Origin of the sequence: Bradyrhizobium sp. JR4.1 (assembly GCF_040548605.1) — a bacterium.
In the GTDB taxonomy this organism is placed as follows: Bacteria; Pseudomonadota; Alphaproteobacteria; order Rhizobiales; family Xanthobacteraceae; genus Bradyrhizobium; species Bradyrhizobium canariense.
Genome location: NZ_JBEPRY010000004.1, coordinates 338,775 through 393,895, shown reverse-complemented (window position 1 = coordinate 393,895; position 55,121 = coordinate 338,775). Strand labels below are relative to the sequence as shown.

The window sequence follows — 55,121 nt, the reverse complement described above, 5'->3', positions numbered from 1 at the left end:
CGATGGCGCGGCCGGTGCCTTGCACGGCGAACGACGTCACGAAGCCGAAGCCGAGTGCGACGTAGGCCGGCGCGACGATGCGCAAGTAGGTCATGCCTTCGCCCACCACCTCGGCATCGTGACTGAAGAGATTGAGCCAGGCCGTCGGGAAGATCGCCACCAAAAGGCCGATCGTGCCGGTCATAACCATGCCGACAACGCCGCTGATCCAGCCAATGCGACGTGCCCGCGCCGTCTGTCCCGCGCCCATGTTGACGCCGACCATCGTTAGCGTCGCGGTGCTGATGCCGAACAGCAGCGGGATCATGATGTAGTCGAGCCGCGAGGCGATGCCGTAGCAGGCGAGCGCGGAGGTGCCGAACAGGCCGACCGCGCCGGTGACGAGAATGACGGTGAGATTGGTCAGCACCGCATTGAAGGCGGTGGGAATGCCGACCTTCAGCATGTCACCGAAGATTTTTGCGCGGAGCGGCACGATGTGCAGCTTGAGGCCGGTCGCGCCTGAGGCCATGTAGCGCAGCAGAAACAGCATCGCCGCGCCGTAATAGAGGCCGAAGGCGATGCCCGCGCCGCCGATGCCGAACCGCGGGATCGGTCCCAGACCGAAGATCAGCGCCGGCGACACCGGAATCGTCACGATCGCGCCGACCAGCGTCACCAGCGCGGGCACCTTGACATTGCCCGCGCCGCGTAGCGCCGCCGCCTGGAGATTGACGATCCAGACCGGGATGGCGCCGGCGAACAGACAGTTGGAATAGGTGGTGGCCGCAGCGAGGGCACCGTCGGCGCCGCCAAGGGCGCGGTAGAGATGCGGACCGCCGACGATGACGCCGAGCGTGAACACGCCGCCGGCAATCATCGCGAGCACCACGGCATGAAACAACGCGGCTTCGGCATCGTCGCGGCGGCCGGCACCGACCGCGCGCGCGACCGAGGAGGCAACGCCGCTGCCGAAGCCGCCATTCGACATCATGGTCATCAGCATGAAGATCGGGAACACGAGCGCCGCACCGGCCAGCGCATCGGTGCCGAGGAAGCCGACATAATAGGCTTCCGCGATGTTGACCGCGGTTTGCGCCACCAGGACGGTCACGGTCGGCAGCGCGAGCCGGAGCAGCGTCGGCAGGATCGGCGCCGTCAGCAGCGCTGCGCGCCGCTGCTCGGCCGCGCCTGGTGTTGATGCCGCCACTTGGCGGAGCGGAGCGGTGGCGCGAGCCACGATCTGCGGGGCGGACAAGGCCGGCGCGGCGGCATCCTCGACTGACATGGGTTCGATCCCTGGGGTCCCGAAGGGCCGCCGCCGATCGGCCGCCCATTGCATTATGTTCATAATGTATTATTATGATCATAATGCAATGGGCCCGGCCTCACGATTTTGTGGCGGGGGTCGCGCAGGAGGCGGGATTGGCGCGCTACGACAAGGGACACAGGGACACGACGCGGCGGCACATCATCGACGTCGCCTCTTCGCAGTTCCGCGAGAGCGGCATCGCCGCGGTCGGCCTCGCCGGCATCATGGCGGAAGCGGGCCTGACCAACGGCGCCTTCTACACGCATTTCGCTTCCAAGGAGGATCTGGTACGCGCGGTGCTGATCGACGCCCTGGAGCGGCGCGAGCAGAGGCACAAGGACAATCTTGCAAACGGCGTCGCGCTCGAGGAAACGATTCGCGACTACCTCTCCCCGCGCCATCGCGACCGCGCGGGCGCCGGTTGCCCGACCGCAGCACTTGTCGCCGAGATCGCGCGACATCCCAAGGCGACGCGCGATGCCTTCACCGGAAAGACGTCGGAGATCATCGCGCTGATGGCGGCGCAGATGCCGGAAGGCCCCGCTGCGGAGCGTCGACGACGCGCCATTTCGGTCTACGCAACCATGGTCGGCGCGCTGCAATTGTCGCGCGCGGTGAGCGACAGGCAATTGTCGGAGGAAATTCTCGAGAACGCGGTTGGAGCTGCGCTGGCGCTTGCGAATGGGCGGTTCCCCTAGCTCGCATTGGATCGCCGGCAGGGTCTCTCGGCCGGCGTTCCAGCTACCGCCCCTCGGCAGGCACGGCTGCCGTCCCTACGTTCGTCATTTCGCCGCAGGTTTTTCTCACCCTGTCGGCATTGCCGCCTCGCCCTCGATGAAACATGATGGGCCATGGCCGGTAACGACTTGGCTGTGAAGTGGGGATCATCCGATGAACGAGAACGAAATCCGCAAGTCCATCGCGCAGGTGAAGCAGGGGACGCTGTCGCGACGCTCGTTCATGCAGACGATGGCTGCGATCGGGATCGCAGCGCCGGTCGCGAGCCAGATCCTGGTCTGGAACGACATGGCGATGGCGGACGCCACGCTGCAATACAAGCCGACCAAGGCCGGCGGCGGCGGCCCGCTCAAGATCCTGCTCTGGCAGGCCCCGACGCTGCTCAATCCGCATTTCGCGCTCGGCACCAAGGACCAGATCGCCTCGCGCGTCTTCTTCGAGCCGCTCGCCGGCTGGGACAAGGAGGGCAACCTCGTCCCCTGCCTCGCGGCCGAAGCCCCGTCCAAGCAGAACGGCGGCCTTTCGCCGGACGGCCTGAGCGTGACCTGGAAACTGAAGCAGGGCGTGAGATGGCACGACGGCAAGCCCTTCACTGCCGACGATGTCGTCTTCACCTGGCAATACGCCTCGGATCTCGCGACCGCGGCGTACACCACGGGTTCCTACAAGGACATCACGGTCGAGAAGATCGACGACCACACCGTCAAGGTACTGTTCAAGGCGCCGACGCCGTTCTGGGCCGATCCCTTCGTCGGCTCGGTCGGTCCGATCCTGCCGAAGCATCATTTCGGCGATTATGTCGGCGCGAAGTCGCGCGAAGCGCCCGGCAATCTGAAGCCGGTCGGCACTGGTCCCTACAAATTCGTCGAGTTCAAGCCGGGCGACCTGATCCGGGCCGAACGCAATCCCGACTATCACGTCAAGAACCAGCCGCATTTCGACACGCTCGAAATCAAGGGCGGCGGCGATGCGGTGTCCGCGGCGCGCGCCGTGCTGCAGACCGGCGAATATGACTACGCCTGGAACATGCAAGTGGAGGAGGAGGTCCTCAAACGCATGGAGGCCAGCGGCAAGGGCAAGCTCGACGTCACGCCGTCAGGCAATGTCGAGTTCATCATCCTCAACACGACCGATCCGTGGACCGAGGTGGACGGCGAGCGCTCCAGCCCCAAGACCAAGCACCCGACGCTGTCCGATCCCGCCGTTCGCCGCGCGATGAACTTGCTGATCGACCGCGAGTCGATCCAGAAGTTCATTTACGGGCGCGGCGGCGTCGCCACCGCGAGCTTCGTCAACGCACCCAAACAGTTCAAGTCGGCCAAGCTGAAATACGAGTTCGACGTCGACAAGGCCAACAAGGTCCTGGATGACGCCGGCTGGGCAAAGGGCGCGGACGGCATCCGCGAGAAGGACGGCAAGAAGCTCAAATTCGTCTTCCAGACTTCGACCAATGCGCCGCGTCAGAAGACGCAGGCCATCATCAAGCAGGCCTGCCAGAAGGCCGGCATCGAGATCGAGATCAAGGCGGTCACGGCATCGGTGTTCTTCTCGTCCGACGTCGGCAACCCCGACACCTACTCGAAGTTCTATGCCGACATGGAGATGTACAACACGACGCAGCCGCAGCCCGACCCGGAGCGCTTCCTGAACCAATGCGTCTCCTGGGAGATTTCCAACAAGGACAACAAATGGCTCGGCCGCAACGTCTCGCGCTGGTCCGATCCCGAGGCCGACAAGGCCTACAAGGCCGCCCAGAACGAGCTCGATCCGGTCAAGCGGGCCGCGCTGCTGATCAAGGTCGACGAAATTTTTTGCGAGGCCAACGTGTTCCTGCCGCTTCTATCCCGCAACATCGTCAACGCAGGGGTCAACAATCTCATGGTCGACATGTCAGGCTGGGACGTCACGACCTGGAATCTGGCGAGTTGGTACCGCAGCTGACGCTTTCCAGCTCAATTGCCAGTTCAATCCTAGCGAGCTCAATCCCTGCCGGCGAATTGACGGTCGAGGTTTGACGCAGTGTCGGCGCTTCTCAGCCGCTTCATCAGCTCATCCCGCTCCTTGCCGTCGGGCAACGCCTCGGCCTTTTCGCGGATGGTCCTGGTGAACTCTGCAAGCCGCTCTTGAAGCGTGGTGGTTTGCTGAACGCGACGCCGCCTGTGCACGATCGGGTCTCCATGTCATGGCACCATGCGGTGCCTTTCCGCATGGCCGATGATAAGAGCGAGCGCAGCCATGTCTGCATCAAATGATATAGTTCAAGCCATTTGGTGCCGACGCCCTCTGTGCACATGTGAACAGTCGGAGCTGCCTTCAGCTGCCGGTCCGGAACGAAAATGACGGCTGTTACATTGACGCGGCGAGACAGCACGGACGCGCCATGGGCAAGATATTGATCAGCACTGCCGTCGTAAGCCTGGCGCTCATCATTGCCTTCGCGGTCTATGTCATCACTCTGTGAATTGCCGACAGCAGAAGCCAATGATGGTGCGGCTCGGACATCACCCGCGCGCGCAGCAATCGACCAACAGGTCCCAGATCCGCTGCGCCTCGGCCGGCTTGCGGGCTTCGAGCCCCTTCTCCGGGTCGGACTGCGAGTGGCCCGCCACCGGGTGCGTTTCACGCGGCACGATCCATCTCTGGGAGATCGGGTCGTACCATTTTCCGATCATCATTTCAGTCACGCCGATCGACTCACCGATTTGATCCCGGGCGGAGCTACGGCTCACGGGCTTCGTCCAATCCCATTCGCCGCGCCTCGCCCATTTTACAAATCGGCTTCTTGCCCGATCGTTCCTGCAACGGCTCAGCCAGGCCGCGCCGGATGAAGCGTACGGGGATGCCGCTCGTGCAGCAGTCGCGCGAGCTCTTCCCGCTCCGCTGGCCGTCCCTTCATGGCGGTCTCGAACAGCGCTTCCTGGATGTCGCGGGGCATGTCACCCCAGACGTCCATCGCCGCTCGTCCGAGCAGGCTCGCAAGATGATCCGCTCCATCGCTCATTCGGCTCTCCTGATCTGGTCACGGGAATGGAACAGCTGCAGCTGTGCGGCGTTCCAGTTCCATCATTGTCAAGGAGACGTCGTTTACGGGATTCTTCACCAAGGACATCAAATCGATGGAAGACCTGCTGCTGCACGGGCTGCAGGATATCTATTACGCGGAACAGCAGATCCTCAAGGCGCTGCCGAAGATGATCGAGAAGGCGACAAACAAGGACCTCGTCGCCGGTCGAGGCGTACTGGTGAAGACGTGCTGGGCGTGGCGGCCCTGCTCGCAGGGCTGCCACGTTCTCGTCGCACGTTCGGTCAGATGAACGGCTTGCCGCCGGTGACCGCCAGGGTCGCTCCCGATGTGTAGCTCGAGAGCGGATCGGCGAGCATGACATAGGCTGTCGCGAGTTCGGCCGGCTGGCCGGCCCGTTGCATCGGCACCTGCTTGCCGAAGTTCTTCACAGTGTCCTCCGCCATCGTCGACGGAATCAGCGGCGTCCAGATCGGACCCGGGGCGACCGCATTGACCCGAATGCCTTTGCTCGCCAGCATCTGGGCGAGCCCACCGGTAAAATTCTGAATGGCGCCCTTGGTCGTGGCATAGGCCAGCAAAGTCGGATTCGGCATGTCGGAGTTCACCGACGCGGTGTTGATGATCGCCGCTCCCGGGCGCATGTGGGGGACCGCAGCCTTGGTGAGATAGAACATGGCGTGGATATTGGTCTCGAACGTCCGCTGCCATTCCTCGTCGCTGATGTCAGCGATCTCCTTGAACGTGTCCTGATGCGCCGCGTTGTTGACGAGGATGTCTATTGCGCCGAACGCCTCGACGGTGCGCTGGATGATCGCGCGGCAATGATCGGGATTGCGGATGTCGCCGGGGATCAGGACGACCTTGCGTCCTGCGCGCTCCACCAGCGTCTTGACCTCGGCGGCATCCTCGTCCTCGTTCAAATAGGCGACGACGATGTCCGCGCCCTCCCGGGCATAGGCGATCGCGACCGCGCGGCCGATGCCACTGTCGCCTCCGGTGATGATTGCCTTCTTTCCGGCCAAGCGCCCGGCGCCCCTGTAACTTTCCTCGCCATGATCCGGTCGCGGGTTCATCGCGCGCGTCGAACCGGGCATCGATTGCTGCTGCGGCGGGAAAGGCGGCTTTGGATATTCGGTCATGAAGCGGCTCCAGAGATTTACTCCGCTAACGGAAAGCTTTCGGAAGCGTTCCTCGCTGTTCCATCACGCCTCGTGGCCAAGCCTTACGATGATGTCGCTCCGCAACAGGGCTGGCGCTTCGGCGGCGCCCAATCGCCATAGGCTCTCGCCCGCAACCAGCGCCGGCATGGGCAGTTCGCCGTCCGCGAAATTGGCGACAATCTGCAAGATGTCTCCGTTCTCCGTCCGCCAACGGGCATCCAGGCCGCCCTTAGCCTCGTTCTCCCCCAGCAACTTGCAATGAGCCGAAACGAAACCCCGTTTGATCAGCGGAACGATCTTCTCGCGCCGTATCCTCAGCAATCGGGTTGTGAGGCCGCGAAACCTGGCGCTGGCGGGAGAGCGGTCGATGCCGGTCCAGTCGAGCTTCGATGCCGCGAAGGTCTTTTCATCGCACGGATCCGGAATCCTGGCGCGCATGTCGGGCGTCGAGAAAGCCTTGAAGTGCGCGAACTCCTTGCGTCGCCCTTCCCGCGTCCGCTCGGCAGCTTCGCCGGACCAGTCTGCGAAAAACAGGAACGGTGTCTCGGCCGCGGCTTCCTCACCCATGAACAACATCGGAATGTGCGGATTCAAGAGAACCAGCGCCATGGCCTGATCCAGTTTCTCCGGACCGACCAGCGCGGAAAGCCGCTCCCCGAGCGCGCGATTGCCGATCTGGTCGTGGTTCTGGGCGAAGAAGATGGTGGCCTCAGGCGGCAGATGCGCGCTCGGCTCGCCGCGCGGTTCGTCATGCAGCGGAAAGACTTCGCCCTGATAGGCAAAGCCCTCGGTGAGCGCTCGCGCGAGATGTTCAAGCGGCCTGCCTGCGAAGGCGCGATAGTAGCCTTCGTCCTCACCCGTCAAGAGGACGTGGAGCGCGTTGTGAAAATCATCGCCCCATTGCGCGTCATAGAGCCGGGTTCGCCCTTGAGCACGGTCGAGCAGGCGGGCCTGATTGGCCTCGTTCTCCAGCATCAGATGCACGCGTCGGCCCGGCAGCTGACTGCGAACCGTCTCGGCAAGCTCGATCAGGAAATGGCGGTCGGAATCGTCCTTAAGCGCGTGAACCGCATCGAGCCGCAAGCCGTCGAACCCGTAGTCGCGCAGCCACATCAACGCGTTCTCGATCAGGAACTCGCGCACGAACGCGCCGTCGTGTCCCTCGAGGTTGACGGCAGGGCCCCAGCCGGTGCTGTGGCGCGTGATGAAGAAGCTTTCCGCATAGAGGTGCAGGTAGTTCAGCTGCGGCCCGAAATGGTTATAGACCACATCGAGGTAGACCATGATGTCGAGGGCATGCGCCGCGCGTAGCAGCCGCTTGAGGTCTTCCGGCCTGCCGTAGCGTGCATTGGGCGCATTCAGCAGCACGCCGTCATAGCCCCAATTATGCCGGCCGGGGACGTCATTGAGCGGCATCAGCTCGATTGCGGTAATGCCGAGATCGTGCAGATAGGGCAACTTCTTCTCGACGCCGGCATAGGTGCCTTCCTCACTGAAGGTGCCGACATGCAACTCGTAGATTACGGCTTCCGCCCAGGGGCGGCCGGGATAGAGCACCGAGTCCCGGAACGCCGGGGTGTCGATCACCTCGCTCGGCGCCCCGACGTCGTCGGGCTGGAAGAACGAGGCGGGATCGGGAACGACCAGGTCTTCGTTGATCCTGAACTGATAGCGCGTGCCGACATGCGCGGTGGGACTCAACGACTGGTACCAGCCATCATGGTCGCGCGTCATCCGGAGTGGCGGCCGGCCGGCTTCGAGCAATTCGACCGATTGCGCCGTCGGCGCCCAGAGATTGAAGCAGACCCCGTGATCGAGGCATCGAGGGCCGTGGTGTCGCGCTTGCCCGGCCATTCCCAATCTGTGACTCAAACCTGGTCGCCTTTGCGTGGCTGGAAGTAACAGCACGCTTCGCGAGGCTCGATTTTGCGATCGCTCGAGCATGCTCTGGACGGGAGAAGCCGAGATGGAGGCATTCGTTCCTCAGGCCGGCGCCACACCGATGCGCCATGCGCGTTGTGTGCACTTTTGGGCCGAGGTGCGGCGACGATGGTTGGGGAAGATCACTGTTGCAAACAGGGAACGGAATCGCCTCGGCGACGGTTGCAACTCTACACGGGAGTTTTCGCCATGCGCCGCTCGAAGCCACAGCCGATCCGCAACAAGCTCGACCTGACCGACCGTACTCAGGTGCGCCTCGTCAGAAAGCGTCTCGGACTGTCGGATGCGGAGCTGACCAGCATCGTCGAGCGGACCGGCAACTCGATTGCGGCCATCAGCAAGGAGGCGGCGCTGCAAAGGGCAACCACGCTGCCCAAGCCGGACGATGTACCTCCCGCCGCCGTGATCGCTTCGGCGACCGTCGGCGAGCAGGCGACGACGGAAGTGACGGCAATCCCACCAAATTCTTGAACGACTTTTCGGGGCAACGATGGATCAAACAGTACATCCAGACGACGCCCTGACGCGGGCGGCCTCGCGCCTGCGCCGCTCCCGCATCAGCGAGGGCAAGCCGTTTCCGCTCGGCGCCACCTGGGACGGGCTCGGCGTCAATTTCGCGCTGTTTTCGGCCCATGCCACCAAGGTCGAACTCTGCCTGTTCGACGACGACGGCGAGACCGAACTGGAGCGGATCGAACTCCCGGAATATACCGACGAAGTCTGGCATGGCTATTTGCCCGCGGCCCGTCCCGGCACCATCTATGGCTATCGTGTTCACGGCCCCTACGAACCCGACGCGGGACACCGCTTCAATCCCAACAAGCTCGTGCTCGATCCTTACGCCAAGCAGCTGGTCGGCCGGTTGCGCTGGGGACCGGAGCTGTTCGGCTACCAGCTCGACCATGCCGACAAGGATCTCTCCTACGACGAACGCGACAGCGCGCCCTTGATGCAGAAATGCCGCGTCATCGACCCGGCCTTCACCTGGGGCGCCGCGCGCAAGCCGGAAGTGCCATGGGAGCGGACGATCGTCTACGAGATGCACGTCAAGGGTTTTACCCAGCTGCATCCGCTGGTGCCCGACGCGGACCGCGGCACGTTCTCCGGCCTCGCGCATTCGGAGGTCCCGGCCTATCTGCGATCGCTCGGCATCACCAGTGCAGAATTGCTGCCGATCCATGCCTTCGTCGACGACAGCTATTTGGTTGAGAAAGGCCTGCGCAATTACTGGGGCTACAACTCCCTCGCCTTCTTCGCGCCGGAGCCACGTTACCTCAAGACGCCGTTCGCGAACGAATTCAAAGCCATGGCCAACCAGTTCCACGCCCATGGCATCGAGGTCATCCTCGACGTCGTCTACAATCACACCGCGGAAGGAAACGAGCTCGGCCCGACCCTGTCGTTCAAGGGCATCGACAACGCTAGCTATTACCGCCTGCTGCCGGACCAGCAGCGCTACTACATCAACGATACCGGTACCGGGAATACGGTGAACCTGTCGCACCCGCGTGTGCTGCAACTCGTCGCGGATTCCCTGCGCTATTGGGCGACCGAGATGAGGATCGACGGCTTCCGTTTCGACCTCGCCACCATCCTGGCACGGGAGCCCTACGGGTTCGACGAAGGCGGCGGCTTTCTCGATGCCTGCCGTCAGGACCCCGTGCTCTCCAGCGTCAAGCTGATCGCCGAGCCTTGGGACATCGGTCCGGGCGGCTATCAGGTCGGCCAGTTTCCGCCGGGATGGGCGGAGTGGAACGACAAGTTCAGGGACACGGTGCGCGCCTTCTGGAAGGGCGACGAGGGATCGATCGCGGACTTCGCCAAGCGCGTGTCCGGATCCGGCGATCTCTTCAACAAGCGCGGCCGCCGGCCGTGGGCCAGCGTCAACTTCGTCACCGCACATGATGGTTTCAATCTCAACGATCTCGTCTCGTACAACGACAAGCACAACGAAGCCAATGGCGAGGACAATCGCGACGGCCACAGCAACAATCATTCCTGGAATTGCGGCGCAGAGGGACCGACGGACGATCCGGACATCATTGCGCTGCGCGAGCGCCAGAAGCGCAATCTGCTGGCAACCATGCTGTTGTCGCACGGCACGCCCATGCTGCTTGCCGGCGACGAATTCGGGCACACCCAGCACGGCAACAACAACGCGTACGCCCAGGACAACGAGACCACATGGCTCGACTGGATGGGCATCACCGCGAATGGCCGCAGCCTTCGCGAATTCACCCGCAAGCTGATCGCCACGCGCAAGGCATTTCCGATTCTCTACCGCAGCCGCTTCCTGGTCGGCTCGCACAATGAAGAGCTGGACGTGAAGGACGTGACGTGGCTCGCGCCGTCCGGAGAGGAAATGACGACGGAGCAGTGGCAGGACGGCAACGCCAAATGTTTCGCTTTGCTGCTCGACGGCCGCGCCCAGGAGACCGGCATCAAGCGCCGCGGCTCGGACGCAACCATGCTGCTGATCTACAATGCTCATCACGACGTCGTCCATTTCACCCTGCCCGCCGTCGCCGAGGGACGCAGCTGGGTCGGGTTGATCGACACCAATCAACCGGAGGGGCAGATGCCCGCGTTCGACTTCGGGCATGTTTATGTGATGACCGGGCGATCCCTCGTGGTGTTCGGTCTCGCCACCGAGAGCATCGCCACCCGCCGCCTGCGCCAGGGCCTGGGAGCGCTGCTGGACGTCGTGGAGGCGCCGCTGCCGGGATAGTCGCCACGATCAGGCGAGCCGATGCTTTCGAGTTGATGACAATAGGGAACGCACGCAGGTTACCAGCGTTCGAGTAAATGGGGCATCAGTCGGAGAACACCGAGATGAAGTTCACAGGTGTCGTTATCCTCGCTGCCCTCGCATTGCCCGGAGCAGCTTTGGCGCAGGCCAGCAAGCCTGACGTTTCGTCCGCGCCGAGCGCACAGAATTCGGGTGCCGGCATTGCCGGACAGCCCGGCAACAAGAACGGGCCGGCGGCCAAGCCCGGTGAAACCGTCGGATCGAATTCGACGAGCTCCACCGGCAACACCGCCGTGCAATCGCAGGACCCGGCGCATATTCAGGGCGCACCGGGCAATAAGAGCGGGCCGCCCGCCAAGCGTCCGGATCAACGCTGAACGAACACGTCCACAATCCTGCCGATCGACTTCGAACGACCTGCGCCTGATCGGCGCAGGTCGTTCCGCTAGGAACGAACGCTGAAGCCGCCCGTTCGGAAGACATCTTCTTTCCTGCCCTCCCAATCCGAGAGTCCCGCCATGTATCATCACGTCAAGAAGCTGATGTTCACCGTTCGCGTCGACGAGCCGGATCCGCGCTTCGGCAACATGCTGCTGGAGCAGTTCGGCGGCGCCAATGGCGAGCTCGCCGCCGCGATGCAGTACTCGATCCAAGGATTGAACTGTGAGGATCCCGATCGTAAGGACCTGCTGATGGACATCGGCACCGAGGAGCTCAGTCATCTGGAAGTGGTGGGCACGCTGGCGCGGATGCATCTCAAGCCCTCGAAGTTCGACCGCCAGGCGGCCGAAGCCGATCCCCTCATCGCCATCGCGGGCGGCGGCGGAGTCAATCTGTTCAACTCGCAGGGCAATGCCTGGACCGCCGACTATCTGAAGATCACCGGCGAGCTCGACGTCGATCTGCGCAGCAACATCGCCGCAGAGGCGCGGGCCAAGATCGTCTATGAGCGGCTGATCAATTTCTGCGACGACGCCGGCAGCAAGGACGCGCTGCAGTTCCTGATGACCCGCGAGATCACGCACACGAAGGCGTTCGCGCTGGCGCTCGAGAGCATGGGCAAGCCGGCCTTCAGCATCGGCCGCATCGCCCCGACGCCCGGCCTTGTCGACCAGTTCTTCAACGATTCCACCGGCGCCGGCGACCATGGCGAGATCGACACGCGCGGCCCCTGGAACGAGGGCGGCGACTGGGTCTTCACGGAGTCGCCGGCGATCCAGGCGGGCGAACCGGGTCCGGCCTCGGCCATCGTCACCGAGAGCTCGCCGCCGGCCGACGAAGCGGGTCTCGGCGATCTGCTCATCAACGAGCTGCGCGATATCTTGCATGCCGAGAAGCAATTGACCAAGGCGCTTCCCAAGATGGCGGAGGCCGCCCGCTTCGACCAGTTGCGCGAGCTGTTCGAGCAGCACTTGGCGGAGACCGAAGCACAGGTCGAGCGCATCAACGAATGCTTCGAGATGCTCGGCAAATCCGCCCGCGCCAAGCCCTGCAAGGGCATGATGGGCCTCGTCGAGGAGGGCCAGGAGATCATGGCCGAGGGTGAGGACAAGGAGGACGCGGCGGCCGACCTCGCGCTGATCGGCGCGGCGCAACGCGTCGAGCACTACGAGATCGCAGGCTATACCACGGCGCGCAACCTCGCCCAGCAGCTTCGCCACAGCGCCGTTGTCGCCCTGCTGTCGAAATCACTCGCGGAGGAGGAGAACGCGGATCAGCTCCTCAACCAGGTGGCCCGCTCGCTGATGTCGGTGGCGAAAATGCCCGCGGCAGTCGAGCAGACCGAATGATCCCTAGCCGTCCAGCAGGTCGAGAAACTCCTCGACCCGGCTGAACGGATCCGCGTCGCGGCGGCCGGCGTGAACGACGCGGTCGCCGTCGCGCTGCAGCGCTCCCGTCTGCGACTTTCCTCTGGATTTCCGCAGCCGCCCCGGCAGGAACGTCGCGGCGACCGCCTCGGGCCCGACATCGAGCCTGACGATGCCGCGCCGTTTGCAATCGATCCGGAGCCTGGCGGATGCGAAGAAGTCGCGGGCCTCCGGCGGCAACCGACCGAAACGACGCGAGATCTCCTCCTCCAGATCTTCCAGATCGTCGTCGCTTCGGCATCGGGCGGCGCGGCCATAGATCTCGAGCCGGACCGCTTCCGATTGCACGTAGCCCTCAGGCAGCATGTCGGCCAACGGCATATTGAGATCGGGCACCCACAGATCGGCGCCGGCGTCGCTACCTCGCTCGGACGCCCGCTTCAGCAGATGACTGTAGAGCACCGGTCCGAACACCTGGACATGGCCGGACTGCTGTTCCGAGAACAGATCGCCGGCGCCCCTGAGGTCGAGGTCGCGCTCGCTGATCGCAAAGCCGGCACCCGGCTTGCTGAACTCCTCCAGTACCGCCAGACGTTTCTCGGACTGCTCTGAGGTCGATTCCGTCAGCAGATGGGCAAAAGCGCGCGTGCCGCCGCGTCCCACCCGTCCCCTGAGCTGATGCAGCTGCGCAAGCCCGAACTTTTCGGGCCAGCACACCACGATGGTGTTCGCGCGCGGAATATCGAGCCCGCTTTCCACGATATTGGTCGCCAACAGCACGTCCGCCTCGCCGTCGACGAAACTCATCATGCGGTCGTCGATCTCGTCCACGGGCAACCTGCCGTGAAGACAGACGATGCGCAGCTCCGGCGCCACCGATTGCACCCGCGCCAGCATCGGCTCCAGATCCTGGATGCGTGGGCAGATCAGGAAGCTCTGACCGTGCCGCCTGCGCTCGCGCAGCAGCGCCGCGGCAATGGCAGCGTCGGACAGCGGCGCGATCCTGGTCACGATGGGAAGGCGATGAACCGGCGGCGAGGCGATCACGCTGAGGTCCCTGAAGCCGGCAAGACCCGCCGCGAGCGTGCGCGGGATCGGCGTGGCGCTCATCCACAGCGAATGGGCCCCCTTGGCGAGGCCTGAGAGCTTCGCCTTCTCCGCCGCCCCGAAATGCTGCTCTTCGTCGATGATGACGAGGCCAAGGTCGGCGAACTTCACGTCCTTTGCCGCAAGAGCCTGCGTGCCGACCACGACTTTCAGCGTGCCGCGCCGCAGTCCTTCTTTCGTCTCTCTCGTCTCCGGGCCTGAACTGGCTCGCGACAGGCTTCCCACCTCGATCCCAAGAGGGCCGAACCGTTTGCGGAAGGTTTCGACATGCTGCCGCGCCAGCACGGTGGTCGGCGCCGCGATCGCCACCTGCTTGCCGGACAGCGCCACGGCCGCCGCCGCCCGCAGCGCGACCTCGGTCTTGCCGAATCCGACGTCACCGCAGATCACCCTGTCCATGGGATGGCCCGCCGCAAGATCGTCGAGGACGTCTTGAATGGCCTGGCCCTGGTCCGCTGTCGTGAAATAGGGGAACCGTGCGACGAATTTTTCATAAGCCGGCCCCGGCGGCACCAGTTTGGGTGCACGACGGCGGAGGCGCTGGCTGATGTGTTTGGCGAGCGCCTTGGCGGCGACCTGGATTTCCGCTTCCGCCTCGGTACGCCGCGCCCACCAGCTGCTGCCGTCCGCCTTGTCGAGCGTCAGCTTGCCGGGTTCGCCGGCATAGGGCCAGATCACCGCAAGATCGGCCGGTGGAACGAGCACGGCATTGTCGCCCGCGAATTTGAGCCTGATCATCTCGCGTCGCGATCCCTTGCCCATATCGAGGGTCTGCAAGCCATCGAGCACGGCTAGCCCGCGTTGCAGATGGACAATGGCGGCGCCCTTTTCGGGCACATCGGGATGATCGAAGGCCGGGTTCCATGCGCGCGCCATCGGCTGGGGATGATGGGCCCGGCTGCCGAGCACGTCGGACGCGGTCACGACGACAAGCGGCTTGCGGCCGGCGCCAATGAACCCCGCGTCGAAATCGGCCAGCAGCGCGCCTTCGCGGCTCCGTGCCTTCGCCACCTCGCTCCAATCGGCCAGGCGCTCCGCCTTGATGCCGCTCATGCGCTCCATCGCGCGAAGGTCGTCCTCGACGGCCGCGACGAACAGCAGCCGCGATCCGCCGCGCTGCATGTCGGCGACGAAGGCGCGAAGCGCCTTGCGCGGCGAGGTCAGCTTCGAGAACTCCGGAGTCGAGATGAAGGCGGCCTTGCGCGGCAGCACGCTGATGCGCTTCTTCAGCTGCTTCCAATCCGCCTGCCCCAGATACTCGCGCTCCGCATCCCTGCGGCCGGCGGCGTCCTCAATCGTGGCCTGCCAGCTCTCGGCGTGGGTCGATACCCCGGCATCCGCGATCCACCGCGCGCGGCTGCAATAATCAGGCAGCGTCGCCCGCTGTCCGCGCGTAGCTCCCAGCGCGATCCGCTCGGACATGGGATCGATGATCAATTCCGCGGTCTCGTAGACGACCTCGTGCTCGATCGGATCGACCGCGACGATCTTGCGAATCGTGTCTCCGGAATGCTCGATCCGGAAGGGAGCGAGCGCGCCGGCGGGAAACACTTCGAACGTCTTGCCGTGGAACAGGACGCCGCCCGGATACTCCGCCTCTTCGTCGAGATCGTAGCCGAGAGCCTCCAGCCGCGTCTCCAGCTCGGGCCCGGAATAGGGCGCGCCCACCTTCAGCGTGAGGCTCGACCGCGACCAGCTCGCCGGCAGCGGCAGCCGTTCCATGATGGCTTCCGCGGTTGACACCAGGAAGACGGGCTTCTTTGCCTTGGCGAGACGCCGCAGCACCGAGCTGCGCCGTCCCGCGATCTCGCGGGATGGCTCGAGGCCGTCGAAGGGCAGCGTGTTCAGGCGCGGAAACACCAGCACGTCGACCGAGGGATCGAGAGCGTGAATCACGCCGCCCAGCCGCTCCGCCCTGCTCTCGTCGTCGCAGAGGAAGACGAGGCCGTCGGACTTCTCCCACTGCTCGAGCAGATGCAGCGCCAGCATGCCGAGCGGCGATGAGGAGGCGACCGCGGAACGCGAGGCGCTCTTGTCCGGACGCTTGCTTGTCGAGCTCGTGCTTTTCGAACTCGTGCTCTTCGTGCTCTTGCTTTTCGCGCTCTTGCTTAGCGAGCCTTTGCTTTTTGAGCTCTCGCTTTGTGTCTTTATCGCGCCGGTCGTGGCCCGGGCTTTCCTGGTGGGCGCCAATGTGTATCCAACTTTGTTTCGCAAATAGAGGCGAGCGACGACGAGCCCTCCCGTTGAGCTCCGTCGATAACGCGCCTCGGGCCTGAGCGCCCAATGACGTCATTACAATTTTGCAATTGCGTTGAAAAGCAGAGACAGAGGACGAAGGCAAGCGGCCTGAACGGGCAGAAGGCTACCGGGCTATTGCAGGACCTTCGGCAGCACCACGACCACATCCACGCTCTGCGCGAGGATATGCGTTGCGACCACAGCGAGCTGGTGCGAGAACTCGTCCTCGATCTCGGCCGCGCAGTCTTCGTCGCTGGCAATGGCAAACAGCAGATTGCCGTCGATTTCGTCGAACCGGATGCCGGCGAACAGGCGATCGAAAATCTCGGCGCCCGCGATGTACGCGATTCGCGCCTGGATGGCCTGGTCCTCGACGAGCGACAACTTCCTCATGGACGCAACATATGGCCGCACCATCCGAATGCAAGAGCAGGAGAGCGCTGGCGCGGCGTGCCTTGCGAACTATATTGGTGGCATCGTCCCGCCTGACCGCCGTTTGCCCTTGAGGAAATCCTTGATTCTGTTCCTGCTGCTGATCTTCCTGCCGATCGCCGTGTCGGCCGGCCGCTATTATTTGCGCGGCGACGGCCGCGGCAACTGGCAGACGGCGGATCGCTCCAGCGCCGGCCTGCTGCCGCCCGCATCCGCCAATCCGGATGCGCTGATCCGCGTGTTCGCCGCGCGCACCGTGCGCTGGCGCAGTATTTTTGCTGTCCATACCTGGATCGTCGTCAAGGAGAAGGGCGCCACGACCTACAGCCGATACGACTACACGGCCTGGGGCGACCCTGTTCGCAGCAACGGCTTTGCGCCCGATGGCCGCTGGTTCGGCGCGATGCCGGAAACGGTCGTGGCGGTCGACGGCGCGCGGGCAGAAGGATTGATTCCGAAGATCCGTGCCGTCATCGAGAACTACAAGTTCCGCGCCTATGGCGACTACAGCGCCTGGCCGGGGCCGAATTCCAACACCTTCGTGCAGGAGGCGCTTGACGCCGTTCCCGAGTTGCGCGCCGTGCTGCCGCCGACCGCCATCGGCAAGGACTTTCCCTACAGCGGACGCTGGGCCGGCGTCACGGCGTCCGGCACCGGGCTCTACGCCTCGCTGTCGGGCTATCTCGGCATGACCATCGGCTGGGTCGAAGGGGTCGAGATCAATTTCCTCGGCGCGGTGCTCGGCCTCGACATCCGCCGCCCCGCGCTGAAGCTTCCAGGCATAGGCCGCCTGGGTGTCACGGCCGGCGCGTAACGCAATGACCGAGCAGTCCCATCAAAGTCGGTGTCCTCCCAAGCTTCCCGACATCGTCCAATGTGTGCTTCAGGTCACAGCAGAATCGAGCACCTTGGCCTAGACTGAACTTGCATGGCCGCAAACAAGGTAACGGCGGTACGCACAAGGCTGGAGAGGCGACCGACAGCTACGGACTTTTGAAGCCGCCAGGTGAAGAACTCGGCGGCTTTTTCTCTGTCCAGGGAACGCGCGGCCGAAGCTTGTTCGCTGCCGATGTGGCCCCCGGAACCTCTACCGTTTGTCTGAGGAATCCGAGAGCCTCCGCTGATCGCGCTCTTCGTCGATCTGCCGTTCGGCCTCGAGCCAAAACTCCACGTCCCGATCGACCGGGCGACCGGCCTGCTCCCAGAGTTCGTAGGCGCGCGCTCGCACCTTTCCGCGCCGCATCATGCGAAGCAGCTTTTGCTTCAGCTCCTCGGCGAACGTCCTGAATCGCTGGACGGTGGTTTCGTCTTTGACAAGGGCTGCCGCTCGCGTTGCGAGTTCGATCTGGTGCTCTATCTTTTGCCGCTCGTCCACCGCAAACCCCGCCGTAGCCACGGGCCTGCGTCGCAGCCCGTGCTGCTCACAACCTCAATTCCTGCTGGAAGGCTCTGTTCCGCCTTCAATGCCAGGTCTTGCTAGTGCCACGTCGTGTCCGCTTCGACGACCACCGCCCTTGTTTCGGGATCTTCCGTCGTGTTGCAGGTGCAGGGCATTCCCTCACCGCAGCGGCAGCCGCCCAGTTCCTCGCTCCAGGCGCGGAGCGGATGGTTTGCGCAGACCCATCCCAGACCGTGGCAGAATGGGCATCTCTTGTCGGTCACAGCGTATCCGGCGTCCGCATGGGGTTCGACTTGTCCTCGTTGCGCAACTCCTGCTCGGCCGCATGCCAGAATTCTTCCTCGCGGCCTTCCGGCTTGCCCGCCTGTTGCCACAAGCGGTGCGCGCGTTCTCTGATGTCGTGATCGGTCGGCTCCGGCATTGCATCTCCTGCGACGAGAGACACGGCCCCACCCTGGGGGGTATGGGGGCTTGGAGGCGGGGCCGTGCAGGCCAGCAAATCGGCGGCGACGCTGGCCCGCTGAGTCAAGCCTCGATGGTGCGCAGAGTTCCTAGCCCTGAGCGGCGAACGATCCGGCTTTCAGTTACCTTCGTCCTGAGCTGAAGCGCCCGCGGCATGCATTGCCGCGCACCATCCGAATACCATCGCAGGCCCGATCATCGTGCCCGGGCCCGGATAAGTGCCTCGAAAGATCGAGGATGAATCGGTACCGACGGCGTAGAGTCCGGGTATGGCGGTCCCAGGGCTAGACAAGACGCGGGCGGTTGAATCCGTGCACAAGCCGGCGCTGCTAGCGAGATCCGTCGGCCATACTGCGACGGCATAGTATGGCCCAGGACCGACCCGCCGCAGGCACGGGTTTGGCACGTTCCGGGGATCACCATTGAACCGGTTCAACTCGCTTGAACCGCGGCCGAACTCTTCGTCCACACCGCTCTCGGCATAGCGATTGTATCGCTCGATCGTTTGAGCAAGCTCGCCGCCATCGACGCCGATGTTTTCGGCCAGTGCTTCAATCGTTTCGCCCGCCAGCAAATATTTAGCCTTGAGAAATTTGTCCAAATCCCTCGTCCCGGGATGAACGAGACCAATGCCATAGTCGCCGATAAAGGCGCGATCGCAAATCAGGAAAGCTGGCGTTGCCAATACCGAAGACGAGTCCGATCGCAACATCGCTTCCACGAAGTCGTGATAGGAGTCGGCTTCATTCACGAAACGGCGGCCCGACTTGTTCACCGCAAGCAGTCCTGGCTTGGCACGATCCAGCATAATGTGCGGAAATACCGAGACGTAGCCGTCCGCCTGCGTCATGACCGAGCTCGGCATCCACAAGGCGGGGCTATCGAAATTACGCTCAATCACCGCGTCGACGCGTTCGGCCGCGAGCAGGCCGTCCCCGGTATTGCACGAAGGCGCGAGTGAAAATCGGCGCGCGGCCTCGGGGAAAAACCTGGCGCGAAGCTCGCGGCTCCAGCCGATGCCTCCCGTTGCCAGCACCACGCCCTTGCGGGCACGTATCGCCAATGCTCCTGAGGGCGATGACAAAACGGCCCCGACGACTGCGTCGCCATTGCGGATGAGCTCAGTGAGCTCGGTCTCATATCGCAGATCCAGGCCGGAACGACGAAGGCTGTCAAACAGCCTCGCGACGAGAGCGTTGCCCATGATCAGACGCGTTCCGCGGTTGTAGCGAAGTCGATCAAGCAAATGCCGACCGAGCAGACCAACGACATGCCTGAAATTCGTCCAGTTGCGGAATGGCGCCAGCAACGCCGGGATGTCCGCCTTTCCGACCATCATGCCGCCGAGGACCATGAACTCTCGCCGCGGGGCCCTTATGCGCTCGAAGTCCTTGCCAAGCTTGCGGCCGTCGAACGGAACGGCGCCGAGAGCACGACCACCGATCGCTGCCCCTAGAAGATTCTTGTAGTCGGGATGGACCGGCGGCGCCGCAAACCGTACGCTCGTCCTCTCCTCGAGATAATCGAGCATCATTGGACCCGTCTGGAGGAACGCATCCACACGCGCGTCCGCGGCGTGTTCGCCGAGCAATGCTTCAAGATAGACCCGCGCCGCCTCGGTGGAGTCTGAGATCCCTGCAAGCAATCCCTGCCGATTGCCCGGAATCCAGATGGTGCCGGCGGAGGTCGCGGTCGTGCCGCCAACCGTGTCCGACTTCTCGCAAAGGATCACGTCGAGCCCTTCGAGGGCGGCCACCAGCGACGTCGTCATGCCGGCGGCACCCGCCCCGACGACCAGAAGATCGGTCTCGACGTCCCAGGAGCGATCGGCTTGCGACATCCCGCACTACCCTTCTCGTCCCGAAATTCTCACCTCTCGCTGCGCACCCGCTCGACAACGGCTCTGCCTGCCGCCAACGCCCGGCGTGCTCGCGTCGCGGCGTCGACGCTCTTGGCCAGCTGAACGGTCGGAACCTCGATGCTGATCGTCAGATCATTCGGCATCGCGCTTGCAAGCCCCATCAGGTCTATTCCGCCCTCGCCCGGAAACATCCGCTCCTCGCGAGCGGCATGGATGAGCTGCTCCGTGGTCGCCGGGCGCTCGGCCGGGCCGTCGCAAAGTTGCCAGTAGTGAAAGCGTTGCGCCGGGATAGCGCGGAGGTCCGCAAGCGAACATTGCGACCGATCGAAATGCAGTGCATCGACCAGAATGCCGGCACCGGGATGATCGACGTCGCCGACGATCCGCATTGCGGTCTTCAGGTCCGGAACGCTGGTCCAGGGCATGAATTCGAGGTCGGAGGTCAGGCCATAGCTTGCTGCCGCTTCACAAAATTGCTGGTAGCGATCCGAAAACCGCGCCAGGTCCGGATCGTAGGCCGCGACGAGGATGTGTTTGGCGCCGAGGCGCGCGCCCATCTCGAAGAAGGGCGTGAACGAGGCAATCTCGGTTTCCGGTCTGAACGCAACGACCTCGAGATCGGCGACAGACACCCCCGTCAACTCCAACCGCCGAAGCGTCTCCCGCAGGAGCGGCGCATCGTCCATCAGGCGATAGGCAACACTGCCAGGCGTGGCGGGCAACAGCCTGAGCCCGACCTTTTCGTAACCGCAATGCGCCGCCAATTCGATCATCTCGGGCGGCGCAAGCTCGAGCACGGTCAACGCGGCGAGCGAGAACGTTGTCATCAGCCGAAATCCGCGATACGGGCGTCGAGCGCAAACATGCTTTGATAAACTTCCGGCTCGCTCGCCCCGACCATGACGTCGGGCGCAAGCTCGCTCGCCCGCCGCAAGGCAGCCTGCAACGAGGCGACGTCGAGCGCCTCGATCAGCAAAAGCCCCGCGAAGAAGCCCTCATTCTTCCGCATGCCCTTCTCCGTCGTCCGCACCGACGTCCGCGCCTCGTCGGTCGCGCCGATCTGCACGACCGCAACCCCGTCGCACGCAACGAGCGCCTGGGCCAGACCTTCCGGATCTTTCGGCAACGTCTCGATCCGCAGCGCCACGATCGATGCGCCCTCGCCCCGCCCTCCCCGCGCGATCATGACGCCGCCGCCCCGCATGAAATTGCCGAGCTTCGGCATGATGCGCTGGGACCACGGCGTCGGTGCGTTGAGGCGCGCCAGATAGGCCTCGCCGTCGAGGACCTCCGGCGTCTCCAGCTCATACAGAATGAAGAAGCGGTTGATGTCGTCCCTTGCCGCGCGGAAGACACGCGATGCCAGGAAGCCCTTCGTCGTCACGCGCTCGGTCGTGTGTTCACGCGTCAGCCAGTGTCGGTAGTCGGTCAGGTCGTGAGCCTCGACGTCGCTCCAGATGGCGAGAAATCCCGTGCCGCGCATTCCGCCCTCCATGCCTACGCCTTGCCGCCGGCCGGAAGCCCGCGCAGAGCCGGTGCCATGGTCGCAGGCATTTGCCCCAGCCGTTGGACCGCCGCGAGCATCGCCGCGAGATAACCATAGGGACCCAGGCCGCAAATGACAGCCGTGCAGGCACTCGACGTGATCGAGTGGCGGTGCAGCTCGTCCCGCGCGTGAATGTTCGAGATGTGCACCTCGATCTTCACGCCCTCGAATATCTTCAGCGCGTCGATCAGCGCGATCGATGTGAATGAATAGGCCGCGGGATTCATGATGATGGCTTCCACGTTGCCATGGGCGGACTGGATCAGATTGACCAGTTCGCCCTCCATGTTCGATTGATGGAACGACATCGAAACGCCGAGCTGATCGGCCAGCGCGCGGCAGCTCGCCTCGATCTCCCCGAGCGTCGTCGAGCCGTAAATGTGGGGCTCGCGGATGCCGAGGAAATTGAGATTGGGTCCGTTGAGGATCATGATCCTTGCGGCCATTTCGCTTGTCCTTCCTTTGTTGCCGACGGGTCTAGCCGGCAAACCATTTGGCCGGGATCGTCACCAGTCCCGGGAATAGCACCATCGCGAACAGGACGATCAATTGTGCAATCAAAAAGGGCCAGACGCCCTTGATGATGTCCTCCATGCTGATCCTGGAGACGCCGCAAACCACATTCAGAACGATACCGACCGGCGGCGTGATGAGGCCGATCGCATTGTTGATGATGAAGAGGACGCCGAAGTAGACGGGATCGATGCCCGCTGCCTTGACGATCGGCATCAGGATCGGCGTGAGAATGAGGATGGTCGGCGTCATGTCGAGGGCCGTTCCCACGATCACCACCACGACCATGATCGCCAGCATCAGGAGCGTGTTGTTGCCCATGAAAGGCTTCAGCAGGGTGACGATCTGTGCCGAAATCTCGGACACGGTGATGAGCCAGGACGATACCAGCGCCGCTGCCACCAGAAACATCACGATGCTCGTCGTCAGGGCCGAGGAGACAAACACCTCATAAAGCTGCGACGGCTTCAATTCCCGATAGATGCAGGTCGCGACGAACAGCGAATAGACGGCGACGACCACTGCGGCTTCCGTCGGCGTGAAGATGCCGAAGCGCAGGCCGACGATGATGATGACCGGGAGCATCAACGCCCAGAAGCCGTCGACCACGGCTTTTACCATCTCCGAGAGCGATGCCCTTGGCGGGGGCGTCAGGTTCTCCTGGCGCACCACCCACCACCAGGCCAGGCAGAGCCCAGCCCCGAGCAGCAGCCCCGGGACGATCCCGGCCAGAAACAGCTTCGAGATCGACACGCCCGCGGCGACACCGAAGATGACGAACCCGATGCTGGGCGGAATCACAGGCGCGATGATGCCGCCGGCCGCCACCAGACCCGCCGCATAGGACTTCTTGTGGCCCGCCGCCACCATCATCGGCACCAGCAGCGCAGCCAGCGCTGCGGCGTCGGCCGCCGCGGAGCCCGAGAGCGACGCGAGGATGCAGGACGCGAGGATCGTGACGTAACCGAGTCCGCCGCGAAAATGTCCGACTGCGACGAGCGCAACATTGACGATTCGCTTGGCCAGACCGCCCTTGTTCATGACCTCGCCGGCGAGCATGAAGAAGGGAATGGCCATGAGTGGAAAGCTGTCTGCGCCGTTGATGACGTTCTGCGCCACGATCTGGGCATCGAACATGTCGATCGTGCTCATCAGGGCCACGCCGCAGACGATCAGCGCAAAGGCGATCGGCATGCCCAGCGCCATGGCGCCGAGCAGCGAGAAAGTGAAGACGGCAATCGTCATGGCGTGATCCCGGAGATTTTCAGGATGTGAGCGCCGGGCGACACGATATTGGGAGACAGCATCAGTGCTCCTCCGATTCCCTGACGGCCACCATGTCGGCTTCGCTGGCTTGTCCGGACATGACGCGGAACAGATCGTAGAGAAGGATCACGCCGGCCGAAACGCCGAAGATCACGCCCACGCCATAGAAGATGCCGAGCGACAGGCCGGTCGCCGGCGCGCGGTCGTCGAGATTGATGATCGTCTGCCGCCAACTTCCCGAGAGCAGAAGCCAGTCGGCGAACAGCATCAGGACGTAGCTGACGATGAAGCAGATGCGTTTGCCGTAAGCCGGCAGCATCCGCACAAGGCTATCGACGCCGAGATGGGCGTGCTCACGCATTGCCACGACCGCACCGAGGAAAGTCAGCCAGACCAGGAGCCAGCGCGACAGCTCCTCGGAAATCGCGATACCGGAGTTGAAGCCGTAGCGCAGAACCACGTTGTCGAACACCAGCACCACCATCACCGCGAGAAATGCGGCGATGATGCCTTTCAGCAGGGTGCAATACAGGTCGAGAAATCGCGCCATACGTGCCGTCCGGGCAAAGTCGGGTTCAGAGCCGGCCGACTGGACGGCTCTGCGTCTTGCATGCTGACGAGGTCGACTATTTCACGTCCTTGCGGATGCGATCGAGCTCGTCGTTGAAGAGCTTAACCGCGTCCGGCTTGAGATTGGCGGCAATCTTGTCGACCACCGGCTGCGCCGTCTTGCGCATGCGATCGAGCTCTTCCGGCGCGACGGTGTTGTACTGCATGCCTTTGGCCTGCAATTCCGACAGCGCCTTTTCGGTCTGAAGGCGTGTCTGCTCCTTTTGATAGCCTCGGCTTTCCTCATACGCCTCGCGCATCAGGCGCTGCTCGGTCGGCGAGAGCTTGTCCCAGAACGCCTTGCTCACCAGGATGATGTTCAGGGTGAAGGTGTGATTGGTGGCGGAAACGTACTTTTGCACTTCGTAGAACTTGTTGGAGAGAATGACCGTAAAAGGGTTCTCCTCGCCATCGACGGTGCGCGTCTCCAGCGCCGAGTAGAGTTCGCCGAAGGCCATCGGAACGGGATTGGCCTTGAACGATCCGAAGGTCTCAAGGTAGACCGGGTTCGGAATGACGCGAAGCTTGAGGCCGTTGAAATCCTCGACCTTGGTGATCGGCCGCGTGCTGTTGGTGACGTTGCGGAAGCCGAGGCCCCAATAGCCCAGACCGATCAGCCCCTTCGACGGCAGCGTATCGAGCATTGACGTGCCGAATTTTCCGGTCCCGAGCGCGTCGGCCTGCTCGATGGTCTTCACGATGAACGGAAAGTCGATGAGGCCGAACTCAGGCACGACGGTTGCGAGCGACGTCGTCGAGGCCGACAGCATTTCCTGGGTACCGCCGCGCAGCGCCGATTGCTGCTGCAGCTCGTTGCCGAGCTGCGAGGCCGCGAACTCACGGACCTTCATCTTGCCTCCGCTCTTCGCCAGCAGGATCTCCGCAAATTTCTGCACCCCCGCGCTGACGGGGTGATCGGTGTTGTTCAGGTGTCCCCACCTGATCGTGCGCTCCTGAATGTCCTCAGCCGATGCGCCGACCGTCAGCGCCACGCAGATCGCCGTCGCAGACAGCGCCCGTATCAACAAGCTCATCGTTTCCTCCCTGTTCGACCGGGCACGACCGGCGGCTTAAGCCATTATTTTTCGTGCCCTCAGCCTATTTAGACATCACACATATATTTCCGTGTCAAATGACGATATCCATTTCATATGATGTTTTGTCATACGTCATACATCGGAAATCTGCTATAGTGCTGGCAACATTGATGGTTCGGCCGCGTCCGAAGTGGCCGACGATCGGGACAGGCGGGATCAGAAGGCATGACGTCAGTCGAGGAACGGCCCCTGTCGGCAGGCCACAGCGGCTATCAGCGCATCCGGGCCGACATCATTTTCGGAGTGCTCACGCCATCCGGACGCCTCAAGCTCGACGCCATGAAGGAGGACTACGGGGTCAGCATCTCCACGCTGCGCGAGATCCTCAATCGTCTGACCTCCGAGGGCTTCGTGGTTGCCGAGGGCCAGCGCGGCTTCGAGGTGGCGCCGATCTCCATCCAGAACCTGCGTGAGCTCGCCGGCCTGCGCATCCTGCTGGAGCATCACGCGATGGCCGAGTCGCTTCGTGCCGGCGACGTCGAGTGGGAGGGCCGCGTGGTGTCCGCGCATCACAAGCTGGCGGCCACCGAACGCACCGTCCTCAAGGAGGGTGACGATCCCGAGCTGCGCAAACGCTACGACGGCGAATTCCACCAGGCGCTGATCTCGAGTTGCGGTTCGCGCGAGCTGATGCAGACCCACGCGGTCGTGTTCGACAAATATTTCCGCTATGCGCTGCGCTACCGCGGCGCGGAGACGATCAACCAGCACAAGGCGCTGCTGGACTGCGCCCTCAAGCGCGACATCAAAGGCGCCAAAACCGTGCTCACCGAGCACATCAACGGGTGCGTCGCGCACGCCCTCGCCTCCTGGAACGAGGACTGATCGTCCGCGCCTGACCTCGTTCGGAGACAGCGCTCGTCGCTGCAATCGGATTTCGGGATGACTCCTGACATGATGCCCGCATATCGGGTCGAGACCGCGGTCGCCGCAGGCGATATCCTCGGGGAGACGCCGTTGTGGTGTGACCGCTCCCGTAAGCTGTGGTGGGTCGACATCGACCGGCGGCTGCATCAATCGTTCGATCCGGCGACAGGCGCTCATCAGGTTGTTCCGTACGCATGCAACTTTCTCGGCAGTCAGGCTCTGACGGCGGATGGCTCCCACCTGCTCGCGCAGGATCTGGGGCTTTATCGCCACTCGCCTAGTGACCGTCCTCCAGGCCAGCTCTGCGAGGTCGAAAGCGGCCCCGACAACCGTCTCAACGACGGGCGCGTCGACGCCCGGGGTCGGCTATGGATCGGCACCATGGACAACCAGCTGCATCGACCGAACGGGGCGCTGTATCGCGTAGATGCCGACGGCCGGACGATGCGCATGTTCGGCGATGTCATCGTAACGAACGGCATCGCGTTCTCACCCGACAATCGCACGCTCTATTTCACGGATACGAGGCGATACCGCACCTGGCAGTTCGATTTCGATCTCGATGACGGCGTGATCCGAAACAAGCGGCTGTTCGCGGATTACAGCGCCTCCGGGGAGAGGCCCGACGGCGCTTGTATCGACGTCGCCGGCGGATTGTGGACCGCATTCTTCTCCGGCGGCCGGGTGGTGCGCTATCGGCCGGACGGCCGGATCGACACCGTCATTCCGGTGCCGGCGACCAATCCGACCTGCGTGTGCTTCGGCGGAGCCGATCTGAAGACCTTGTTCGTGACGACGGCGCGAAAGTTTCTAGATCGTGAGCAATTGAGCCGCGAACCCCAAGCGGGCCATGTTCTGGCCATTGAGGGCATCGCACAGGGACTTCCAGAACACCGCTTCGGCAATTGATCCTGAACCCTCTTCATTCAGAACCCTTGCACGGGCCGTCGTGAACCGGCTTCGCTACCATTTCTCGCCGAAGGGACGAATCTCCAGCTCGAAGGTCCAGGCGCTTTTGGGTTGCTGATAGAGCATCCAGTAGGATTCGGCGACCGACGATGGCGGCATCAGGAGGTCGGGATTGTCCAGCGCGTTCGGACCGAGCGCCTCGATCCGCCGTTGCCGGACCCATTCCGTGTCGACGCCGGAATCGATGATCAGATGCGCCACGTGAATGTTCTTCGGGCCCAATTCGCGCGCCGCGGCTTGCGCGACCGCCCGCAGGCCGAACTTGGCGCTGGCGAAGGCCGCATAGCCGCTGCCGCCGCGCAAGCTCGCCGTCGCACCTGTGAAGAAGATGTTGCCCTGGCCACGGGGCAGCATCAGGCGCGCGGCCTCGCGGCCGGCGAGGAAGCCGGAATAGCAAGCCATTTCCCAGACCTTGCGGAACACCCGTTCGGTCGTGTCCAGAATCGGAAAGTTGACGTTGGCGCCGACGTTGAAGATGCAAACCTCGAGCGGGGCGTGCTTGTCGGCATCGCCGAGAAACGAGATGACCTGGTCTTCCTTGCGCGCGTCGAGCGCGCACGCGTGAATTTCGCCGCCGGCCTGCTCGATCTCCTTGACGAGCGGTTCGAGCTTGGCGCCGTCGCGGCGTCCCGCAAACACCGTAAAGCCCTCGGAGGCGAACTTCTTTGCAATCTCGCTGCCGATAAAATCACCGGCGCCGATCACGGCCACGGTCGCGTTTCTCTTTTGCATGGGACTTCTCCCGGTCAGGTCTGGATCCGGTCGTCGGATCATAATTCAGACCCGCGGATTGTCTTACAGTTCTAAAACCGAACTGTCAATTCGAGTAGATTTTGTGCTCTAGGAAAGACATTGTCTCGCAGTAGGTACCGATTTAGAATGGTATCTGAACCAAAGGCTTCCTGAACGATATTCGCGCGGAAGCCGCGGGCAGAGTGGAGATCTGGAATGAAATGGGGTGAGCTGGAGGACGAGCCGTGTTCGATGGCCCGAACCATCGGCGTGATCGGCGACCGCTGGACCCTTCTGATCCTGCGTGAATGCTTCCTGCGCACACGCCGTTTCGATGGCTTTCAGTCTTCGCTCGGAATCACGCGCCACCTGCTCGCCGAGCGGCTGAAGAAGCTGGTCCGGCAAGGCGTGTTGCGGCGTATCCCCTATCAGGACTCGCCCAAGCGGCACGAATACATCCTCACTCAGAAGGGGCTCGATCTCTATCCGATCATGATGGCGATCGTGCATTGGGGCGACACTCATATGGTCGACGCGCGCGGACGACCTTTGCTGCATCAACACCGCAAATGCGGCAAGGACTTCGATCCGGTCATGGTTTGCTCCGAATGCGGCGAGCCGCTTTTGGCCAAGGAGATTCATACCCACCCCGGCCCTGGTGCTCGACGCACCCCGGCGCCGGAGAAGCCGAAGGCAAAGCGAGAGACAAGGGCAAAGACAAAGGCCCACCGCAGCGCCGCGTGAGATGGCTGCGTAGCGCGAGCAACGTTCGACATATCCCTGGAAATGGTGCGACCGATCTTTCAAACGGACATGAACTCTCGTTCCCGCGGCGCATTTCGCGCGAGCTTTGCTTCATCACTCACCCGCTCAAATCCAAGAGGGCACAGGGAAGGCCGGGTGCCGGCTGGCACCCGCGGTCCGCTGCGCGAAAAGCACATAGGCAAGTTCACCCTCTATCCACCACGCACTCCGCACCATCGATAACATAGGCTGCGTGACGAAAATCCCTGATAGTGGCGAGCTTGCCGGCGGACCAGTCGAGCAGCATGAAATATTTCGCCCGCCCGGCTGGCTCGTTCGGATCGAACACCAGGATCGCGGGACGTCCCTCGACCTGCCCCGTCACCAGGTGCCAGTCGCTGACCTTCGAATAATTGCCGAAATAGTTCGACACCTCAGCCTTGCCTCTCAGCCTGGTGCGGTTGACGAGCTCGAGCCTGACGTCGTCGGCGATCATGGCGCGGATCGCGTCGAAGTCGCGAGCGTTGAAATGGCCGACATAGGCGCTGAGCCGCGTCCGATCGGCTTCCGACAGGCCCGGCTGCGACACGTCGTCCGGCTCTCCGGCGAACTCACGCAGCTGCGTGCGTCCGCGATGCAGCGCGGCCTTCACCGCCGGCAGGCTGAAATCCATGATGTCGCAGACCTCGGCAAGCGAGCAGCCGAGCACGTCCATCAGGATCACGCTGGAGCGCTGCGCCACCGGCAGCCGCATGAAGGTGCGCAGGCTGGTCGCGGCGATCTGGCGGCTTTCCAAATCATCGAGCCGGTCGGCAATCATCTCCACCTCCTCGGCCGAATGCAGCGCCTCCTGCCGGTTGCGGCGGCGCAGGAAATCCAGCGCGGTGTTGTGCGCGATGCGGAACAGCCAGCCCTCCATATTGACAGGCGTGACCGATTGCAGCGCTTCCATCGCCTTGATCAGCGCATCCTGCAGCACATCCTCACCGTCGATGACCGAGCCGACCATGCGCGCGCAGTAGCGATGCAGTTTCGGCCGCATCCGCGCCAGCAGGGCCTCGACATCGACGGTGGCCAGGGGGTCTGGCGCCATTGCTCCTCCGCTTCGCCTGCTCAGGACTCGTCCAGCATACGATAGTTGCCGACAATCCTCACATCACGAACCAGCGGCAGCTCCGCGCAGCGGTCACGGATGCCGTCCTGGAACGTCTGAAATGCCTTGAGTTTCGGGATCGGGCTCGAGCCGTCCTCGGCCGCGGCCTCGACAAGATGGATGAAGGTGTCGTCCTCCAGCCGCAGCGTCAGATAGCGCACACCGTCCGGCCCGGCCGCCTTCAATTCGGCAAATACGGCCGAAACCAGCTCAGCATTCCGATCGGCCAGCTCCGGCCTAGCCTTGTACCTGATCAACGTCCTTCTCATCGCGCGCTCCTTGCTCATGTCGCGACCTGGTTCGCTCAAAATCGCGCACATGGCCGCATCACCCCTAGGACGTTTGCCGACCGGCGAAGGATGCGGCCCGGAAACAATTATTTTTGGGCGCATCCTTTGCCGCTCAGCCCTCGTCTAGCCCGCAGAACGCGCCGCGACAGGCTGGCGCGACACACGGAGAGAGGGCGATGCAGACCCCGACCAATCGCGCCGCGCAGAACTGGGTGCTCGGCGTCACCGCGCTGGCATCCTTCATGATGGCGCTGGACGCCATGATCATCACGACGGCATTCGCGACCATCCGCGCCGAATTCGGCAGCCCGGTCGAGACGCTGCAATGGACCGTCAACGCCTTCAACCTGACCTTTGCCGTGCTGCTCCTGACCGGTGCCGCGCTCGGCGACCGCTTCGGTCGCCGCCGCATGTTCGCGGCCGGGCTCGCCCTGTTCGTCGTTGCATCGGCGGCCTGTGCGCTCGCAGGCAATGCCACCGCGCTGATCGCCGCCCGCGCGCTGCAGGGCGCCGGCGCTGCGCTGGTGATGCCGCTGGCCATGGCGATCCTGAGCGGCACGTTCGGCCGCGAGGAGCGCGCCCGCGCGCTCGGCATTTTCGCTAGCATCACCGGCTGCGCGCTGATCATCGGCCCCGCCATCGGCGGCTTCATCACCGAACATTTCGGCTGGCGCTGGGTGTTCTGGATCAACCTGCCGATCGGCCTGATCGCGATCACCCTGGTGCTGGCACGGTTGCGCGAAAGCTTCGGCCCGGCCGGCGCGTTGGACATCCCCGGACTGGCGCTTGTTGCGCTGGCGGCGCTGGCGTGGGTGTGGAGCCTGTTGCGCGGCAACGCCGTGGGGTGGGCGAGCGCCGAAATCATGGCCACGCTGATGTCGGGCCTGGTGTTCACGGCCGGCTTCGTGCTCTGGGAATTGCGCGCGGCCGCGCCGATGGTGCCGATGCGGCTGTTCTCATCGCGGGCGCTTGCCTCCGGCATGTCCGCAAGCGTGCTGTTCTACGCCGCGATGTATGGCGTCTTGTTCCTGCTGCCGCAGTTCCTCCAGACCACGCTGGGCTTCGACGCCTTCGGCGCCGGACTTCGCCTGCTCCCCTGGACAGCGACGCTGTTCGTCACCGCCCCGATCGCGGGCGCGGTCGTCAACAGGTTCGGCGAGCGGCCGCTGGTGGTGACGGGATTGCTGATGCAGGCGATCGGCCTCGGCTGGATCGCGGAGATCGTGAGCCCCGCGGTTACCTACTCCGCTCTGGTCGCGCCGCTGGTGCTGGCCGGCGTCGGTGTCTCGATGGCGATGCCGGCAGCACAGAACGCCATCCTGAGCTCGGTCGCGGTGGCCGAAATGGGCAAGGCGTCCGGCATCTTCAACATGGGCCGCTTCCTCGGCGGCATGTTCGGCATCGCCGCGCTGGTGGCGAACTTCTCGGCCCATGGCGGGGTCGATTCGGCCGCTCATTTCGAGAGCGGATTTGCCGCGGCGATGAGCCTCGCCGCAACGCTGTCGCTGGCCGGCGCGATTGCAGGGTTTTTCCTGCCGGCACGGCGACGGACCGCCGGCGCAGCCGCGCCGCAAGATGCGTGAGGCTGACAACACTGGAGTTTCGTTATCGGGCTGGCGGCTTGTGCCGTCACGCTTCTTTCTGATCATGAAGCGTCGTTCTAAGATGAAAACGACATCTGGTGGAAGACATCGCAGTCCTCCGACACGCATTGCAACCCGCAGGACACGTTTTCGCGTTCTCGCGGCGAAATTCGCCCGAGGTTTGCCTGGTCACTCCACCCTCTAAGCCAAGAGGGCGCAGGGAAGGCCGGGTGCCGGCTGGCACCCGCGGTCCGCTGCGCGAAAATGTAGCGCAATGAAACCGCACAGCAGCATACAGGTGTAGCCAATCACTCGGCCTTCCCTGCGCGATGGTTGGACGGCTTATGCCGTGCTCTCCCGGGAGCCGAGTTCTCTTTGGCCTCCCTCGCCTTCGCGAAATTCACCGGCACCGCGCCGGTTGACGCAGATGCCGCATTCGCCAGGGCTTGACCGTAGCAACGACGGCCAGGACCACACGGTTTTGCCGTACGCACGGCCCGCCATTTCGCCGCAGTTTTTCCAGCCCTGTCGACGGAGCCGGAAACTTACAGACGAGACGAAGCCTAGCAGCGCCGCTCGTCGGAACGAAGCCTTGGGCTCACGGAGAGCAATCCGCCCTGCCCTTGGCCACTCGTACCCGAACGCTGCCGCGTCCACCGCAAGCCCGGCTCGCGAACGTGACGACCACAAGATCGCCCCTCAAGGATGAGCCGGGATGAGTGACACATACGCCAAAACCGAATTTCGGTAAAGTGGAATATTTTTGCGTGAGCGGATTGACAGGGGGCGACACAGGGCTGGAGCGTTGGGAGACAGACCGTCGGTTCGACAGGCGAGAGTTGGCCAAAGGAACGGAAAAGCCCACCAATTTAATCTACCCGCTCGAACGACAAATCTGGCTTTCCATCGAAGCGCACCAGAACAGCTTGAGTCGCTGCCTCTCCACAAACCCATGAGTCTTGTAGCCGGCGGCTTACCACGGGACTGATCCCAACGTCGCGACGATTCCGATCCCATTTCGATAGACAAGCTCGGCGCCTTTCCAGCCGGTAACGGCGAGCGGACCAATGGCCGCGACGAGCGCCAATGCGATCACCAGATGCGCTTTCTTGCCTTGAGCTGTCCTTCCGGCCTCCAACACTGCGATGAACCACCAGATCACGGCAGTCGCGATCGCCCATCGCCGGTGGTCGGTCATGAAGATCGTTTGAGACGCGTCATGAGCAACAGTGAAGAAGGCGTTGATTCCTGCAATGACGGTCAGGATCGACAGCGCAGCTCCTGTCCAGAGGTTTATCCGAGCCGCGACGACCACAACGCCTGCCCAGCTGCGTCCGCGCGCAATTTGACCGAGCCCATACAGTGCCGTCGCCACGACGTACAAGGCGATCGTGAAGTGCACAAAAACCGGATGCCAATTCGGAATGATCTCGGGCATCGCAATACTCCTATTTTCGCCTCTCGGCGCTGTCGGCTTGCGGCGTCTTCGCCTCCGCCGGCAAATTTTCGAGCGCCCTCACGAAAAACAAGAACATCTTCGAAGCGAGACTCGCGAGCTTGTTCGCGTGCAGACGGGCAATAGCTGACTGGAAACCAAGTCCCTGTATGATGCAGAAGTAGAGAATTGCCGCGTTGGAGACATTTGTGGTCTTCGGAAGTTGACCAAGCCGAACCGCCTCCTTGAGCAGATCGGTCACGTGCCGCTCGTATAGGATGTGAAGCCGTTGAAACTGCTCGTTGAGCATTGGGTAGCGGTGCCGAAGATCGTCCGACATCACGACCTTTGCGAGCGCGGGAAACCTCTCAATCAGCCCGACGTGGCCGACAAGGATACTTTCCAGACGAGCGAGCGGCGGCTCGTCCCTTTGTTCGAGGAGAGCGCGGGTCCAAACACCCTCCAGGCTTCCCTGGAGCCACCCCAGCACCTCGGTCCAGAGCACCTCTTTGGTGGGGAAGTGTCGAAAGACCGCCCCTTGGGATCGACCGATCGTATCCGCAATTAGCTGCGTACTGACCGAGTCGGCGCCTCGTTCATGGACCAATCGCAAGACCGTCTGCACGATCTGCTCCTTGCGCTCATCGGCCTGCAATCGTTCGCGACTGAGAGACGAAGTTACTTCGACGGGCATCGCTGGCGTCCTTGATTAGATAGCATGTACTTGCTATCTACCGATCCTAGAACTTGCTGTCAACTCCGGAAGACCGACAGGAGGACGTGTTGGACCTCAAGCTGTTTCGTGTAATTGCGCCTCTGGCGACGTGCCAGGCGGCGCTCCTGACGAATAACATCATCGTCATCGGCCTTAACGGATTGGTGGGCTATGCCGTACTCGGCAGCGACAAGTCGCTGGCGACCCTTCCCGTCGCGACCTACATCGCGGGCACCGCGGCTGCGACCTTCCCTGCTTCGCTCTGGATGAGACGATTTGGACGCCGGCACGGATTCCTGATTGGGACGATCATCGGGCTATTCGGTGCACTCGTCTGCGCGACCGCGCTGTTCATGAACAGTTTTGCAGTGCTGTGCTTTGGAACGCTGATGATTGGAACCTATAATGCGTTCGGCCAATATTATCGGTTTGCCGCCGCGGAGATGAGCGGCCCCGAGCGCGCCGGACGCGCCATTTCACTCGTCCTTACTGGCGGGATCGTGGGGGCAATCGCGGGTCCCGAAATAGCGAAACTGACCAAAGATGTCTTTGCGGTCCAGTTCGCAGGGACATACTTGTTTCTCGCCTGCCTGGCGCTTGTCGCTTTGATGGTTCAGGCTCGTCTGAATTTACTGCCATCCCACGATGAGTCGGAGCAAACCGAAAGCCGCCCGATTTCGCAGATCGCACGCCAGCCGGGGTTCATCATGGCCGTTCTCAGCAGTGCGTTCGGAAATGCAGGCATGAATATGCTGATGACATCGGCTCCAATCGCGATGATCTCGCATCATCACACATATGCCGATGCTGCGTTCGTGATCCAATGGCATGCCTTGGGAATGTTCGCCCCGTCCTTGGCGACGGGGGCATTGATCAAGCGCGCAGGCTCGACCACGATCATCCGGCTCGGCGCGCTTTTGATGCTCGCTTGCGCTGCCGCGGCCGCACTTCTTGGAACTGGCGTGAGTGCATTCTGGGTTTCGATGGTGCTGCTGGGGGTTGGCTGGAATTTTCTCTATGTCGGCGGAAGCACGCTTCTGACCGGAAACTATCACGTTTCAGAGCGCGCCAAGGCTCAAGCGCTGCACGATCAAACAGTATTCCTATCAACCGCCATCAGCGCGCTTCTATCCGGTTGGCTGCTCCAGCAGGCGGGCTGGCAATTCTTGCTCGGCGTGACAGCGGCTTTGGCAGCGACCGTCTTGCTTGCGAGCATCTGGTTGGCAGAATCCGAGACCAAGGTGCCGCAGTTCGCCAAGGCATCTGAATAAGGCATATCCTCTTCACAATCCGGAGCCTGATGGTCTGCACAAGGGTCGAATGATATGGGCGCGCACAGCAAACAGTCGCTGCTGTAGATACCCGACGCCGGGGTGCCACCGAAGTGCCGCCTACCGCGCGGCCCACATCACAGCGCCTCGACAGAAGTTGAAGGCGAGGCGTCCATAGAGAAAACCGCTTCCCGGCTCTGACGCAGCGAGGCGGTACGAATTGCCGAGAGCACGGAGAATTTCGATCATCTCCATCAATTCATGATGCGTCAGCGTCAAATGAAGACTGGCGTGCGACAGGAGCAGGGCTTGAATGCCAATGTTGATCATGAAGGACCCGCTCCTGCGCACGGCAGCGGCATAATTTGCGCGAGATAAGCGCTTCTCCATTGATACGGCGTATCGCCGACAAAGCGCTTGAACACCGTGGTGAAATGCGCCTGGGTCTGGAAACCCACGGTCAGGGCGATGTCCACGAGCGCAATTTCGGCCTGCTTGAGCAGCTCCTGGGCGCGCTCGATGCGGCGCCTCAGCAGATATTCATGAGGTCGCACGCCGACGGCCGCACGGAACTGCCCGGCGAAATGCATCCTGCTCAGGCCGGCGACGGCGGCCATGTCCTGAAGCGTTATCTTTGCAGTCAGATTCTTGTCGACATATTGCAGGACGCGCCTGAGACGCCAATTCTGCAGCGACCGTACGGTCCTTCCAGCATCCCCCTCGCGAATGGCGTCGGCCTGATCGAGCTCGGCCCGTGCGCTGGGAGCCTGCCGACTGAACGTCCGGGTGAGGATCGCAAGCCGCAGGGCGTCGGCCATGATGGCGGAATGGGTATCGTGCGTGGCCTCGGTCGCCGCGAGCGCATCGGACAGGCGCCGCATCACCGGATCAGCGGCTTCTCCTCCTGCGAAGGCCCGTTCGCTCTCGGCAGGCGGCGGTGCAAGGAGTTTTGCGGAGAGCCTGAAGCGGGGCCCGCGAGCGGCAGAACGTCCGGCGTCCGCCGCATGCTCGACCGCCAGGGCCATGTCCAGATGGACGAAAGACAGCATTGTTCCGCCTTCGTCGAACCGGTCAGGGAGTTTCGATAGCCCGAGCCGATCGCGATCGATTGCCGAGATATCGATCGCGCGAACGTCATGATCCTTGATCGCCTGTGAGCGTGACATCTGCAGCGACATCGTCGAATCTCCTTGTCCCGTTTTCGATCCGGCCTGGCCTGACCGGCTTGCCCGAATGCCATGGGAGCAGAGTAATTCGGCGGTGTGCGCGATCCATTCTACCCGCGGGTGCGTCTATAGGTTCTCGGGTTGACCGCGTCATACCTAGGTATGATCACAACCTGTTCCTCGGGTGAGCGCACCGATGCGACGTCTCACCGGGATTGCGGCTGCGGGCACAACTTGCGGCGCGACGCCTGCGGTAAGTTGACGCGCTTTCTGCGCACCATCCGCCGGCGGGACCACGCGAGCTCCCTGGTTTTTCCGGGGAATGCCGCTTGCCGGCGGTTTCACCGCATCGAGCGCGCGACAGGTCTTCCACGAGAGCACGAAAATCGCGCGGGTGGATGTTGTGAACGCGATCAAATCGCGGCATCAACGCGCTGATAGCTGATGTGAGAAGAACGACTGCAAGTGACGATGACGCGTCATGATCTGACCACGGGCTCATCCAAGAGCCGCACCGGCTTGCGGTCCTTGTCCGCCATCCTCGCCTTTGCGGTTTTCCTGGTTGACGTCCTGACGCCGCTCGAGGGCGCGGTGGCGGTTCTCTATATCGTGGCGATCCTGCTCGCGGCGAAGACCAACCGGCGCGACGACACCATCGTCGCCGCGGCCGGCTGCGTCGTCCTGACGATAACAGCCTATCTCCTGTCGCACGATCTGCGGACCATCGCCTCACCCGCCCTTCGTGTGCTGGTGAGCCTCGCGGCAATCGGGATCACGACCTTGCTGGCGCTGCAAAATCACGCGGCAACGAAGCGCCTCGCCGCGCAGGCCCGCCTGCTCAACCTCTCGCACGACATGATCTTCGTCAGAGACCGCGGCGGCGTGATCACCTTCTGGAACAAGACGGCCGAGCAGGTCTACGGGTGGTCTGCCGACGAGGCGGTCGGGCAGCTCGCCGACGCGCTCCTGCAAACCAGATATCCCGACCGGCGCGAGGTCATCGAAGCGGGCCTGGTGGGCACCGGTCGATGGGAAGGCCGCGTGCAGCAACGAACGAAAGAAGGCGCGGCGCTCACCGTCGATGCACGATGGGCCTTGCAGCACGACCGTCTTGGCAAGCCCGTCGGGGTCCTTGAAACGCACACCGACGTCACCGACCGCGTCGCCGCACACAACGCGCTGGTGCGAAGCGAACAGCGATACCGCCGGATGTTCGACGCAAGCCGGATCGGCGTCGTCGAAGAGGATTGGAGCGAACTCCGAGCCGCACTGCAATCGCTGGACACCGCGGGAGCCAGCCTGCGCGACCATCTGGCGCGACATCCCGATTTCGTCCGGCATGCCCGCCGGCTCGCTGCAATCACCGACGTCAATCCGGCCCTGCAAAAGATGGCAGGCGCAAACGGCGCCTCGACGTTTATCGAGAATGTGGACCTGCTTCTCGGCGAGAACGACCGCAGCTTCCTCGGCGCGTTGATCGCGTTCGCGGAAGGCGAGCCGTTCTACGAAGGCGAAACCGAGCTCGTCAGGCTCGACGGACGCAAGGTTCCGGTGCTGTTCACGATCACCTTCCCCTCCGGGCCTGACGGCGACCGCAACGTGCTCGCCTTCGTCGTCGACATCACCGAGCGCAAGCAGGCGCAGGATGCGTTGCTCGCGGCGCAGGCGGAGCTCGCCCATGCCGCGCGCGTTGCCACCCTCGGCGAGCTCAGCGCCTCCATCGCCCACGAGGTCAATCAGCCGCTGGCGGCGATCGTCACCAGCGGCGAGGCCGGCTTGCGATGGCTGCGGCGCGACGTGCCCGATCTGAAGGAGGTCGCGGCCACGATCGTTCACGTCGTCGCGCAGGGCCGCCGTGCCGGCGAGGTCGTGGCCCGCATCCGCACCTTCCTGAAAAAGGCGCCTGCCCAGCAGGACAGTCTCGATATCGCCGAGATCATCCAGGAAGCGGCCCTTCTGGTCGCGCGGGAGCTCGCGAATGACGACGTCGTCCTGACTGTCGAGACGACGCCTGGCCTGAAGCCAATTCGCGGCGACCGGATCCAGCTTCAGCAGGTGCTGGTCAACCTGCTGGTCAATGCCGCCCAGGCCATGTCGGACCAGCGCGGTTCCCGTACCGTCATGCTGCGCGCCAGCGCCGTCGACGGCGAGAGACTCGCCATCACGGTGCAGGACAGCGGCCCCGGCATCCGGCCGGACGACATGCCACGCCTGTTTGATCCGTTCTTCACGACGAAGCGCGGCGGAATGGGCATGGGACTTGCGATCTGTCGAACGACGGTGGAAGCTCACGGTGGCGAGTTGTCGGTCGAGAGCACCCCGGGCGCGGGAGCGACATTCCGCCTGACACTGCCATACAGCCAAGAACACATCAGACCATGACACGACCAGACCACGCGCAATCGCCCGCCCAATCGCTCAACTCGGTCGTTATCATCGTTGATGACGACGCAGGCATCCGCGCCTCGCTCGACAGCCTGTTCCGATCGGTCGGCCTCGATACGCGCCTGTACGGCTCGCCGTCCGAACTGCTTGGAGGCTCGCTGCCCGACGGCCCCGGCTGCATCGTGCTGGACGTCCGCCTTCCCGGCGTGAGCGGGCTCGACCTGCAGGGCCAGCTCGTCCGGCAGGGCATCAGCTATCCGATCATCTTCATGACGGGCCATGGGGACATTCCGATGTCCGTGCGTGCCATGAAGGCCGGCGCGGTCGATTTCCTCTCCAAGCCATTTCGCGACCAGGACATGCTCGATGCCGTGACCGCGGCGCTCGAACGCGATGCGCAGCACCGGGCCGAAGCCGCGACCAAGGAGGACATCCGCGCCCAGTACGAGACCCTGACGGCGCGCGAGCGCGAGGTGATGGGCCATGTCACCGCCGGCCTGATGAACAAACAGGTCGCCGCCCTGATCGGCCTCAGCGAGATCACGGTCAAGATCCACCGCGGGAACGTCATGCGCAAGATGGGGGTCCGGTCGTTCGCCGACCTCGTTCGCAAGGCCGAGGCGCTCGGAGTTTCCCAGACCCGCAGGACTTCGGACCAAACCTGAGTATAATTCCGGCGGGACTGCCCCAGGTGCATAAAGCGCCATCGGCCGCGCCGAGGGAGATGCTCTTCCTTGCGGAACACCGCGGCCAGGATTAGGCGCCCCCATGGCCAAAAGCTTGGTGATTGCGATCGTAGACGACGACGAAGGCGTTCGGGCATCGCTGGCGAGCCTCGTGCGTTCGGTCGGCTACGAGGCCCAGGCCTACGAATCCGGCGTGGACTTCCTGCGGCAGGCGCAGGGAGACGATCCGGCATGCATGATCGCCGACGTCCAGATGCCGGTCATCACAGGCGATGAGCTGCAGGCCCAGCTGGTTGCCGCCGGCCGCCATTTTCCAATCATCTTCATGACGGCGTTTCCGAGTGAAACCGTGCGTCAGCGCGTCATGGCCGCAGGCGCGCATTGCTATCTTGGCAAGCCTTCCAGCGGTGACGAGATCATCCGCTGCCTCGAAGACGCGCTGGCAGGCAACGGGCCGCAATAGTCCGGCCCGCGGCTGGCGCGGACGAGCGCCGTTTTCCCTCAACCCGACGTGCAATCCGGCAACGAGGTTGGTGAACCGGAAATACCGGCGAGCCCCTCGCACCTCATATTCGCGCGCGTATCACGACATTGGCGGGGCTGGCTGTTCTGCCGAGGGAAATGGGGATCTCGCGCGATGCAAATCAATGCCGATGCTGCCGCCGCGGCGCGCCCATTGGTCTTCGCCGGGTTTCCGGCGAGCTCCTGGGCCTTTGCGCTGCGGGTGTGGCTCGCGATGCTTCTCGCCCTCTATGTGAGCTTCTGGCTCGAGCTTGAATCGCCCTCGTCGTCAGCCCTCACGGTGGCGATCCTGGCACTGCCCACGCGCGGTCAGGGCATGGAAAAGGCCGGCTACCGATTGCTTGCAACCGCCGTCGGCGTGGCGGCATCAATCGCGATCGCCGGCATGTTTTCCCAAACCGACGGTCTCCTGCTCGCGGTGCTCGGCATTTGGATCGGCCTTTGCGTCTACGCCGTCGGGATGCTCGACGGCAATCGCGCTTATGCAGCGTCTCTCTGCTGCACCACGGTCGCGCTGATTGCCATTCAGCAGATCGACAGCCCGCTGCAAGTATTCCCGACCGGCGTCGCGCGGGGCGCGGCCATCAGCGTCGGGGTCCTCGCGGTGGCGCTCGTGAATGAAATTCTGGCCGCGCCGAACTATCATCCGGCCCTGGCAAGCCGCATCGAGGCGCTGCACCGGCGGGTCACGGATCTCGCGCAAGATGCCGAGCGCGGCCAAGCGCCATCCGCACCCGTTGCGGCGAGCCTGTTGCATGATATCGCAGCACTGCGCCCGGACATCGCGAGCCTAGCGGCGGAATCGAGCGTGGGCCCGACAAGAGCCGCGGCCGCGCGTTCCGCGCTGGTCGATCTCGTCAGCGCGTTCTCTCTCGGCCGCATGCTGGCAGCGCTCTCCGCCACGTCCGCTCCGGCGCAGAATGGTGACGATCCGGACCAGGATGCGGCCGGGCTGATCGCGATTTCCCGATCCTGGCTGCGGATCGAAATCAGCCGCAAGAACGCGCAAGTGCGCAGCAGCCTCGATGCGCTGCGTGCAGGGACGCGTCCCTATCGTGCATGGCACGCACCGCTCTATCGTTCGCGCCGCATTGCGGCCGAAGCCGGCGCACGGGCTGCGATCGCGTTCACGCTGATCGCAATCTTCTTCGTGCTGGCGGGCTGGCCGACAACAGAGCTCTGCCTTTCACTCGTCGCCGTGATCATAGGCCTCGGCTCAACCTCGCCCGCGCCACGCAGCTTCACGCTGGTGGCGGTGATGGCGATGCCGATCGCCTGCGTGCTGGCCGGCATCTTGAAGTATCTCGTCTTCAATGGGGTGTCCGAGTTTCAGCTGCTGGCGATCGGTCTTGCGCCTGTCGTCATCGGCCTCGCGCTGCTGGTCTCGCTGCCGAGCCCGATGCTGTCTTCCCTCGGCCGTCTCGTCCTGGTGTTCACGCTCGCGGTGCTCGCACCGACAAATCCGCAGAGCTACGACCCCGAGGTGTTTCTGCTGACGAGCTTCTTTGCCTGCCTTTCGTCCGTCCTCGTCTTTGCCGCGCAGTTGCTGCTGCCTCCCTTGTCATGCGGCCGGCGCATTCGGCTGCTGTTGGAAGAGGTCCGGCGCGAGCTGAGCCGCCGCGACAGCGGGCCAGCCCGGCATCTCGCGCCGGAGGAAGCCGCCTTTCGCGACGCGGCGCGGATTGAACAGATGGTGACCGCAAACGGCCCCTCCGCAATCAATGATCGGATCGCCGGCACGGCCATGCATTTTTTCGACAAGGCCGACGCCCTGCGACGTTGCCGTGCCGAACTGGACCGGGTCGGCCAGGGCCCGCTCGCCGGAGCGGCGCAGGCCGCGCGAGAGGCCCTCGTCCGGCGGGACGGCGGTGCGATCCTCGCTTCGGCCGGGGCGCTGCACCAGGCGGGAGCGCCAAGCAACCTGCCCACCAGTGCAGCCATCGCCGCGCTGATTGCGGCAAGTGCGGCGTTCATGCCGCCACAATCTCCGACCGGCTCCAGCCGAGGGACATCACCATGATGAACACCTATCGGGAACTCGTCATCGGTGGCGTGCTGATTGCCCCCATCGTCTCCTATGCGGCAACAGCGATGCTCGCGTTCCTGATGCTGCGCCCGCTGCTGCGCTTCGTCGGCTTCACGAGATTCTTCAGCAACCCTTCGCTGGCCGAACTCAGCCTCTACGTGGCGATGTTCGGCATGCTCGCACTGTTCTTCTAGGGAGAAAAGCCATGGAAGCCACCCTGCCCCGCAACGCCGCCCCGCTTCATGGCGAGCCAACGACCGACGCGCCGGTGGATGCCGCAGACACCGTGGACGGTTCGAACATGCCGGAGACCGTAGCGCGCGACACCGGCGATCACGCCGCGGCCGGCGTCAAACCTCCGGAACAGGCGGCTCCCTCCGCGAAGGTGCTGCGCGAGGGCGCCCGCCGCTTCATCCACGGCGCGGCCAAACATCTTGCGACCCTCGGCATTGCACTGGTCGCCGTCTTGATATCGCTCGCGACCTGGCAGCATTACGTCACCGCGCCCTGGACCCGGAACGGCAGCGTGCGCGTCCAGGTCGCCAACGTCGCGCCGCAGGTTTCGGGCGAGATCGTGGAACTGCGGGTGACCGACAATCAGTTCGTCCATAAGGGCGACGTGCTCTACGTCATCGACCCCTTCGACTTCGAGGTGGCCGCCCATGTCGGCAAGGCCGTCCTCGACCAGCGCGCGGCGGATCTCGAAGTGAAGCAGGCCCAGTTCAACCGGCGCCAGCGCTTGTCCAACCTCGCAACGACGCCGGAGGAACAGCAGATCTTCGCCGGCAATGCCTTGCAAGCGAAGGCTGCGTATGAGGCGGCGGCGCATCAGCTTGCTCAGGCCGAATTGAACCTGAAACGAACCAACGTGACGAGTCCGGTCGACGGCTACGTCACCAACCTCCTGCTGCGCGTCGGCGATTATGCTACCACCGGCGCCAGCAACGTCTCCATCATCGATGCCAACAGTTTCTGGATCGACGGCTATTTCGAAGAGACCAAGATGGCGGGCGTGTGCGTGGGCGATCGCGCAGAGGCACAGCTCGTCGGCTACTCCAAGCCGCTTCAGGGACATGTGAAAACCGTGACCCGCGGCGTCAGCGTGTCGAACGCCGCATCCGGCACCCAAGGCTTGCCCAACGTCGATCCCATCTACACCTGGGTTCGGCTTGCGCAGCGCGTGCCGGTTCGCGTCGCCATCGACACGGTGCCTCCGGGGGTGCCGCTGGTCTCCGGCATGACGGCGACGGTGACGATCCGGCAGCCCTCAAGCGAAACCCAAAGCCGGTTTGAGCGATTCCGCACGAACTTCGTGAATCCCGTCGCCGATCTGTTCGGCGCGGGACGTCCGCCTCGCGCGAACTGCCTTCAGGCCACATCCCAGCAGCCCCCCGAGGTGGAAGCGGTTCCGTATTCGCGCGAACCCGCCATTCCGCCAGCGGCTGCCATCGCACCGGGCCTCACACCCGGCCTCGACGCCTCGCCACGCCTGCCCTGAATCAGACGAAGACGGCCGGCCGGACATGACAGTACCGCATGCACCCTCGTTCGGTGTGTTCTCTCCACACATGCACTTGATCCCTTTGATTCCAATTGAATTTTTCGCGACACGCGGTCGCACCCGCTCGCACTTGCAAAATCTAATACCGCTTCAGCTTCCTTAACGAGCCTTCCGACGCGGTCGCACCTATCGTTCGAACATGGACCAATTGCATTCTGCTGCCGTCCCGACGGCAGCCGAATCCAGGAAATGGGGACGAACGATGCTTACTGATATGCAAGCGGCCGGCGCCCGGGTGACGTATCAACCCAGCCGCCGCGAATCGGCTTCCCCGCAAGAGTCTCGCGCATTTCCCCTCGAACGAAGGTGGCGCCAGCCCGGCCAACATGGCGGCACCGCGTCCGACGACATCACGATCTCGCGCTGGACCTCGACCCAAACAGGCATAAGGCACGAAGAAGCCGCGACGCCTTGCGACCGATACTTCCTGGCCATCGCCTTGAAAACAACACGGGTCAAACTGACCAGAGGCCGCCACACCGTCTTCGACGGCGTCATGCCGGCAGGCACGCTGTATATCGGCGCACCGTCGCAGCGGCTCAGTGCGCAGTTCTACGCGCCGTGCGATTTCCTGCACTTCCACGTCTCTGCCGGCAGTTATTTTCCGCCTCTACGGCCTGGAGCAGGCCCCGCCGCGCCGGAAGGCCTCAACGACCTCGTCCTGCTCCGCGACCCCTTTGCCGAGCAGCTTGCGAAAGCACTGACCGAACGCGGCCATTGGGCCGACCGGGAATTCGCACGCTGCATCGGGCGGACGCTGGCAATGCACATTGCCCGGCGCGAGCCCCCTCACGCGAAAGTCAATGCCTTGCCGAAATGGCGGCTGCGGCGCGTCGAGGAGTATGTCGGGACGAACTTCGACCACGGCATCACCCTGTCCGACCTTGCCAAGGTGGCGGGACTGTCGCGGATGCACTTCGCGGCTCAGTTTCGTGCCGCGACGGGATACCGACCGCGGGAATACCTGCTGCATCAGCGCATCGAGCGTGCGAAATCACTGCTATCGAATTCCGACACGGTCCTCGCCGAGGTGGCGCTGACCGTCGGCTTCTGCACGCAGGCGCATTTCTCGACCGTCTTCAAGCGGATCACGGGTGAGACTCCCGCGCGCTGGCGATGCGCCAGCCGGAACGCGTCGACTTCGTCCAGGCTCGGCGATCCGGCTGCGACACGCATGGCCGTGTCCCACGTGCTGCCCGCGGAAATCACGTGAATCATGCAAAATGAGAAATAGCCTGGGTTCGCGAAATACTTTGGCGGCGCGATCGGCGATACTGCACATGTTAGGTGACTGAGACCCCAAGTCACGGCTCGAGCCTCTCTCCTCCCTGGGCGTACGAGCATTTTGGGGCCGTCCTCCGCCAAGGACGGCCCCCTTTTTCTCTACCGCGCAGCGCGATCGTCTCCTAAACTTGTCGCGCTCAGGCGCTCAGGTGACGCGCAACCCAGGCGCGGACGCCCTGAAGGCTCCTGAAATCGTCCAGCGAGCGAGCCGGAAGCCCGGGCTCGATCTCGGCAACCATCCTGCTGAGCGCGTGTCCGGGCCCCAGCTCGAGAAACCCCGTTGCACCCGCTTCGACACAGGCTTGCAGGCAATCCGTCCATTGCACGGTGTGCGAGATCTGCGCGGCAAGCTTGTCGAGACCGCTCTCGGGCGAGACGACCGGAGCCGCATCTATTCCGCTCAGAATGCGCGCACCGCTCCTCGCCGGGAACACCACCGGTGCCAGGCGCAGAGTCTCACGAAATACGGCGGACGCCGCGGCGAGCCGTTTGGTGTGGGAGGCCACCTCAACCGGCAACGCGACGATCCTTGCGCCGTGCATCGTCCGCGCGTCTGCGGCAATTCCGCTCAGCGCCTCCCGGCCGCCGCCGATGACAAAGGCATCGCCGGGATTGACGAGGGCGATCGCCGCGCCGTGACGTTCGCAAAGGCGACCGATCTCGTCTCGCGAAAGACCACGGACGAAGATCAGACCGTCGCCGGCGCGCGTGGCCGCATCCATGGCTTCTGCGCGGCGCGCCACGAGATCGAGCGTGGCAGTCGCATCGAACAGTCCGCCGACACCCCAGGCCGCGACTTCGCCGACACTATAGCCGGCAATGATGACGCCACGCGGCATGACATCTGCGAGCGCACACGCCGCAGCGAGCGGCTGCAAGGTACAGAGAATCTGGCCGGCACGGTTGCGGTGCAGGGCCTCATCAGGTTCGCCGCGGACGAATTCGCGCGGATCCCTGCCACCGAGCAACGCCGCCGCACGCGCAAACAGCTGCGCGGCGTCCGGCGGGTCGCCCGTGAGGGCGAACATGTCCCGATGCTGGCCGCCTTGGCCCGAGCAGAGGATCGCAAGCGTCATCGCCGCGGCCTAGTGGGGAAAGAGCAGCGCGATCGCAATCGCCAGGGTCACGACGCTGAATCCGGTGCTGGCGATGACCATCGACCCTGCCCTTGCGGAATCCAGCCGGTAGTTGACCGCGAACAAAATTCCGAAGAAGCCCGACGGCGTCGCGGCGAGCAGAATAGCCGTTTTCGCCGCGTCCTTCGTCATCGGAATGAGGCAAATGACCGCAACTGCCAGCAGCGGGCGCACGATGTCCGAAGCCACCGTTGCAGCGACGACCTTCCAGTCCAGCCGAAACGACTGCGCCGACAGAATGGCTCCGGTGAGGAACAGGGCGACGCCGGCAGCCGAACTTCCAATCAGCGCGAGGCTTGCACGGGCCAACGCGTCGAGGCTCACATCCGATAACGAGAACAGGATGCCAAGCGCGGGCGCGAGTACCACCGGCTTGGTGATCGCACGCCGAATTGCCGTCAGGACCTGCCGTGCCGCCATTTGCTCGCCGCGAGCCTTGGCGGCGCCCATTTCCGCCATGATCAGGGTCAGCGGACTGATGAGGATCGAGCCCGCCGCCAATGTGACGGCAACCGGCACAGTGCCGGCCGGCCCCACGACTGAGGTCATGATCGGAAGGCCCACGCCGGCGAGATTCGGAAAACCAATCGTCAACGCCTGTAACGATGCTTCCGACCGGGAAACCTTGGAGACCCCACGCGCGGTAAAATACCAGGCGAGATAGACCAGCAGCATCGTCACGCCGAGCACCAGGAAGAGCGGAACCTGCTCGATCATCTCACGGCGTGACGCCGAGGCTGTCGCCGCGAACAGAGAGGCCGGCAGCGCAAAATCCATCACGAGTGCGTTGAGGGCGTCGACGTGAAGATTGTCGACGATATGGAATTTTCCGGCGGCGTATCCCAGCAACAGAACGAAGAAGACCGGCACCAGCGCCATCAGGATCGCGTTGGACATCATGAAATCGGCCTTTCATGGGCGTCGACGAAGAGCGTCATCGCAAGCAGGTCGGCCGATCCACCCGGGCTGAGGCGACGGGCGACGAAGCTTTCGTGGATCGACTGCGCCCGCGCACGCCAGCCGGACACGCCGACGCCGCCTGAAGCGATGAAGCGACGCGCCGCGTCATGTGCAAAGCGAAGGCCGTCAAGCCCACCGCGATGCAGGAGGTTGGTGTCTTCGACGAATGCGATCAGCGCAAAGCACGCCTCGACCCGGGCGGCTTCCGTGTCTTCCAGCGCAATCGGCGTCGCTCCGCGCAAGGCCGGCAAGCCGATCCGGTAGACGCTGGGAAATCCGTTTGCGGCCTCCATCCGTGCACCACCCGCACGAAAGCGGCGGCGGGCTGCGCTGCCATGGCTGTGCAGCAGCACCGGACCATCGAATATGCTGTCGCCCCACAGGCGCGCCACGACAGCGCCAAGCGGAAGTCCGGGATCGACCAACCCGCCGGCTCTCGCGCCGGCCGCCGCGCACAGCAGGCCGAGCCCGAAGATCGCGCCACGGTGCGTGTTGACCCCCGCGGTCGCCGCCAGCATGGCGCGCTCCGCTTCAAGGCCGATGATGCGCAGCCGCCCCATGCCGCAGCCAAGCGCGCCCGCATCGGCCAGGCGTTGCAGGTAGGGCCTGATGGCCGCAGCACTGCGACGAAACGTGCCCGCATCCATGTCGTCGTGGCTGCCGTTGTCGACATGGCTCACCAGCCCCGGCTTCGGCCAGGTTTCGAGCTCCTGGACGAGGCAATCGGCGGCGACGGCGCCGATGGCGGAGACATCGGGCGCTATCTGCGGTCGGCGCAGAACCGGCCGTTCCAGGCCTCTTGCGGCCGTGGTGATCATGATCCCATCGCTCCCGACATGAATTGATGCCTGCCGAGCAGGACCACGCGCGCGAGGCTCTTGACCAGAAGCTCGCTGGTGCCGCTTTGGAATTCGCGCCAGTTGACCGCAGCGCCGTCGGCGCCCATCAACTCGCCATCGAGCCGCATCGGCGCATCAGTCTCGATCGCAGCGACGTCGGCGACGAAGCGATCGATGTCGGTTTCGCGGTGAAACTCGAACAGGACATCGAGATCGGAACGGTCGGTCACGTAGTCGAGCCCGGTCAGCGACTGCCAGGCCAGGCTGCCGAACACGCGCACCTCCACCGCATGGCGAAGCGCCAGCCCGTCGAGCCGGTCGAGCGTCGGCCACCAGTTGCGCGGCGCGTAGGCCCGCGCCTGCCGCAGCGACGGCGGCCTCGCGACCGAGGCGACGTGGTCGATATCAACCACGAGAGAGACCCGTTTCTTGCCGGCAGAGGGCGGCAAGGGCAGGCCTAGCGCGAAGCCGGTTGCCTCGCATGGCAGAGCGCGTCGCCTGATCGTCGGCCATCGCATTTTTGGCCAGCGCGCGAGAAGGGAATCGGCTGCGAGGTCGTCGCGCGCGTCCAGAATCGCGCGCCAGCCTTCGGGGCTGACGAAGACCAGGTCGTGACGACCCGGTTGACGCTCACCGTGCTTGCAGGGCGAGATCATGAACGCGCTCCGCGATCTCGGCGGCCTTCAGCCGGCCGCCACGCTCCTTGCCGAGCGCGTCCCGCCGGTCCTGCACGGCCGGCATGCCGGCCAGCAGCGCCTCCAACTGGTCGGCGAGCGAATTGGCATTGCTCCACGTCATGTGAACGGCGCCCATCTGTGCGAGATTGGACAGGCCCGGCGCGAACACCGGCGTCGACTTCGCCTTTTCCTGCAGGGCCTCCATCGACAGCTTGGTGACCTTCGCCATCGACGGCAGGTCCATCACCGCGGGATCGGCCCCGGGCAGTCCGACCAGCACGCGCGTCGCTAGGCCCGTCGCAAGCAGGGCGCCCGCAGCCGAGTGACCATACAGAAGGCCGACGGTCGGGTGGCCATTCATATCCGCATGGATCAGCACCTTCGCCAGATGGGCGAGGAACTCGTTCAACCCGAGCAGCTCGTCACGCTTGCTCATGCGCTGGCTGTCGCTGTCGACGAGCACCAGGATCGACCCGGAGTCCCGGTCGATCGACTCCAGGACGTGGCCCGACAGCCTGATCGCTTCGTCGACGCCTAACGCCGTCCGGTCTGCAACACCAAGCACGATCATCCGGCCGCCGGATCGCAGCGTCGCCGAGCCGAGGATGACGCCCTTGTCGTTCCTCACCTCATGGCCGTCGGGAAAGAGCGAAGCGAGGATATTATCGAGCGTCACGGCTGGTCCTCCCGATCCGGTTGGCAAGAGCAATGAACTGATCGGCCGGCAGCTCTGGAACGGCCTCGGCATGCGCGATGCCTTCCGCCGTCCAGATGTCCACGGCATCGCCGCAGTCACCGAAGCTACGCAGCCGGTCGGCAAGCCGCCGCTGCTCGGCCCTCAGTCTGTCGAGACCGAAAGGTCCGACCAGGCCGAGCAGCTCCAGCGCGGCCTCGCGAAAATCCTGCACATTGTCGTCGGCGAAGACATCGGCGGCACCGAGCAGACGGCGATGCTTGCCTCCCATGGTCCGCCAGACCAAGGCGCGATCGCGGGAATCGAACTCCTCGACGCCGCGATTGGTCTCGATCACTTCGGGGCCCGACACTGCGATACGCCCCGGCTCCGAGACGGCGAGAGCGGAGCAACAGCCTGCGATCAGGCCGCCGCCGCCATAGCATCCGGACCTGCCGCCGATCAGGCCGATGACCTTCACGCCTGCGCTGCGGGCTTCCATCAAGGCGCGCATGATCTCGGCGATGGCCAGCTCGCCAGCATTCGCCTCCTGCAAGCGGACGCCGCCGGTATCGAACAGGATCAGGACGGGGATCGAGCCGATCTGACGCGCGGCGCGGAGGAGCCCGGTCAGCTTGGCACCGTGCACCTCGCCAAACGCACCGCCCATGAAGCGGCCTTCCTGCGCAGCGACGAACACCGGCGAGTCGTCGAGGCGGCCGTGACCGACGATGATGCCGTCGTCGAACTGCTCGGGAAGGTCGAATATCTTCAGATGCGGGCTGACTTCGCGCTGCTCCGGTCCAATGAACTCGACGAAGCTGCCGGCGTCGAGCAGCAGGTCCAGCCGCGTGCGGGCCGACGCCTCGTAGAAGCTTGTGCTGCGGGCCCGTTCGGCCGGGCTGATGTCCTTGACCGGAGCGGTCATTGGCCGGCCTCCGCGATCAATCGCACCGCCTGCGCGAGCCGAAGCGACACCGTATCGGGACGCGCACCACCGTCATTGATCGAGAACTTCAGCCCGCCCGGCGAATAGCGCTCGACGAAATCACCGATCACGGCGCTCCAGACAGCTCCGAAGCCTATGGCCGCGGTCTTGATGTCCACGACGCATTCCGCATCCGGCAAGCTCCGCTCGACCAGCACTTCCAGATTTCCGGAAGCGACCACGCCGACAATCGCGCGTTGCCTGGTGCCGCCGGCTCGCGCGCGAACCTGGTGTTGAAAGTTGAGATCTTCCATGATCGGTCCCTCACCAATTCCTGAATTTTGAGGGCGGCGCGTAGAGTCCGCCCGACCAGCGCACGAGATCCTTGATCGAGCGCGCCGCCAGCAGGCTGCGATCCGCATCGAGCGGATTGATACCGAGATCTTCCGGCCTGCGGATCACGCCGCGCTCGCGCAGGCGCGAGACCATGCCGTAGTCCCGCCGTCGGCCAACGTCGGTGTAGCCGGCAACGCCACGAATGGCCTGTTCGCGCTCCTGCGCGGTGCGGCACAGCAAGAGGTTTGCCACGCCCTCTTCGGTGATGATGTGCGTGACGTCGTCGCCGTAGATCATGACCGGCGCGAGATCGAGCTTCAGCTTTTCGGCGAGCTCGATCGCATCGAGCTTCTCGACGAACAGCGGCACGTTCTTGTCGCCGAACGTCTCGCCGATCTGCACGACCAGCTTGCGGCCGCGGCGCATCAGTGCCGAACCGTCGGGATCGGCCTCTGCTCCGGCCTTCAGCCAGGGCTCGCTCGGATGGCGTCGCCCGCGGGCATCCGCCCCCATGTTCGGGGCGCCGCCGAAGCCTGCAATGCGCGAGGTGGTCACGGTCGACGAGTTCCCTTGCAGATCGATTTGCAGTGTGGAGCCGATGAACATGTCGCAAGCATAGAGACCGGCGGTCTGGCAGAAGGCGCGGTTGGAGCGCAACGAGCCGTCCGAACCGGTGAAGTAGACGTCGGATCTGGCCCGGATGTAGTCGTCCATGCCGACCTCCGACCCGAACGAGTGGATCTGCCGCACCCAGCCGGACTCGATCGCCGGAATGAGCGCGGGATGGGGATTCAGCGCGAAATGGGACGCGATCGTGCCCTTCAGCCCCAGCCTCTCGCCGAACGTCGGCAGCAGGAGCTCGATCGCGGCTGTGCTGAAGCCGATGCCGTGATTGAGCCGCTGTACGCCATAGGGCGCATAGACACCTTTGATCGCGAGCATCGCTGTCAGAATCTGGCCTTCCGTGATCGCCGCCGGATCGCGCGTGAACAGCGGCTCGACGAAGAACGGCTTGTCGGCCTTGACGATGAAATGGACACGGTCCGCCGGGATATCGACCCGCGGAACGGTGTCGACGATTTCGTTGACCTGTGCGATCACGACGCCGTCCTTGAACGCGGTCGCCTCGACCACGGTCGGGGTGTCCTCGGTATTCGGGCCGGTGTAGAGATTTCCCTCGCGGTCGGCGCTGACGGCGGCGATCAGCGCGACGTGCGGCGTAAGGTCGATAAAGTAGCGGGCGAACAATTCGAGATAGGTATGAACCGCGCCCAGCTCGATCTTGCCGCCGAACAGCATGCGCGCGATGCGCGCCGATTGCGGTCCTGAATAAGCATAGTCGAGCCGCTTTGCGACCCCGCGGTCGAATAGGTCCAGATGCTCGGGCAGAACCACACCCGACTGCACCATGTGCAGATCGTTGACCTTGGACAGATCGACCGCCAGCAGCGCGCGGCTCAAGAGATCCGCCTGCTTCTGGTTATCGCCCTCCAGGCAAACCCGGTCTCCCGATCGGACCACGGCCTCCAGCAGGCGCGTGACGTCGTGCGCTTCAACGACCTTGCCGCGGGCAAGGCCGGCTCCTGCCGCAATGCGCGCATCGCGCGCGGCTCGATTGTTCTGCCAGCTCGTCACGACCTCAGCTCCTTTGCGGCGTTGGCTCCGCTCCAGAGCGATCCCGGATTGGCACGGTCGGGATGGAGCTCGAGCATCGCCTCGTAAAGCTCGCGCGGCGATGTCGTCGCCTTATCGAGGCGGTTGAAATCGAGCAGGTATTGGCGGGTCTCAGCGATGTTGCGCGGATCGTCGTCGTTGTCCGGCTTCTTGTGTCCGGCCACCACGAAGCGCGGCTTCAAGGCATCGAGCCGGCCGAGCGCCGCGATCCATTCCAGCCGGCTCTGCGTATCGGTTTCGACCAGATAGGGATGAATGCCGTTGTACACGGTGTCGCCGGCGACAATCAGGTCGAGAGAGGGGACATGAAGAGCAGTTGAGCGGGCCGTATCGGTTCGTCCCATGTCGACGACGACGAGCTTGTGTCCCTCGAGCGTAAGCTCGCCTTCGAGGGGCGCAGCTGCGGCCAGACGCTCTGCGATCTCGCCCGGAAAGCGCTTGCGCCAGAAGCCATCGAGCGCTTCAGGTGCAAGCTGCGCCTTCATCTCCTCGACGACCTCGGGAACTGCAACGGCCTTCGCATGCGGAAAGCGATCGAGCAGCGGCGCCAGGCCGAAGAAGTGATCTCCGTGCCCGTGCGTGACATAGATCGTGGTCAGATTTCGCTCGCACGAAACGACCCAGTCCAGCAACGTCTTCGACTGCCCGGCGGTGAGGAACGTGTCGACGAGAACCGCATCCCGCTCACCGTAGATCAGCGTCGACGAATTCGCGACCCACATCAAATCCGGATTGCCGGACGGCAAGTCGCGGCTGAGTCCGGCCCGCTTCACCGTCGTCACCTTCCAGTTCAGAGCGGAGCTGGTCGTCTCGATCATTTTCATGGGAATTCTCCGGATGGAATATTCGGGGCGGCGGGAGTGCTGTCACTCCCGCCGTCCTTCCTTCTGCCGGTCGTGCGTCGGGACCAGCAAAAGCACGGTCAGCGCGTGACCGGCGACTGAATGCTGCGCGCGGCGCGGGCGATGACCGCCGCCACTTCCTTCGGACGGGACTCGTAGACCGAGTGGCTCGCGCCGGGGATCACAGTGGTCTGGCTCTTGGCGCGCTCATAGTACCAGCGCTCCAGATCCGGACTGATGATCTGGTCGTTGCCGGCGACGATGCCCCAGCTCGGCTTGGTCTTCCACGCCGCTGCCGTCAGCGGCGTGCTGAAGACCTGTGTCGCGGCCGGGACCTGCGAGCGCGCGACGAACTCAGCCCGCTCGCGCGGCAGATCCGGCGCGAACAGTTTCGGGAATTGCACGGGATCGAGATAGGTGAATTTGTCGGGGGTCATCTTGATGACGCCTTCGGTCTTCCCGAGCACGCTCGGCGTCTTCTTGCCCAGCGCCGATTCGTCCTCGCCGACGTCGGGCGCATGTGCGGCGACGTAGACAAGACCGACGACGTTGGGATGTACGCCGGCCTCGGTGATGATCGAGCCACCGTAGCTGTGACCGACGAGAAGCGTCGGGCCATCCTGCAGATCGAGAATACGTTTGGCCGCAGTGACGTCGTCGGCGAACGAGGTCTCGGGCTCCTGCACCATGGTGACGCGGAAGCCTTCCTTGCTCAGGATCTCGTAGACCGGCTTCCAGCCGGACCCATCCACCCAGGCGCCGTGCACCAGGACGATGTTCTTCAGGGGCTCCGCGCGCGCAGGGGCGACGGCCGAGAACAAGGAGAGAGCGGCGGCAAAGGCGAGGCTGGCGCTGATGTGTTTCATGTCGGGATCACTCCGGGTTGGAATGACGCGATACTAATTTCAAGGCTTGCTTGCGTATTTCCGCAAACAACTATCCTTGCCACTTCGCACGCCCGGACACGCGAGCTGCGACGATCGCTGCTGGAACATCCTCCGGACGTAGCCCCGTTGAGCGAGGCATTTTTGGGGGCTCACGTTATGTACGCTGACATTCATGACATGACCTCTCGCAAGCGTGAACGGCCGGCGTTCGTACACGAAAGACGATCGATGCGCGCCCTGTCATTCAAGGCAACGTTCCTGACGTCACTCGAAATTCAAGCATAGGATCGAACAATGACATCCATCGCAAAGTGCAGCTTGGCCCTCTTCGCCCTGCTGTACGCAACAATGCCGGCTCGTGCCGGAACCTGCACGGATGACATCGCGCAAACCCAGGCCCAGCTCGATCTGGCCATAGAAAGAGACGCTGGCTCCCACGGCTGGAAGCCGGAGAGCCTCAGCGCGCTGCGCGGCCATCAACCCACGCCCCGCTCGCTCGCGGAAGCAGCTGGTGGCAATGGCATCGATTTCACCGAGGCGCTCGACTCGCTCGATCGCGCGCGCACCGCCAATCGCGGCGGCGACCTCGCCGCGTGCAGTCGGGAGATCGCACACGCCCGGGCCATCCTGAGATAGCGAAGGCTATCTCAGGCCAACGGCGAGGCGATGCGTCGAACGTGGTCGCGCAAGACAGAATGCGATGCACGACGCACCGGATTCGCCTCGTCGTCGTGCAGCCGGGCAGCAGGGCGTGCGTTCTGGAAATACCCGCGCCGGCGCAGCTTCCTATTGTTCGATCGCAGTCGGCCGGAGCTTTCATCCATGCGACAACAATATTCAACATACAACGGTGTGATGCTTGCGACCGCCATGCTGTGGCTGGTCCCGGCTGCGGCCATCGCTCAAACAACGGCGCCGGGAATGCAGCCTCCCGCCGGCATGCTTGCGACGTCGCCGCTCAACCCGCAATCCACGCGGCCAGTGGGCATTCCGTTGGGATCGACCGAAATCGTAACGCCCGGCATCTCGCCGATCAACCCTGCGCCAAGCACGAGCGCCTGCGCCGGGTCCGGCAACGCCGCATCGACCGGAGCATTGTTCGACGGCGGCGGGTTGTCCGGCACCTCATCGACCACTTGTGCCGGCAGCACCGCAGCGGTCCCGTCCCTGCCCTCGACATCGACGGTCGGCCGCGTCGGAATTCCGCTGGGCGCCACTGAAATCGGAGGAGCCGGAATTAGTCCGTCCGTGCCGGTGGCTGGCCCGACGCCCTTGAACGGCACAACGTCCTTGAACGGCACGACATCGATCGACAGCTCCGGCAGTCCCTGAAATTCCGGCAGTCCCTGAAATCATGGAGGATCATCACCGTGAAACGGAACCTCACCATTGCGCTCCTCACTCTCGCTGCGATCATGCTCGGCGCGGGCTTCTGGTTCTTCGGCACCGACCGATCGCCGGCCGTGGCAGCCGCACCCGTGCCCGCTGCGGTGCCGGTGGTCGCCGCCACGGTCACGGGCAAGGACGTTCCGATCTAT

The 55,121-nt window shown here is 63.8% G+C and carries 57 protein-coding genes and 1 pseudogene (2 of these 58 cut by a window edge); 23 read left to right on the top strand and 35 right to left on the bottom strand.

What is annotated here, in order from left to right; translation table 11 throughout:
• Positions 1–1,267: the 5' portion of an MATE family efflux transporter gene (locus ABIB90_RS13365; protein WP_354200829.1), read on the bottom strand. Its footprint begins 179 nt before the window's first position; the window shows 1,267 of its 1,446 coding nt (coding positions 1–1,267); its start codon is at positions 1,265–1,267; the stop codon falls past the left edge of the window.
• A gap of 137 nt (positions 1,268–1,404) precedes the next feature.
• Here ABIB90_RS13365 and ABIB90_RS13360 point away from each other — a divergent pair, with 137 nt between their 5' ends.
• Together ABIB90_RS13360 and ABIB90_RS13355 are read left to right on the top strand one after the other, a co-directional pair.
• Positions 1,405–1,989, top strand: coding sequence for a TetR family transcriptional regulator (locus ABIB90_RS13360; protein ID WP_354160414.1), 585 nt, complete (start codon positions 1,405–1,407; stop codon positions 1,987–1,989).
• Positions 1,990–2,182: 193 nt separating this feature from the next.
• Positions 2,183–3,970 (top strand): peptide ABC transporter substrate-binding protein, encoded by a 1,788-nt coding sequence (locus tag ABIB90_RS13355; protein ID WP_354200828.1) that lies wholly within the window; start codon positions 2,183–2,185, stop codon positions 3,968–3,970.
• Positions 3,971–4,008: 38 nt separating this feature from the next.
• On the opposite strand, the gene ABIB90_RS13350 is transcribed toward ABIB90_RS13355, so the two are convergent.
• The 3 genes from ABIB90_RS13350 to ABIB90_RS13340 form a co-directional block, all read right to left on the bottom strand.
• Complete coding sequence (locus ABIB90_RS13350) at positions 4,009–4,194, bottom strand: hypothetical protein (RefSeq protein ID WP_007595953.1); 186 nt, start codon at positions 4,192–4,194, stop codon at positions 4,009–4,011.
• A 336-nt stretch (positions 4,195–4,530) separates the two neighbouring features.
• On the bottom strand, positions 4,531–4,758 hold the full coding sequence (locus ABIB90_RS13345) for a hypothetical protein (RefSeq protein WP_354200827.1): 228 nt from the start codon (positions 4,756–4,758) through the stop codon (positions 4,531–4,533).
• Positions 4,759–4,835: 77 nt separating this feature from the next.
• On the bottom strand, positions 4,836–5,030 hold the full coding sequence (locus ABIB90_RS13340) for a hypothetical protein (RefSeq protein ID WP_027519884.1): 195 nt from the start codon (positions 5,028–5,030) through the stop codon (positions 4,836–4,838).
• Between the two features lie 115 nt (positions 5,031–5,145).
• Between ABIB90_RS13340 and ABIB90_RS13335 the strand changes: the two are divergent.
• Positions 5,146–5,259 (top strand): annotated as a pseudogene (locus ABIB90_RS13335) (DUF892 family protein); the annotation flags it as partial.
• Between the two features lie 76 nt (positions 5,260–5,335).
• Here ABIB90_RS13335 and ABIB90_RS13330 read toward each other — a convergent pair.
• Both ABIB90_RS13330 and treZ read right to left on the bottom strand, forming a co-directional pair.
• On the bottom strand, positions 5,336–6,193 hold the full coding sequence (locus tag ABIB90_RS13330; protein WP_354200826.1) for a glucose 1-dehydrogenase: 858 nt from the start codon (positions 6,191–6,193) through the stop codon (positions 5,336–5,338).
• A 63-nt stretch (positions 6,194–6,256) separates the two neighbouring features.
• Positions 6,257–8,068: a malto-oligosyltrehalose trehalohydrolase gene (gene treZ, locus ABIB90_RS13325; RefSeq protein WP_354200825.1), complete on the bottom strand. Its 1,812-nt coding sequence runs from the start codon at positions 8,066–8,068 to the stop codon at positions 6,257–6,259.
• A 276-nt stretch (positions 8,069–8,344) separates the two neighbouring features.
• Between treZ and ABIB90_RS13320 the strand changes: the two genes are divergently transcribed.
• The 4 genes from ABIB90_RS13320 to ABIB90_RS13305 all read left to right on the top strand — a co-directional run bounded on the left by ABIB90_RS13320 (position 8,345) and on the right by ABIB90_RS13305 (position 12,694).
• Entirely contained in the window at positions 8,345–8,626 is a 282-nt protein-coding gene (locus ABIB90_RS13320; protein WP_219681535.1) for a DUF3606 domain-containing protein, read from the top strand.
• 19 nt (positions 8,627–8,645) lie between these two features.
• Positions 8,646–10,883: a glycogen debranching protein GlgX gene (gene glgX / locus ABIB90_RS13315; RefSeq protein ID WP_354160404.1), complete on the top strand. Its 2,238-nt coding sequence runs from the start codon at positions 8,646–8,648 to the stop codon at positions 10,881–10,883.
• 104 nt (positions 10,884–10,987) lie between these two features.
• Positions 10,988–11,281, top strand: a complete 294-nt coding sequence (locus ABIB90_RS13310) for a hypothetical protein (protein WP_354160402.1) — start codon at positions 10,988–10,990, stop codon at positions 11,279–11,281.
• A 141-nt stretch (positions 11,282–11,422) separates the two neighbouring features.
• Positions 11,423–12,694: a DUF892 family protein gene (locus ABIB90_RS13305; RefSeq protein WP_354200824.1), complete on the top strand. Its 1,272-nt coding sequence runs from the start codon at positions 11,423–11,425 to the stop codon at positions 12,692–12,694.
• Between the two features lie 3 nt (positions 12,695–12,697).
• Here the strand turns inward: ABIB90_RS13305 and ABIB90_RS13300 are convergent, their stop codons facing one another.
• Positions 12,698–15,808 carry a DEAD/DEAH box helicase gene (locus ABIB90_RS13300; RefSeq protein ID WP_354200823.1) on the bottom strand — a complete coding sequence of 1,037 codons (3,111 nt, stop codon included), beginning with the start codon at positions 15,806–15,808 and terminating at the stop codon, positions 12,698–12,700.
• Here ABIB90_RS13300 and ABIB90_RS13295 point away from each other — a divergent pair.
• Positions 15,807–16,037, top strand: coding sequence for a hypothetical protein (locus ABIB90_RS13295; RefSeq protein WP_035993475.1), 231 nt, complete (start codon positions 15,807–15,809; stop codon positions 16,035–16,037). The two genes, ABIB90_RS13300 and ABIB90_RS13295, sit on opposite strands and share 2 nt — an antisense overlap.
• 152 nt (positions 16,038–16,189) lie before the next feature.
• On the opposite strand, the gene ABIB90_RS13290 is transcribed toward ABIB90_RS13295, so the two are convergent.
• Positions 16,190–16,450 carry a hypothetical protein gene (locus tag ABIB90_RS13290; protein WP_007595982.1) on the bottom strand — a complete coding sequence of 87 codons (261 nt, stop codon included), beginning with the start codon at positions 16,448–16,450 and terminating at the stop codon, positions 16,190–16,192.
• Between the two features lie 121 nt (positions 16,451–16,571).
• On the opposite strand from ABIB90_RS13290, the gene ABIB90_RS13285 reads away from it, so the two are divergent.
• On the top strand, positions 16,572–17,303 hold the full coding sequence (locus tag ABIB90_RS13285) for a DUF3750 domain-containing protein (RefSeq protein ID WP_354200822.1): 732 nt from the start codon (positions 16,572–16,574) through the stop codon (positions 17,301–17,303).
• 273 nt (positions 17,304–17,576) lie between these two features.
• Here ABIB90_RS13285 and ABIB90_RS13280 read toward each other — a convergent pair whose 3' ends face one another.
• The 9 genes from ABIB90_RS13280 to ABIB90_RS13240 form a co-directional block, all read right to left on the bottom strand.
• Positions 17,577–17,864 carry a DUF2934 domain-containing protein gene (locus ABIB90_RS13280; protein ID WP_007595986.1) on the bottom strand — a complete coding sequence of 96 codons (288 nt, stop codon included), beginning with the start codon at positions 17,862–17,864 and terminating at the stop codon, positions 17,577–17,579.
• A 283-nt stretch (positions 17,865–18,147) separates the two neighbouring features.
• A complete protein-coding gene (locus ABIB90_RS13275; protein WP_354200821.1) occupies positions 18,148–18,309 on the bottom strand; it encodes a DUF2934 domain-containing protein in 162 nt (53 codons plus the stop codon).
• Between the two features lie 159 nt (positions 18,310–18,468).
• Positions 18,469–20,190 carry an FAD-dependent oxidoreductase gene (locus ABIB90_RS13270; RefSeq protein ID WP_354200820.1) on the bottom strand — a complete coding sequence of 574 codons (1,722 nt, stop codon included), beginning with the start codon at positions 20,188–20,190 and terminating at the stop codon, positions 18,469–18,471.
• 29 nt (positions 20,191–20,219) lie between these two features.
• Entirely contained in the window at positions 20,220–21,038 is an 819-nt protein-coding gene (locus tag ABIB90_RS13265; RefSeq protein ID WP_354200819.1) for a sugar phosphate isomerase/epimerase family protein, read from the bottom strand.
• Complete coding sequence (locus ABIB90_RS13260; RefSeq protein ID WP_354160392.1) at positions 21,038–21,694, bottom strand: hypothetical protein; 657 nt, start codon at positions 21,692–21,694, stop codon at positions 21,038–21,040. The genes ABIB90_RS13265 and ABIB90_RS13260 overlap by 1 nt, the downstream gene beginning before the upstream one ends.
• Before the next feature lie 14 nt (positions 21,695–21,708).
• Positions 21,709–22,203, bottom strand: a complete 495-nt coding sequence (locus ABIB90_RS13255; RefSeq protein WP_007595994.1) for a type II 3-dehydroquinate dehydratase — start codon at positions 22,201–22,203, stop codon at positions 21,709–21,711.
• Between the two features lie 31 nt (positions 22,204–22,234).
• Complete coding sequence (locus tag ABIB90_RS13250) at positions 22,235–23,515, bottom strand: TRAP transporter large permease subunit (RefSeq protein WP_007595995.1); 1,281 nt, start codon at positions 23,513–23,515, stop codon at positions 22,235–22,237.
• Positions 23,516–23,576: 61 nt separating this feature from the next.
• Positions 23,577–24,086, bottom strand: a complete 510-nt coding sequence (locus ABIB90_RS13245; protein WP_354200818.1) for a TRAP transporter small permease — start codon at positions 24,084–24,086, stop codon at positions 23,577–23,579.
• A gap of 76 nt (positions 24,087–24,162) precedes the next feature.
• The gene (locus ABIB90_RS13240) at positions 24,163–25,179 is read right to left on the bottom strand and encodes a TRAP transporter substrate-binding protein (protein ID WP_354160391.1); all 1,017 of its coding nucleotides are present in this window, start codon (positions 25,177–25,179) and stop codon (positions 24,163–24,165) included.
• Positions 25,180–25,407: 228 nt separating this feature from the next.
• On the opposite strand from ABIB90_RS13240, the gene ABIB90_RS13235 reads away from it, so the two are divergent.
• Positions 25,408–26,067, top strand: a complete 660-nt coding sequence (locus ABIB90_RS13235; protein ID WP_354200817.1) for a GntR family transcriptional regulator — start codon at positions 25,408–25,410, stop codon at positions 26,065–26,067.
• 57 nt (positions 26,068–26,124) lie between these two features.
• On the top strand, positions 26,125–27,018 hold the full coding sequence (locus tag ABIB90_RS13230; protein WP_354200816.1) for an SMP-30/gluconolactonase/LRE family protein: 894 nt from the start codon (positions 26,125–26,127) through the stop codon (positions 27,016–27,018).
• 54 nt (positions 27,019–27,072) lie between these two features.
• Here the strand turns inward: ABIB90_RS13230 and ABIB90_RS13225 are convergent, their stop codons facing one another.
• Positions 27,073–27,810: an SDR family oxidoreductase gene (locus ABIB90_RS13225; protein WP_007596006.1), complete on the bottom strand. Its 738-nt coding sequence runs from the start codon at positions 27,808–27,810 to the stop codon at positions 27,073–27,075.
• A 216-nt stretch (positions 27,811–28,026) separates the two neighbouring features.
• Between ABIB90_RS13225 and ABIB90_RS13220 the strand changes: the two genes are divergently transcribed.
• On the top strand, positions 28,027–28,554 hold the full coding sequence (locus ABIB90_RS13220) for a winged helix-turn-helix transcriptional regulator (protein ID WP_354200815.1): 528 nt from the start codon (positions 28,027–28,029) through the stop codon (positions 28,552–28,554).
• Positions 28,555–28,759: 205 nt separating this feature from the next.
• On the opposite strand, the gene ABIB90_RS13215 is transcribed toward ABIB90_RS13220, so the two are convergent.
• Both ABIB90_RS13215 and ABIB90_RS13210 read right to left on the bottom strand, forming a co-directional pair.
• The gene (locus ABIB90_RS13215) at positions 28,760–29,647 is read right to left on the bottom strand and encodes a sigma-70 family RNA polymerase sigma factor (RefSeq protein WP_354160384.1); all 888 of its coding nucleotides are present in this window, start codon (positions 29,645–29,647) and stop codon (positions 28,760–28,762) included.
• A gap of 20 nt (positions 29,648–29,667) precedes the next feature.
• Complete coding sequence (locus ABIB90_RS13210) at positions 29,668–29,976, bottom strand: hypothetical protein (RefSeq protein WP_219681560.1); 309 nt, start codon at positions 29,974–29,976, stop codon at positions 29,668–29,670.
• Positions 29,977–30,173: 197 nt separating this feature from the next.
• Here ABIB90_RS13210 and ABIB90_RS13205 point away from each other — a divergent pair, with 197 nt between their 5' ends.
• A complete protein-coding gene (locus ABIB90_RS13205) occupies positions 30,174–31,580 on the top strand; it encodes a DHA2 family efflux MFS transporter permease subunit (RefSeq protein ID WP_354200814.1) in 1,407 nt (468 codons plus the stop codon).
• Between the two features lie 973 nt (positions 31,581–32,553).
• Here ABIB90_RS13205 and ABIB90_RS13200 read toward each other — a convergent pair.
• Positions 32,554–33,018, bottom strand: coding sequence for a DUF2231 domain-containing protein (locus ABIB90_RS13200; RefSeq protein ID WP_354200813.1), 465 nt, complete (start codon positions 33,016–33,018; stop codon positions 32,554–32,556).
• Between the two features lie 10 nt (positions 33,019–33,028).
• A complete protein-coding gene (locus ABIB90_RS13195) occupies positions 33,029–33,709 on the bottom strand; it encodes a TetR/AcrR family transcriptional regulator (protein WP_354200812.1) in 681 nt (226 codons plus the stop codon).
• An 89-nt stretch (positions 33,710–33,798) separates the two neighbouring features.
• Between ABIB90_RS13195 and ABIB90_RS13190 the strand changes: the two genes are divergently transcribed.
• Positions 33,799–35,001: an MFS transporter gene (locus ABIB90_RS13190; protein ID WP_354200811.1), complete on the top strand. Its 1,203-nt coding sequence runs from the start codon at positions 33,799–33,801 to the stop codon at positions 34,999–35,001.
• A 120-nt stretch (positions 35,002–35,121) separates the two neighbouring features.
• Here ABIB90_RS13190 and ABIB90_RS13185 read toward each other — a convergent pair whose 3' ends face one another.
• Together ABIB90_RS13185 and ABIB90_RS13180 are read right to left on the bottom strand one after the other, a co-directional pair.
• Positions 35,122–35,331 (bottom strand): hypothetical protein, encoded by a 210-nt coding sequence (locus ABIB90_RS13185; RefSeq protein WP_007596015.1) that lies wholly within the window; start codon positions 35,329–35,331, stop codon positions 35,122–35,124.
• Complete coding sequence (locus ABIB90_RS13180) at positions 35,328–36,179, bottom strand: AraC family transcriptional regulator (protein WP_007596017.1); 852 nt, start codon at positions 36,177–36,179, stop codon at positions 35,328–35,330. Before ABIB90_RS13180 ends, ABIB90_RS13185 begins: the two co-directional genes overlap by 4 nt.
• A gap of 459 nt (positions 36,180–36,638) precedes the next feature.
• On the opposite strand from ABIB90_RS13180, the gene ABIB90_RS13175 reads away from it, so the two are divergent.
• The 7 genes from ABIB90_RS13175 (at position 36,639) to ABIB90_RS13145 (ending at position 44,560) form a co-directional block, all read left to right on the top strand.
• Entirely contained in the window at positions 36,639–38,549 is a 1,911-nt protein-coding gene (locus tag ABIB90_RS13175) for a PAS domain-containing sensor histidine kinase (protein WP_354200810.1), read from the top strand.
• Positions 38,546–39,217 carry a response regulator transcription factor gene (locus tag ABIB90_RS13170; RefSeq protein WP_007596020.1) on the top strand — a complete coding sequence of 224 codons (672 nt, stop codon included), beginning with the start codon at positions 38,546–38,548 and terminating at the stop codon, positions 39,215–39,217. The genes ABIB90_RS13175 and ABIB90_RS13170 overlap by 4 nt, the downstream gene beginning before the upstream one ends.
• 103 nt (positions 39,218–39,320) lie before the next feature.
• The gene (locus ABIB90_RS13165; protein WP_007596023.1) at positions 39,321–39,701 is read left to right on the top strand and encodes a response regulator transcription factor; all 381 of its coding nucleotides are present in this window, start codon (positions 39,321–39,323) and stop codon (positions 39,699–39,701) included.
• Positions 39,702–39,875: 174 nt separating this feature from the next.
• On the top strand, positions 39,876–41,780 hold the full coding sequence (locus ABIB90_RS13160) for an FUSC family protein (protein ID WP_354200809.1): 1,905 nt from the start codon (positions 39,876–39,878) through the stop codon (positions 41,778–41,780).
• Complete coding sequence (locus ABIB90_RS13155) at positions 41,777–41,980, top strand: DUF1656 domain-containing protein (protein ID WP_007596028.1); 204 nt, start codon at positions 41,777–41,779, stop codon at positions 41,978–41,980. The genes ABIB90_RS13160 and ABIB90_RS13155 overlap by 4 nt, the downstream gene beginning before the upstream one ends.
• An 11-nt stretch (positions 41,981–41,991) precedes the next feature.
• Positions 41,992–43,284, top strand: a complete 1,293-nt coding sequence (locus tag ABIB90_RS13150) for an HlyD family secretion protein (protein WP_007596030.1) — start codon at positions 41,992–41,994, stop codon at positions 43,282–43,284.
• 265 nt (positions 43,285–43,549) lie between these two features.
• Positions 43,550–44,560, top strand: coding sequence for a helix-turn-helix domain-containing protein (locus tag ABIB90_RS13145; RefSeq protein WP_354200808.1), 1,011 nt, complete (start codon positions 43,550–43,552; stop codon positions 44,558–44,560).
• 208 nt (positions 44,561–44,768) lie between these two features.
• Here ABIB90_RS13145 and ABIB90_RS13140 read toward each other — a convergent pair whose 3' ends face one another.
• From ABIB90_RS13140 to ABIB90_RS13095, 10 genes are all read right to left on the bottom strand, one after another.
• Positions 44,769–45,707 carry an ACP S-malonyltransferase gene (locus ABIB90_RS13140; protein WP_354200807.1) on the bottom strand — a complete coding sequence of 313 codons (939 nt, stop codon included), beginning with the start codon at positions 45,705–45,707 and terminating at the stop codon, positions 44,769–44,771.
• A 9-nt stretch (positions 45,708–45,716) separates the two neighbouring features.
• Positions 45,717–46,667, bottom strand: a complete 951-nt coding sequence (locus ABIB90_RS13135) for an AEC family transporter (protein WP_354200806.1) — start codon at positions 46,665–46,667, stop codon at positions 45,717–45,719.
• Complete coding sequence (gene mdcB / locus ABIB90_RS13130) at positions 46,664–47,545, bottom strand: triphosphoribosyl-dephospho-CoA synthase MdcB (RefSeq protein WP_354160360.1); 882 nt, start codon at positions 47,543–47,545, stop codon at positions 46,664–46,666. Before mdcB ends, ABIB90_RS13135 begins: the two co-directional genes overlap by 4 nt.
• On the bottom strand, positions 47,542–48,222 hold the full coding sequence (gene mdcG / locus ABIB90_RS13125; protein ID WP_354200805.1) for a malonate decarboxylase holo-[acyl-carrier-protein] synthase: 681 nt from the start codon (positions 48,220–48,222) through the stop codon (positions 47,542–47,544). The genes mdcB and mdcG overlap by 4 nt, the downstream gene beginning before the upstream one ends.
• Entirely contained in the window at positions 48,197–48,919 is a 723-nt protein-coding gene (gene mdcE / locus ABIB90_RS13120; protein WP_354200804.1) for a biotin-independent malonate decarboxylase subunit gamma, read from the bottom strand. Before mdcE ends, mdcG begins: the two co-directional genes overlap by 26 nt.
• Positions 48,906–49,844, bottom strand: a complete 939-nt coding sequence (locus tag ABIB90_RS13115; RefSeq protein WP_354200803.1) for a biotin-independent malonate decarboxylase subunit beta — start codon at positions 49,842–49,844, stop codon at positions 48,906–48,908. Before ABIB90_RS13115 ends, mdcE begins: the two co-directional genes overlap by 14 nt.
• Positions 49,841–50,158 (bottom strand): malonate decarboxylase acyl carrier protein, encoded by a 318-nt coding sequence (mdcC, locus tag ABIB90_RS13110; RefSeq protein ID WP_007596039.1) that lies wholly within the window; start codon positions 50,156–50,158, stop codon positions 49,841–49,843. The genes ABIB90_RS13115 and mdcC overlap by 4 nt, the downstream gene beginning before the upstream one ends.
• 10 nt (positions 50,159–50,168) lie before the next feature.
• Complete coding sequence (gene mdcA / locus ABIB90_RS13105; protein ID WP_007596043.1) at positions 50,169–51,815, bottom strand: malonate decarboxylase subunit alpha; 1,647 nt, start codon at positions 51,813–51,815, stop codon at positions 50,169–50,171.
• A complete protein-coding gene (locus tag ABIB90_RS13100) occupies positions 51,812–52,678 on the bottom strand; it encodes an MBL fold metallo-hydrolase (RefSeq protein WP_219681589.1) in 867 nt (288 codons plus the stop codon). Before ABIB90_RS13100 ends, mdcA begins: the two co-directional genes overlap by 4 nt.
• Before the next feature lie 98 nt (positions 52,679–52,776).
• Positions 52,777–53,562 carry an alpha/beta hydrolase gene (locus ABIB90_RS13095; protein WP_354200802.1) on the bottom strand — a complete coding sequence of 262 codons (786 nt, stop codon included), beginning with the start codon at positions 53,560–53,562 and terminating at the stop codon, positions 52,777–52,779.
• A gap of 315 nt (positions 53,563–53,877) precedes the next feature.
• On the opposite strand from ABIB90_RS13095, the gene ABIB90_RS13090 reads away from it, so the two are divergent.
• Positions 53,878–54,219 (top strand): hypothetical protein, encoded by a 342-nt coding sequence (locus ABIB90_RS13090; protein ID WP_007596049.1) that lies wholly within the window; start codon positions 53,878–53,880, stop codon positions 54,217–54,219.
• A 266-nt stretch (positions 54,220–54,485) separates the two neighbouring features.
• Here the strand turns inward: ABIB90_RS13090 and ABIB90_RS13085 are convergent, their stop codons facing one another.
• Positions 54,486–54,884, bottom strand: a complete 399-nt coding sequence (locus tag ABIB90_RS13085; protein ID WP_354160346.1) for a hypothetical protein — start codon at positions 54,882–54,884, stop codon at positions 54,486–54,488.
• A gap of 69 nt (positions 54,885–54,953) precedes the next feature.
• Here ABIB90_RS13085 and ABIB90_RS13080 point away from each other — a divergent pair, with 69 nt between their 5' ends.
• On the top strand, positions 54,954–55,121 hold the 5' end (the start) of the coding sequence (locus tag ABIB90_RS13080) for an efflux RND transporter periplasmic adaptor subunit (RefSeq protein ID WP_354160344.1). The gene runs 1,005 nt beyond the window's last position; the window shows 168 of its 1,173 coding nt (coding positions 1–168); its start codon is at positions 54,954–54,956; its stop codon lies off the right edge, out of view.

Bases quoted from the DNA above. Each gene is read 5' to 3' on its own strand.
- ABIB90_RS13355 (WP_354200828.1), top strand. From the start codon at position 2,183: ATGAACGAGAACGAAATCCGCAAGTCCATCGCGCAGGTGAAGCAGGGG.
- ABIB90_RS13340 (WP_027519884.1), bottom strand. From the start codon at position 5,030: ATGAGCGATGGAGCGGATCATCTTGCGAGCCTGCTCGGACGAGCGGCG.
- ABIB90_RS13330 (WP_354200826.1), bottom strand. From the start codon at position 6,193: ATGACCGAATATCCAAAGCCGCCTTTCCCGCCGCAGCAGCAATCGATG.
- treZ (WP_354200825.1), bottom strand. From the start codon at position 8,068: ATGGCCGGGCAAGCGCGACACCACGGCCCTCGATGCCTCGATCACGGG.
- ABIB90_RS13320 (WP_219681535.1), top strand. From the start codon at position 8,345: ATGCGCCGCTCGAAGCCACAGCCGATCCGCAACAAGCTCGACCTGACC.
- glgX (WP_354160404.1), top strand. From the start codon at position 8,646: ATGGATCAAACAGTACATCCAGACGACGCCCTGACGCGGGCGGCCTCG.
- ABIB90_RS13310 (WP_354160402.1), top strand. From the start codon at position 10,988: ATGAAGTTCACAGGTGTCGTTATCCTCGCTGCCCTCGCATTGCCCGGA.
- ABIB90_RS13305 (WP_354200824.1), top strand. From the start codon at position 11,423: ATGTATCATCACGTCAAGAAGCTGATGTTCACCGTTCGCGTCGACGAG.
- ABIB90_RS13295 (WP_035993475.1), top strand. From the start codon at position 15,807: ATGCCGAGCGGCGATGAGGAGGCGACCGCGGAACGCGAGGCGCTCTTG.
- ABIB90_RS13300 (WP_354200823.1), bottom strand. From the start codon at position 15,808: ATGCTGGCGCTGCATCTGCTCGAGCAGTGGGAGAAGTCCGACGGCCTC.
- ABIB90_RS13290 (WP_007595982.1), bottom strand. From the start codon at position 16,450: ATGAGGAAGTTGTCGCTCGTCGAGGACCAGGCCATCCAGGCGCGAATC.
- ABIB90_RS13275 (WP_354200821.1), bottom strand. From the start codon at position 18,309: ATGCCGGAGCCGACCGATCACGACATCAGAGAACGCGCGCACCGCTTG.
- ABIB90_RS13270 (WP_354200820.1), bottom strand. From the start codon at position 20,190: ATGTCGCAAGCCGATCGCTCCTGGGACGTCGAGACCGATCTTCTGGTC.
- ABIB90_RS13265 (WP_354200819.1), bottom strand. From the start codon at position 21,038: ATGACAACGTTCTCGCTCGCCGCGTTGACCGTGCTCGAGCTTGCGCCG.
- ABIB90_RS13260 (WP_354160392.1), bottom strand. From the start codon at position 21,694: ATGCGCGGCACGGGATTTCTCGCCATCTGGAGCGACGTCGAGGCTCAC.
- ABIB90_RS13255 (WP_007595994.1), bottom strand. From the start codon at position 22,203: ATGGCCGCAAGGATCATGATCCTCAACGGACCCAATCTCAATTTCCTC.
- ABIB90_RS13250 (WP_007595995.1), bottom strand. From the start codon at position 23,515: ATGACGATTGCCGTCTTCACTTTCTCGCTGCTCGGCGCCATGGCGCTG.
- ABIB90_RS13245 (WP_354200818.1), bottom strand. From the start codon at position 24,086: ATGGCGCGATTTCTCGACCTGTATTGCACCCTGCTGAAAGGCATCATC.
- ABIB90_RS13240 (WP_354160391.1), bottom strand. From the start codon at position 25,179: ATGAGCTTGTTGATACGGGCGCTGTCTGCGACGGCGATCTGCGTGGCG.
- ABIB90_RS13235 (WP_354200817.1), top strand. From the start codon at position 25,408: ATGACGTCAGTCGAGGAACGGCCCCTGTCGGCAGGCCACAGCGGCTAT.
- ABIB90_RS13230 (WP_354200816.1), top strand. From the start codon at position 26,125: ATGACTCCTGACATGATGCCCGCATATCGGGTCGAGACCGCGGTCGCC.
- ABIB90_RS13225 (WP_007596006.1), bottom strand. From the start codon at position 27,810: ATGCAAAAGAGAAACGCGACCGTGGCCGTGATCGGCGCCGGTGATTTT.
- ABIB90_RS13220 (WP_354200815.1), top strand. From the start codon at position 28,027: ATGAAATGGGGTGAGCTGGAGGACGAGCCGTGTTCGATGGCCCGAACC.
- ABIB90_RS13215 (WP_354160384.1), bottom strand. From the start codon at position 29,647: ATGGCGCCAGACCCCCTGGCCACCGTCGATGTCGAGGCCCTGCTGGCG.
- ABIB90_RS13210 (WP_219681560.1), bottom strand. From the start codon at position 29,976: ATGAGAAGGACGTTGATCAGGTACAAGGCTAGGCCGGAGCTGGCCGAT.
- ABIB90_RS13205 (WP_354200814.1), top strand. From the start codon at position 30,174: ATGCAGACCCCGACCAATCGCGCCGCGCAGAACTGGGTGCTCGGCGTC.
- ABIB90_RS13200 (WP_354200813.1), bottom strand. From the start codon at position 33,018: ATGCCCGAGATCATTCCGAATTGGCATCCGGTTTTTGTGCACTTCACG.
- ABIB90_RS13195 (WP_354200812.1), bottom strand. From the start codon at position 33,709: ATGCCCGTCGAAGTAACTTCGTCTCTCAGTCGCGAACGATTGCAGGCC.
- ABIB90_RS13185 (WP_007596015.1), bottom strand. From the start codon at position 35,331: ATGATCAACATTGGCATTCAAGCCCTGCTCCTGTCGCACGCCAGTCTT.
- ABIB90_RS13180 (WP_007596017.1), bottom strand. From the start codon at position 36,179: ATGTCGCTGCAGATGTCACGCTCACAGGCGATCAAGGATCATGACGTT.
- ABIB90_RS13175 (WP_354200810.1), top strand. From the start codon at position 36,639: ATGACGCGTCATGATCTGACCACGGGCTCATCCAAGAGCCGCACCGGC.
- ABIB90_RS13170 (WP_007596020.1), top strand. From the start codon at position 38,546: ATGACACGACCAGACCACGCGCAATCGCCCGCCCAATCGCTCAACTCG.
- ABIB90_RS13165 (WP_007596023.1), top strand. From the start codon at position 39,321: ATGGCCAAAAGCTTGGTGATTGCGATCGTAGACGACGACGAAGGCGTT.
- ABIB90_RS13160 (WP_354200809.1), top strand. From the start codon at position 39,876: ATGCAAATCAATGCCGATGCTGCCGCCGCGGCGCGCCCATTGGTCTTC.
- ABIB90_RS13155 (WP_007596028.1), top strand. From the start codon at position 41,777: ATGATGAACACCTATCGGGAACTCGTCATCGGTGGCGTGCTGATTGCC.
- ABIB90_RS13150 (WP_007596030.1), top strand. From the start codon at position 41,992: ATGGAAGCCACCCTGCCCCGCAACGCCGCCCCGCTTCATGGCGAGCCA.
- ABIB90_RS13145 (WP_354200808.1), top strand. From the start codon at position 43,550: ATGCTTACTGATATGCAAGCGGCCGGCGCCCGGGTGACGTATCAACCC.
- ABIB90_RS13140 (WP_354200807.1), bottom strand. From the start codon at position 45,707: ATGACGCTTGCGATCCTCTGCTCGGGCCAAGGCGGCCAGCATCGGGAC.
- ABIB90_RS13135 (WP_354200806.1), bottom strand. From the start codon at position 46,667: ATGATGTCCAACGCGATCCTGATGGCGCTGGTGCCGGTCTTCTTCGTT.
- mdcB (WP_354160360.1), bottom strand. From the start codon at position 47,545: ATGATCACCACGGCCGCAAGAGGCCTGGAACGGCCGGTTCTGCGCCGA.
- mdcG (WP_354200805.1), bottom strand. From the start codon at position 48,222: ATGATCTCGCCCTGCAAGCACGGTGAGCGTCAACCGGGTCGTCACGAC.
- ABIB90_RS13115 (WP_354200803.1), bottom strand. From the start codon at position 49,844: ATGACCGCTCCGGTCAAGGACATCAGCCCGGCCGAACGGGCCCGCAGC.
- mdcC (WP_007596039.1), bottom strand. From the start codon at position 50,158: ATGGAAGATCTCAACTTTCAACACCAGGTTCGCGCGCGAGCCGGCGGC.
- ABIB90_RS13100 (WP_219681589.1), bottom strand. From the start codon at position 52,678: ATGAAAATGATCGAGACGACCAGCTCCGCTCTGAACTGGAAGGTGACG.
- ABIB90_RS13095 (WP_354200802.1), bottom strand. From the start codon at position 53,562: ATGAAACACATCAGCGCCAGCCTCGCCTTTGCCGCCGCTCTCTCCTTG.
- ABIB90_RS13090 (WP_007596049.1), top strand. From the start codon at position 53,878: ATGACATCCATCGCAAAGTGCAGCTTGGCCCTCTTCGCCCTGCTGTAC.